Annotated in this window: 56 protein-coding genes and 1 pseudogene (2 of these 57 only partly in view); 34 read left to right on the forward strand and 23 right to left on the reverse strand. The window is 65.0% G+C overall.

Going from position 1 to position 55,891, the window contains the following annotated elements; translation table 11 throughout:
- From HMPREF3014_RS19110 to trpI, 4 genes are all read right to left on the reverse strand, one after another.
- Positions 1-731 carry the 5' end (the start) of a ShlB/FhaC/HecB family hemolysin secretion/activation protein gene (locus HMPREF3014_RS19110; protein ID WP_023086855.1) on the reverse strand. It extends 958 nt beyond the left edge of the window, so 731 of the gene's 1,689 nt are visible here — the first part of the coding sequence; the start codon lies at positions 729-731; the stop codon falls past the left edge of the window.
- 296 nt (positions 732-1,027) lie between these two features.
- Positions 1,028-1,255 carry a DUF1161 domain-containing protein gene (locus HMPREF3014_RS19115; protein ID WP_003097347.1) on the reverse strand — a complete coding sequence of 76 codons (228 nt, stop codon included), beginning with the start codon at positions 1,253-1,255 and terminating at the stop codon, positions 1,028-1,030.
- A 183-nt stretch (positions 1,256-1,438) separates the two neighbouring features.
- Complete coding sequence (locus HMPREF3014_RS19120) at positions 1,439-1,654, reverse strand: dodecin (RefSeq protein WP_003097345.1); 216 nt, start codon at positions 1,652-1,654, stop codon at positions 1,439-1,441.
- Positions 1,655-1,754: 100 nt separating this feature from the next.
- A complete protein-coding gene (gene trpI, locus HMPREF3014_RS19125) occupies positions 1,755-2,642 on the reverse strand; it encodes a trpBA operon transcriptional activator TrpI (RefSeq protein ID WP_003122282.1) in 888 nt (295 codons plus the stop codon).
- Positions 2,643-2,745: 103 nt separating this feature from the next.
- Between trpI and trpB the strand changes: the two genes are divergently transcribed.
- The 4 genes from trpB (at position 2,746) to HMPREF3014_RS19145 (ending at position 5,939) form a co-directional block, all read left to right on the forward strand.
- On the forward strand, positions 2,746-3,954 hold the full coding sequence (gene trpB / locus HMPREF3014_RS19130) for a tryptophan synthase subunit beta (protein WP_003097340.1): 1,209 nt from the start codon (positions 2,746-2,748) through the stop codon (positions 3,952-3,954).
- On the forward strand, positions 3,951-4,757 hold the full coding sequence (gene trpA, locus HMPREF3014_RS19135; protein WP_003097337.1) for a tryptophan synthase subunit alpha: 807 nt from the start codon (positions 3,951-3,953) through the stop codon (positions 4,755-4,757). The genes trpB and trpA overlap by 4 nt, the downstream gene beginning before the upstream one ends.
- A gap of 185 nt (positions 4,758-4,942) precedes the next feature.
- Positions 4,943-5,566 carry a response regulator transcription factor gene (locus tag HMPREF3014_RS19140; RefSeq protein ID WP_003111192.1) on the forward strand — a complete coding sequence of 208 codons (624 nt, stop codon included), beginning with the start codon at positions 4,943-4,945 and terminating at the stop codon, positions 5,564-5,566.
- A 7-nt stretch (positions 5,567-5,573) separates the two neighbouring features.
- Positions 5,574-5,939, forward strand: a complete 366-nt coding sequence (locus HMPREF3014_RS19145; protein WP_003097330.1) for an Hpt domain-containing protein — start codon at positions 5,574-5,576, stop codon at positions 5,937-5,939.
- Here HMPREF3014_RS19145 and HMPREF3014_RS19150 read toward each other — a convergent pair.
- On the reverse strand, positions 5,918-6,295 hold the full coding sequence (locus HMPREF3014_RS19150) for a DOPA 4,5-dioxygenase family protein (protein WP_003114635.1): 378 nt from the start codon (positions 6,293-6,295) through the stop codon (positions 5,918-5,920). The two genes, HMPREF3014_RS19145 and HMPREF3014_RS19150, sit on opposite strands and share 22 nt — an antisense overlap.
- A 10-nt stretch (positions 6,296-6,305) precedes the next feature.
- Entirely contained in the window at positions 6,306-7,220 is a 915-nt protein-coding gene (locus tag HMPREF3014_RS19155) for a choline sulfate utilization transcriptional regulator (protein ID WP_003122286.1), read from the reverse strand.
- Positions 7,221-7,332: 112 nt separating this feature from the next.
- Here HMPREF3014_RS19155 and betC point away from each other — a divergent pair, with 112 nt between their 5' ends.
- The 3 genes from betC to HMPREF3014_RS19170 are packed head-to-tail and all read left to right on the forward strand — an operon-like array spanning position 7,333 to position 11,342.
- The gene (gene betC, locus HMPREF3014_RS19160; protein WP_003120673.1) at positions 7,333-8,844 is read left to right on the forward strand and encodes a choline-sulfatase; all 1,512 of its coding nucleotides are present in this window, start codon (positions 7,333-7,335) and stop codon (positions 8,842-8,844) included.
- A 16-nt stretch (positions 8,845-8,860) separates the two neighbouring features.
- The gene (locus HMPREF3014_RS19165; RefSeq protein ID WP_003118485.1) at positions 8,861-9,784 is read left to right on the forward strand and encodes a choline ABC transporter substrate-binding protein; all 924 of its coding nucleotides are present in this window, start codon (positions 8,861-8,863) and stop codon (positions 9,782-9,784) included.
- A gap of 4 nt (positions 9,785-9,788) precedes the next feature.
- Positions 9,789-11,342 carry a SulP family inorganic anion transporter gene (locus HMPREF3014_RS19170; RefSeq protein ID WP_003118484.1) on the forward strand — a complete coding sequence of 518 codons (1,554 nt, stop codon included), beginning with the start codon at positions 9,789-9,791 and terminating at the stop codon, positions 11,340-11,342.
- A gap of 3 nt (positions 11,343-11,345) precedes the next feature.
- Here HMPREF3014_RS19170 and HMPREF3014_RS19175 read toward each other — a convergent pair whose 3' ends face one another.
- The 5 genes from HMPREF3014_RS19175 to hemF all read right to left on the reverse strand — a co-directional run bounded on the left by HMPREF3014_RS19175 (position 11,346) and on the right by hemF (position 16,108).
- Positions 11,346-11,948, reverse strand: coding sequence for a hypothetical protein (locus tag HMPREF3014_RS19175; RefSeq protein ID WP_023086854.1), 603 nt, complete (start codon positions 11,946-11,948; stop codon positions 11,346-11,348).
- Positions 11,945-13,231 carry a peptidylprolyl isomerase gene (locus tag HMPREF3014_RS19180; RefSeq protein ID WP_023086758.1) on the reverse strand — a complete coding sequence of 429 codons (1,287 nt, stop codon included), beginning with the start codon at positions 13,229-13,231 and terminating at the stop codon, positions 11,945-11,947. Before HMPREF3014_RS19180 ends, HMPREF3014_RS19175 begins: the two co-directional genes overlap by 4 nt.
- A complete protein-coding gene (locus tag HMPREF3014_RS19185; RefSeq protein WP_003111200.1) occupies positions 13,212-14,198 on the reverse strand; it encodes a phospholipase C in 987 nt (328 codons plus the stop codon). Before HMPREF3014_RS19185 ends, HMPREF3014_RS19180 begins: the two co-directional genes overlap by 20 nt.
- A 110-nt stretch (positions 14,199-14,308) precedes the next feature.
- The gene (gene aroE, locus HMPREF3014_RS19190; protein WP_003111201.1) at positions 14,309-15,133 is read right to left on the reverse strand and encodes a shikimate dehydrogenase; all 825 of its coding nucleotides are present in this window, start codon (positions 15,131-15,133) and stop codon (positions 14,309-14,311) included.
- Between the two features lie 57 nt (positions 15,134-15,190).
- Complete coding sequence (gene hemF / locus HMPREF3014_RS19195; RefSeq protein ID WP_003097311.1) at positions 15,191-16,108, reverse strand: oxygen-dependent coproporphyrinogen oxidase; 918 nt, start codon at positions 16,106-16,108, stop codon at positions 15,191-15,193.
- 190 nt (positions 16,109-16,298) lie between these two features.
- Between hemF and HMPREF3014_RS19200 the strand changes: the two genes are divergently transcribed.
- The gene (locus tag HMPREF3014_RS19200; RefSeq protein WP_003111202.1) at positions 16,299-17,276 is read left to right on the forward strand and encodes an NADPH:quinone reductase; all 978 of its coding nucleotides are present in this window, start codon (positions 16,299-16,301) and stop codon (positions 17,274-17,276) included.
- A gap of 9 nt (positions 17,277-17,285) precedes the next feature.
- Here the strand turns inward: HMPREF3014_RS19200 and HMPREF3014_RS19205 are convergent, their stop codons facing one another.
- From HMPREF3014_RS19205 to HMPREF3014_RS19215, 3 genes are all read right to left on the reverse strand, one after another.
- Positions 17,286-17,843: an L-threonylcarbamoyladenylate synthase type 1 TsaC gene (locus HMPREF3014_RS19205; RefSeq protein ID WP_003097300.1), complete on the reverse strand. Its 558-nt coding sequence runs from the start codon at positions 17,841-17,843 to the stop codon at positions 17,286-17,288.
- A gap of 40 nt (positions 17,844-17,883) precedes the next feature.
- Positions 17,884-18,972, reverse strand: coding sequence for a DNA-processing protein DprA (gene dprA, locus HMPREF3014_RS19210; protein WP_003123764.1), 1,089 nt, complete (start codon positions 18,970-18,972; stop codon positions 17,884-17,886).
- Between the two features lie 134 nt (positions 18,973-19,106).
- Positions 19,107-20,132, reverse strand: coding sequence for a LysM peptidoglycan-binding domain-containing protein (locus HMPREF3014_RS19215; protein WP_003097294.1), 1,026 nt, complete (start codon positions 20,130-20,132; stop codon positions 19,107-19,109).
- A 138-nt stretch (positions 20,133-20,270) separates the two neighbouring features.
- Here HMPREF3014_RS19215 and def point away from each other — a divergent pair, with 138 nt between their 5' ends.
- From def to HMPREF3014_RS19245, 6 genes are all read left to right on the forward strand, one after another.
- Positions 20,271-20,777 (forward strand): peptide deformylase, encoded by a 507-nt coding sequence (def, locus tag HMPREF3014_RS19220; protein ID WP_003107059.1) that lies wholly within the window; start codon positions 20,271-20,273, stop codon positions 20,775-20,777.
- A 54-nt stretch (positions 20,778-20,831) separates the two neighbouring features.
- Positions 20,832-21,776 (forward strand): methionyl-tRNA formyltransferase, encoded by a 945-nt coding sequence (gene fmt / locus HMPREF3014_RS19225; protein ID WP_017001989.1) that lies wholly within the window; start codon positions 20,832-20,834, stop codon positions 21,774-21,776.
- Positions 21,773-23,077, forward strand: a complete 1,305-nt coding sequence (gene rsmB / locus HMPREF3014_RS19230) for a 16S rRNA (cytosine(967)-C(5))-methyltransferase RsmB (protein WP_003122291.1) — start codon at positions 21,773-21,775, stop codon at positions 23,075-23,077. The genes fmt and rsmB overlap by 4 nt, the downstream gene beginning before the upstream one ends.
- 27 nt (positions 23,078-23,104) lie before the next feature.
- Positions 23,105-24,478, forward strand: a complete 1,374-nt coding sequence (trkA, locus tag HMPREF3014_RS19235) for a Trk system potassium transporter TrkA (RefSeq protein WP_003107053.1) — start codon at positions 23,105-23,107, stop codon at positions 24,476-24,478.
- A 148-nt stretch (positions 24,479-24,626) separates the two neighbouring features.
- Positions 24,627-24,944 (forward strand): tetratricopeptide repeat protein, encoded by a 318-nt coding sequence (locus HMPREF3014_RS19240; protein WP_003120685.1) that lies wholly within the window; start codon positions 24,627-24,629, stop codon positions 24,942-24,944.
- Between the two features lie 292 nt (positions 24,945-25,236).
- Complete coding sequence (locus HMPREF3014_RS19245; protein ID WP_003107049.1) at positions 25,237-25,509, forward strand: hypothetical protein; 273 nt, start codon at positions 25,237-25,239, stop codon at positions 25,507-25,509.
- 61 nt (positions 25,510-25,570) lie between these two features.
- Here the strand turns inward: HMPREF3014_RS19245 and HMPREF3014_RS19250 are convergent, their stop codons facing one another.
- The 4 genes from HMPREF3014_RS19250 to HMPREF3014_RS19265 form a co-directional block, all read right to left on the reverse strand.
- Positions 25,571-26,224 (reverse strand): 7-cyano-7-deazaguanine/7-aminomethyl-7-deazaguanine transporter, encoded by a 654-nt coding sequence (locus tag HMPREF3014_RS19250; RefSeq protein ID WP_003097286.1) that lies wholly within the window; start codon positions 26,222-26,224, stop codon positions 25,571-25,573.
- 146 nt (positions 26,225-26,370) lie between these two features.
- On the reverse strand, positions 26,371-26,637 hold the full coding sequence (locus HMPREF3014_RS19255) for a PilZ domain-containing protein (RefSeq protein ID WP_003114645.1): 267 nt from the start codon (positions 26,635-26,637) through the stop codon (positions 26,371-26,373).
- Positions 26,638-26,721: 84 nt separating this feature from the next.
- Positions 26,722-27,609 carry a lysophospholipid acyltransferase gene (locus HMPREF3014_RS19260; protein ID WP_003097282.1) on the reverse strand — a complete coding sequence of 296 codons (888 nt, stop codon included), beginning with the start codon at positions 27,607-27,609 and terminating at the stop codon, positions 26,722-26,724.
- A gap of 143 nt (positions 27,610-27,752) precedes the next feature.
- The gene (locus tag HMPREF3014_RS19265; RefSeq protein ID WP_003097280.1) at positions 27,753-28,304 is read right to left on the reverse strand and encodes a DNA-3-methyladenine glycosylase I; all 552 of its coding nucleotides are present in this window, start codon (positions 28,302-28,304) and stop codon (positions 27,753-27,755) included.
- Positions 28,305-28,408: 104 nt separating this feature from the next.
- Between HMPREF3014_RS19265 and glyQ the strand changes: the two genes are divergently transcribed.
- Together glyQ and glyS are read left to right on the forward strand one after the other, a co-directional pair.
- Complete coding sequence (glyQ, locus tag HMPREF3014_RS19270; protein WP_003097276.1) at positions 28,409-29,356, forward strand: glycine--tRNA ligase subunit alpha; 948 nt, start codon at positions 28,409-28,411, stop codon at positions 29,354-29,356.
- Positions 29,356-31,410 carry a glycine--tRNA ligase subunit beta gene (glyS, locus tag HMPREF3014_RS19275; protein WP_003100271.1) on the forward strand — a complete coding sequence of 685 codons (2,055 nt, stop codon included), beginning with the start codon at positions 29,356-29,358 and terminating at the stop codon, positions 31,408-31,410. The genes glyQ and glyS overlap by 1 nt, the downstream gene beginning before the upstream one ends.
- Before the next feature lie 56 nt (positions 31,411-31,466).
- Here the strand turns inward: glyS and HMPREF3014_RS19280 are convergent, their stop codons facing one another.
- On the reverse strand, positions 31,467-33,173 hold the full coding sequence (locus tag HMPREF3014_RS19280) for a di-heme-cytochrome C peroxidase (RefSeq protein WP_003111371.1): 1,707 nt from the start codon (positions 33,171-33,173) through the stop codon (positions 31,467-31,469).
- 331 nt (positions 33,174-33,504) lie between these two features.
- Between HMPREF3014_RS19280 and gmhB the strand changes: the two genes are divergently transcribed.
- Together gmhB and HMPREF3014_RS19290 are read left to right on the forward strand one after the other, a co-directional pair.
- Positions 33,505-34,041, forward strand: a complete 537-nt coding sequence (gmhB, locus tag HMPREF3014_RS19285; protein ID WP_023086853.1) for a D-glycero-beta-D-manno-heptose 1,7-bisphosphate 7-phosphatase — start codon at positions 33,505-33,507, stop codon at positions 34,039-34,041.
- An 11-nt stretch (positions 34,042-34,052) separates the two neighbouring features.
- Positions 34,053-34,826: a lysophospholipid acyltransferase family protein gene (locus tag HMPREF3014_RS19290; RefSeq protein ID WP_003100265.1), complete on the forward strand. Its 774-nt coding sequence runs from the start codon at positions 34,053-34,055 to the stop codon at positions 34,824-34,826.
- 311 nt (positions 34,827-35,137) lie between these two features.
- Here the strand turns inward: HMPREF3014_RS19290 and gyrB are convergent, their stop codons facing one another.
- From gyrB to dnaA, 4 genes and pseudogenes are all read right to left on the reverse strand, one after another.
- The gene (gene gyrB / locus HMPREF3014_RS19295) at positions 35,138-37,558 is read right to left on the reverse strand and encodes a DNA topoisomerase (ATP-hydrolyzing) subunit B (RefSeq protein ID WP_003097268.1); all 2,421 of its coding nucleotides are present in this window, start codon (positions 37,556-37,558) and stop codon (positions 35,138-35,140) included.
- A 3-nt stretch (positions 37,559-37,561) separates the two neighbouring features.
- Positions 37,562-38,664, reverse strand: a pseudogene (recF, locus tag HMPREF3014_RS19300) (DNA replication/repair protein RecF).
- A gap of 9 nt (positions 38,665-38,673) precedes the next feature.
- Positions 38,674-39,777, reverse strand: coding sequence for a DNA polymerase III subunit beta (dnaN, locus tag HMPREF3014_RS19305; RefSeq protein WP_003097262.1), 1,104 nt, complete (start codon positions 39,775-39,777; stop codon positions 38,674-38,676).
- A 28-nt stretch (positions 39,778-39,805) separates the two neighbouring features.
- Positions 39,806-41,350, reverse strand: a complete 1,545-nt coding sequence (gene dnaA, locus HMPREF3014_RS19310) for a chromosomal replication initiator protein DnaA (protein WP_003109151.1) — start codon at positions 41,348-41,350, stop codon at positions 39,806-39,808.
- A 525-nt stretch (positions 41,351-41,875) separates the two neighbouring features.
- On the opposite strand from dnaA, the gene rpmH reads away from it, so the two are divergent.
- The 16 genes from rpmH to atpG all read left to right on the forward strand — a co-directional run.
- Positions 41,876-42,010 (forward strand): 50S ribosomal protein L34, encoded by a 135-nt coding sequence (rpmH, locus tag HMPREF3014_RS19315; protein WP_003100258.1) that lies wholly within the window; start codon positions 41,876-41,878, stop codon positions 42,008-42,010.
- Between the two features lie 14 nt (positions 42,011-42,024).
- Entirely contained in the window at positions 42,025-42,432 is a 408-nt protein-coding gene (gene rnpA / locus HMPREF3014_RS19320) for a ribonuclease P protein component (RefSeq protein WP_003100251.1), read from the forward strand.
- Positions 42,433-42,672: 240 nt separating this feature from the next.
- Positions 42,673-44,409, forward strand: coding sequence for a membrane protein insertase YidC (yidC, locus tag HMPREF3014_RS19325; protein ID WP_003100249.1), 1,737 nt, complete (start codon positions 42,673-42,675; stop codon positions 44,407-44,409).
- Between the two features lie 70 nt (positions 44,410-44,479).
- On the forward strand, positions 44,480-45,847 hold the full coding sequence (gene mnmE / locus HMPREF3014_RS19330) for a tRNA uridine-5-carboxymethylaminomethyl(34) synthesis GTPase MnmE (protein WP_003100248.1): 1,368 nt from the start codon (positions 44,480-44,482) through the stop codon (positions 45,845-45,847).
- Between the two features lie 490 nt (positions 45,848-46,337).
- Positions 46,338-46,562, forward strand: a complete 225-nt coding sequence (locus HMPREF3014_RS34825) for a hypothetical protein (RefSeq protein ID WP_003100246.1) — start codon at positions 46,338-46,340, stop codon at positions 46,560-46,562.
- 472 nt (positions 46,563-47,034) lie between these two features.
- Complete coding sequence (gene mnmG / locus HMPREF3014_RS19340; protein WP_023087943.1) at positions 47,035-48,927, forward strand: tRNA uridine-5-carboxymethylaminomethyl(34) synthesis enzyme MnmG; 1,893 nt, start codon at positions 47,035-47,037, stop codon at positions 48,925-48,927.
- On the forward strand, positions 48,927-49,571 hold the full coding sequence (gene rsmG / locus HMPREF3014_RS19345; protein WP_003100242.1) for a 16S rRNA (guanine(527)-N(7))-methyltransferase RsmG: 645 nt from the start codon (positions 48,927-48,929) through the stop codon (positions 49,569-49,571). Before mnmG ends, rsmG begins: the two co-directional genes overlap by 1 nt.
- Before the next feature lie 18 nt (positions 49,572-49,589).
- A complete protein-coding gene (gene soj, locus HMPREF3014_RS19350) occupies positions 49,590-50,378 on the forward strand; it encodes a chromosome partitioning protein Soj (RefSeq protein ID WP_003097243.1) in 789 nt (262 codons plus the stop codon).
- Positions 50,379-50,387: 9 nt separating this feature from the next.
- Positions 50,388-51,260, forward strand: a complete 873-nt coding sequence (locus HMPREF3014_RS19355; RefSeq protein WP_003100240.1) for a ParB/RepB/Spo0J family partition protein — start codon at positions 50,388-50,390, stop codon at positions 51,258-51,260.
- 163 nt (positions 51,261-51,423) lie between these two features.
- Positions 51,424-51,804: a F0F1 ATP synthase subunit I gene (locus HMPREF3014_RS19360; RefSeq protein ID WP_003118473.1), complete on the forward strand. Its 381-nt coding sequence runs from the start codon at positions 51,424-51,426 to the stop codon at positions 51,802-51,804.
- Between the two features lie 16 nt (positions 51,805-51,820).
- Entirely contained in the window at positions 51,821-52,690 is an 870-nt protein-coding gene (gene atpB / locus HMPREF3014_RS19365; RefSeq protein ID WP_003100237.1) for a F0F1 ATP synthase subunit A, read from the forward strand.
- 49 nt (positions 52,691-52,739) lie between these two features.
- A complete protein-coding gene (gene atpE / locus HMPREF3014_RS19370) occupies positions 52,740-52,997 on the forward strand; it encodes a F0F1 ATP synthase subunit C (protein ID WP_003097235.1) in 258 nt (85 codons plus the stop codon).
- Between the two features lie 57 nt (positions 52,998-53,054).
- Positions 53,055-53,525: a F0F1 ATP synthase subunit B gene (locus HMPREF3014_RS19375; RefSeq protein WP_003100235.1), complete on the forward strand. Its 471-nt coding sequence runs from the start codon at positions 53,055-53,057 to the stop codon at positions 53,523-53,525.
- Positions 53,526-53,536: 11 nt separating this feature from the next.
- Complete coding sequence (locus tag HMPREF3014_RS19380; protein WP_003097135.1) at positions 53,537-54,073, forward strand: F0F1 ATP synthase subunit delta; 537 nt, start codon at positions 53,537-53,539, stop codon at positions 54,071-54,073.
- Positions 54,074-54,091: 18 nt separating this feature from the next.
- A complete protein-coding gene (atpA, locus tag HMPREF3014_RS19385) occupies positions 54,092-55,636 on the forward strand; it encodes a F0F1 ATP synthase subunit alpha (RefSeq protein WP_003097134.1) in 1,545 nt (514 codons plus the stop codon).
- A 50-nt stretch (positions 55,637-55,686) separates the two neighbouring features.
- Positions 55,687-55,891: the 5' end (the start) of a F0F1 ATP synthase subunit gamma gene (atpG, locus tag HMPREF3014_RS19390; protein ID WP_003097132.1), read on the forward strand. The gene runs 656 nt beyond the window's last position; the window shows 205 of its 861 coding nt (coding positions 1-205); the start codon lies at positions 55,687-55,689; its stop codon lies beyond the right edge, outside the window.

The raw sequence follows: 55,891 nt of genomic DNA on the forward strand, positions 1-55,891 counted from the left end.
CAGTCCAGGCCCAGGCCCATCTGCTGCTCGCCGGTGCTGACGTCGCCGTCGTTGTTGCGCGTGGCGGAGACCCGCCAGGGCTTGTCGCGCTCGCCCTTGAGACGCACCCGGCTGCCGCCGACCTCGCTGCCGGGCACCAGCTCCAGTTGCACCTGGCGCGACGGCAGGCGGCTCAACTGGTCGACCAGTTGCTCCAGCTCGCGCAGGTCGAGCAGCTCGCCGGTCCTGCCCGGAAAGCTCATCGCCAGTTCGCGCGGGCTGGCCAGCGCGGAGCTGTCCAGGCCCTCCAGGCGGCCTTCGACGACGATGATGCGCAGGGTCCCGGAGGCCAGGTCCTGCTGTGGCAGGTAGGCACGGGTGGTGACGTAGCCGCGATCCAGGTAATGGTCGGTGACAGCCTTGAGCAGCGCATTGAGCTGGCCGACGCCCAGGCAGCGCCCCTGGTAGGGCGCCAGCAGTTGGCGACGCGCGCTTTCGTCGAGGTGCCCGGCGCCTTCCAGCTCGATGCGGCGGATCTCGAAGCAGCGCTCGTCGTCGCCGGAGGCATCCGCAGCGGCGGGCGCTCCCTTGCCGGGCAGTTGCTGGAGTTCCTCCAGGCGCTTGCGCTGTTCGTCCAGCAGGCGCTGCTGGCGGTCGCGGATCAGGTCGCGGTCACCGGGGGAGGTGAAGGGGGCGGCGCTGGCCATGAGCGGCAGGCACAGGAAGATAAAGGCCAGGCGATGGAGAGCCACGATTTCATTCCTTGAAATACAGAAAGGCGCGATGTTGGCCCAGCGGCTACAGCGGGTAAGCAGGAATATTCCGAAATCCGTCTTCCATGAGTCGGACAATCCGGAATTAAGGCACAAGGCCATCTGGGCGTGCCGAAAAACCTAACACAGACTTTTGGATTAATCCGTTAGATGGCACGCTTTCTCGACGAACTGCAACAAGACCCATCGTTGGCAGGGTACTCATCGCGGCAAAAAGAAAGGGCCGGCTCCCATGGGAAAGCCGGCCCCGGATACTGCTCGTCGCAGGCGCTGCATCAGCCGCGCTGGTAGACGATTTCCTTGGTGCCGCCGTCGCAGGTGCCGACTACCTTCTTGTCGGTGACGCTGCCCTTGTCGACGATTTCCAGGGTGTAGGCAGGAACGCCGTTGGCCTTGATCTTCGCATCGATCTCGGCTTTCAGTTCCTCACAGGGCTTGGCGGCGAATGCGCTGCCCGCCACGGCAAACAGGCCGACTGCCAACATCAACTTCTTCATGAACACATTCCCTCGTTGCATGGATGAAGACCCGAACGGGTCAGGCTTGCCAAATGCGGCAAGGTTGAGACGAGCGCGCCGCCCATGGAGGCACGCCGCCCTCATAGCCTGTGCATGATCCGGCGAAGCGGAAAGACGCGGCGGCCTTCCCAGGGCGCTGGCGATCGTGGACAGGTTTCCAGGGTGCCATCAGCTATTGGCGATACGGAACCCTACTTTCAGGGTCACCTGGTAATGGCCGACGGCGCCGTTCTCGATGTGCCCGCGGGTATCCACCACCTCGAACCATTCCAGATGCTGGATGCTCTTCGCCGCTTCGGCGAGGGCGTTGTTGATGGCGTCCTCGATGCTGGTCTTGGACGAGCCGACCAGTTCGATCTTCTTGTAGGTGTGGTGATTGGACATGAACTCTCTCCCCGGACGATGCCTGGTTCTTCGCGCCCGACGGGCGCCTCTGTTCAATGGACACTAGCCGAGCCGGAAAAGTGCAGCAAATCGCCAGCGCTCAGCCTGCCAACTGCTCCCGCAACCATTGCGCCAGGCGCCCGGCACGCGGATCGTGCAGGCGCGCCGGTACCCACAGGGCCAGGCGCGCATCGGTCTCGATGAAGCCCCAGGGCGCCGCCAGGCGGCCTGCGGCGAGATCGTCGCGGACCAGCGCCTCCGGGGCGATGGCCACGCCGAGGCCCGCCACCGCCGCTTCCAGCAGGTAGTAGAGATGCTCGAACCCCTGGCCATAGCGCAGCGCCTCCGCCGCCAGCCCCTGGCTCGCGGCCCAGGCCGGCCAGGCCTGGGGTCGCGAGGCGGTATGCAGCAGCGGCTCCTGCAACAGCCGCGCGGCGGGCGCCTGGGCCAGGCCGGTTTCCTGCGCCAGGCGCGGGCTGACCACCGGACCCATGCGCTCGGGCGCCAGTTCGAAGACCTGCATGTCCGCCGGCCAGGGCGGCTCGGCGAACCAGAGCATGGCGTCCAGGCCGGGACGACGCGGATCGAACTCGCCCTCGCTGGTGGACAGTTGCAGGCGCAGGTCGGGGAGGGCACGGTTGAGCTGGTCCAGCCGCGGGATGAACCAGCGCGCCAGCAGGCTGCCGGGTACGCCGAGGACGAACGGGGCCTCGGCGGTCTGCCGGCGCAGCTCGGCACAGACGCCACGCAGTCGCTCGAACGCATCGCCGCAGGCGTCACGCAGGCGAACGCCGGAATCGGTGAGTTTTACGCCGCGTCCATCCTTGCCGAACAGGGCCACCCCGAGATCGTCCTCGAGCAACCGCACCTGCCGGCTCACGGCGCCATGGGTAACGTGCAGTTCCTCGGCCGCCAGGCTGATGCTGTGCAACCGGGCAGCGGCTTCGAAAGCGCGCAGGGCATTCAGGGAAGGGAGGTCGCGGCTCATGGCTATTCGTGAGTTTTCCTGACAGGTTTGAGCAATCTTATCGGTTTCTTTTACCCGGCGGGGGGATTAGATTCTGCCCATACGTCATTTCCTGGAGCCCTCCATGACTTCCTATCGCAACGGCCCCGACGCCAAGGGCCTGTTCGGCCGCTTCGGCGGCCAGTACGTCGCCGAGACCCTGATGCCGCTGATCCTCGACCTCGCCCGCGAGTACGAGAAGGCCAAGGACGACCCGGCGTTCCAGGAGGAACTGGCCTACTTCCAGCGCGACTACGTCGGTCGGCCGAGCCCGCTGTACTTCGCCGAGCGCCTGACCGAGCACTGCGGCGGGGCGAAGATCTACCTCAAGCGCGAGGAGCTGAACCATACCGGCGCGCACAAGATCAACAACTGCATCGGCCAGATCCTCCTGGCCCGGCGTATGGGCAAGAAACGCATCATCGCCGAGACCGGCGCCGGCATGCACGGCGTGGCCACCGCCACTGTCGCCGCGCGTTTCGGCCTGCAGTGCGTGATCTACATGGGCACCACCGACATCGACCGGCAGCAGGCCAACGTCTTCCGCATGAAGCTGCTGGGCGCCGAGGTGATCCCGGTGACCGCCGGCACCGGTACCCTGAAGGACGCCATGAACGAGGCGCTGCGCGATTGGGTGACCAACGTCGATAGCACCTTCTACCTGATCGGCACGGTCGCCGGCCCGCATCCGTACCCGGCGATGGTCCGCGACTTCCAGGCGGTGATCGGCAAGGAAACCCGCGAGCAACTGGCCGAGAAGGAAGGGCGCCTGCCCGATTCGCTGGTCGCCTGCATCGGCGGCGGCTCCAACGCCATGGGCCTGTTCCACCCGTTCCTCGACGACGCCGGGGTGCAGATCGTCGGCGTGGAAGCCGCCGGCCACGGCATCGACACCGGCAAGCACGCGGCCAGCCTGAACGGCGGGGTTCCCGGCGTGCTGCACGGCAACCGCACCTTCCTGCTGCAGGACGCGGATGGCCAGATCATCGACGCACACTCCATCTCCGCCGGCCTCGACTATCCCGGCATCGGCCCGGAACACGCCTGGCTGCACGACACCGGCCGCGTCGAGTACACCTCGATCACCGACGACGAAGCCCTGGAGGCCTTCCACACCTGCTGCCGCCTCGAAGGCATCATCCCGGCACTGGAAAGCTCCCATGCCCTGGCCGAGGTCTTCAAGCGTGCGCCCAGCCTGCCCAAGGAGCACATCATGGTGGTGAACCTGTCCGGTCGCGGCGACAAGGACATGCAGACCGTCATGCACCACATGCAACAGGAGTCGAAAGCATGAGCCGCCTGCAGACCCGCTTCGCCCAGCTCAAGCAGGAAAACCGCGCCGCCCTGGTGACCTTCGTCACCGCCGGCGACCCGGACTACGCGTCTTCCCTGGAAATCCTCAAAGGCCTGCCGGCGGCCGGAGCCGACGTGATCGAACTGGGCATGCCGTTCACCGATCCGATGGCGGACGGCCCGGCCATCCAGTTGGCCAACATCCGCGCCCTGGACGGCGGCCAGACCCTGGCCAGGACGTTGCAGATGGTCCGCGAATTCCGCAGCGGCGACAGCGAGACGCCCCTGGTGCTGATGGGCTACTTCAACCCGATCCACCACTACGGCGTCGAACGCTTCATCGCCGAGGCGAAGGAGGTGGGAGTGGACGGCCTGATCGTGGTCGACCTGCCGCCGGAGCACAACGAAGACCTCTGCCACCCGGCCCAGGCCGCCGGCCTCGACTTCATCCGCCTGACCACCCCGACCACCGGCGACCAGCGCCTGCCGACGGTGCTAGAAGGCAGTTCCGGGTTCGTCTACTACGTGTCGGTGGCCGGCGTCACCGGCGCCAACGCGGCGACCCTGGAACACGTCGAGGAAGCGGTGGCGCGCCTGCGCCGGCATACCGACCTGCCGATCGGTATCGGCTTCGGCATCCGCAGCGCCGAACACGCCGCCGCGGTCGCGCGGTTGGCCGACGGCGTGGTGGTCGGCTCGGCGCTGATCGACCGGATCGCCAAGGCCCGCGACAATGCCCAGGCGGTCAAGGATGTCCTCGCCCTGTGCGGCGAGCTGGCCGAAGGCGTGCGCAACGCACGCTGACAGACCCTGACAGCGGCATTCGCCAGGCGCAGGCAACCCGCTGCGCCTGGCCTTGCGTTGCACGCTGCCAGAACCGTGAGGAAAAATTCACGGTCACTTTCAGAAACGTCTTATTGTCCGCCGACTCTGCCGAAGCCTTGAATAGCGCCTCACCCAAATAGCCAACGCATTCAAAGAAGGTTCGCATGAGTAAGGTGCTGATCGTCGATGATCATCCCGCTATCCGCCTGGCCGTGCGCTTGCTGTTCGAGCGCGACGGTTTCACCATCGTCGGCGAGGCCGACAACGGTGCCGAAGCCCTGCAGGTAGCCCGCAAGAAGTCTCCCGACCTGGCCATCCTGGACATCGGCATCCCCAAGATCGACGGTCTCGAAGTGATAGCCCGCCTGAAGTCCCTGAAGCTGGACACCAAGGTCCTGGTCCTGACCCGGCAGAATCCGGCGCAGTTCGCCCCGCGCTGCCTGCAGGCCGGCGCCATGGGCTTCGTCAGCAAAAGGGAAAACCTCTCCGAGCTGCTGCTCGCCGCCAAGGCCGTGCTGGCCGGCTACATCCACTTCCCCACCGGGGCGTTGCGCAGCATCAACCAGCAGAGCCGCGACAACGAGGCCCGCATGCTGGAAAGCCTTTCCGACCGCGAGATGACCGTGCTGCAGTACCTGGCCAACGGCAATACCAACAAGGCCATCGCCCAGCAGCTGTTCCTCAGCGAGAAAACCGTGAGCACCTACAAGTCACGCATCATGCTGAAACTCAACGCCCATTCCCTGGCCGGCCTGATCGATTTCGCCCGCCGCCACGAGCTGATCTGAGGATCCCATGCGAACGTTCGACCTGACCGCCGCCCTGGGCGACCGCGCCAACCAACCGGAGATCAGCCGCCTGCTCGTCGCGCAGCTGATGACCAGCAACAACGAAGACACCCGCAAGCTGCGGCGCGCCCAGGAGCGCGAGCAGACCCAGGAACTCAACGAGCTGGCGCACCGCCTGGCGGGCATGGCCTCGCTGATCCACGCCCACGCCGTGGAACGCGCCTGCCACCAACTGGAGATCGCCTGCGGCGAAAGCTCCGTGCGCAAGCTCGCCGATGCCGTCGACGACCTGGTGACGGCACTGGGCGAGCTGCAATGCGAACTGCACGACTGGATGACGATGACCGCGCCTCAAGGCACGGCGAAGTCATAGCGTTGCGGGCCTTCGTCCAGGATCGACAGGTCCAGCGGGCGAATGGCTCCCATCCAGATGGCTCGGTCGCGATGGTCGAGCAGATCGTTGCCGGTAACCGGGTGGATGAACACCACCAGGTCCTGCCGATGGATGGCCAGCCAGGGCACCAGCTCGCCGAACACCTCGGGAGCGAACGCCAGCTGGCAGCTCCAGTCCGGATGCGGCCCTACCGGCCGCTCATGGACCCGCCCCATCTTCAGCGGAAAGCGCCGCGCCGCCTCTTCGCAAAGGGCGCGGGCTCGCTCGATGCTCTGCGCATCGAAATAGACGTGAGCATGGAAGCCCTGGATGCGGGGGGTGGAATACTCGTTCATCGTCACCTCTTCAAGCGCCGCCGGCCTGCAACTCGGCCTGCAGCCAGTCGACGAAACCGTCGACCAGCCGCTGGCGCCGCTTGCGCTCCGGCAATACCGCATAGTACCCGTATCGCGACAGGCAGCTCTCGCCAATGGGCCGGCAAAGCAGCCCCTGTTCGAGCAGGCCGTCGACCAGGTGGCGCCAGCCGATAGCCACGCCCTGGCCGGCGATGGCCGCCTGGATCAGCAAGGTGTAGTTGTCGAAGCTGAGCACCGCCGGAATCGGCTGCCGATCGATGGCCAACGCTTCGAACAACGCCGGCCAGTCGAACCAGCGGGCGTGCTGCGCCGGCTTCAGATGCAGCATCGGCAGGCGCGCCAGGTGCGCCTTGGCCAGCGGCAACTGCAATCCCTCGACCAGGCGCGGGCTACAGACCGGGAACACCTCCTCGCGAAACAGCCGGTGCGCTTCGCCGTGCTTGGAACGACCGTCGCCGAACAGGATCGCCACGTCGATATCGCCGCGCTGGCCGGCCAGGCCGCGCTCGCTGGTCACCAGGCTCACGTCCAGATGCGGATGGGCCTGGTGGAAGCGCGGAAGGCGCGGCATCAGCCAGTAGGCAGCGAAGGCGTAGTCGGTGGCCACCTGGAGCACCTCGTGGCGCTGGCGCGCGCCCAGCGCGGCGATGCCGGCATCGATCGTCTCGAGGCCGGCGGCCACGTGGCGGAGCAGAAGCTGGCCGGCGTCGGTGAGCACGATGCCTCGATGAACGCGCTGGAACAGAGGGGTCGCCAGCTCTTTCTCCAGGCGTTTGATCTGCTGGCTGACCGCAGGCTGGGTGGTCCCCAGCTCCTCGGCGGCAGCGGTGAAGCTGAGCTGGCGGGCGGCGGACTCGAATACCCGGAGCAGGTCGAGGGACAGCGGCATGAGGCGTTCTCCCATAAGCCAGGCTTATCCAACGCATCCAGCCCCATGCGGTTTACCAGGGATTTCGATGCACTGATGATCGACGCAGCACTATCGCATAACCCAATCGCATGGGATAAGCCGCCCGATGAAGACCTCGCCGAACATCCTGTTCATCATGGCCGACCAGATGGCCGCGCCGCTGCTGCCGCTTCACGATCCGCGCTCGGCGCTGCGCATGCCTCACCTCTCGCGCCTCGCCGAACGGGCCGTGGTGTTCGACTCGGCATACTGCAACAGCCCGCTCTGCGCGCCGTCGCGCTTCACCCTGGTCAGCGGTCGCTTACCTACCCGCATCGGCGCCTGGGACAACGCCGCCGACTTCGCCGCCGATACCCCCACCTACGCCCACTACCTGCGCAACCTCGGCTATCGCACGGCGCTGTCGGGCAAGATGCACTTCTGCGGTCCCGACCAGTTGCACGGCTACGAGGAACGCCTGACCAGCGACATCTATCCGGCGGACTATGGCTGGGCGGTGAACTGGGACGAGCCGGAGGTGCGCCCGAGCTGGTACCACAACATGTCCTCGGTTTTGCAGGCCGGTCCCTGCGTGCGCACCAACCAGCTGGACTTCGACGAGGAGGTGGTGTTCAAGGCCCGCCAGTACCTCTACGACCATGTTCGCCAGCACGCCGGCCAGCCATTCTGCCTGACCGTGTCGATGACCCATCCGCACGACCCCTACAGCATCCCGGCGAGCTACTGGAATCTCTACCGCGACGAGGACATCCCGCTGCCGCGCCAGCGCTTCGCCCAGGAGGAGCAGGACCCTCATTCGCAACGCCTGCTGAAGGTCATCGACCTGTGGGACAAGCCGTTGCCCGAGGAGCGCATCCGCGCCGCCCGGCGTGCCTACTTCGGCGCCTGCAGCTACGTCGACGCGCAGATCGGTGCGCTGCTGGCGACCCTGGAGGAATGCGGGCTGGCCGACGACACCATCGTGGTGTTCTCCGGCGACCATGGCGACATGCTCGGCGAGCGCGGCCTCTGGTACAAGATGCACTGGTTCGAGATGGCCGCGCGCGTGCCGCTGCTGGTCCATGCGCCGGCGCGCTTCGCGCCGCGCCGCATCGGCGCTTCGGTATCCACCGTGGACCTGCTGCCGACCCTGGTGGAGCTGGCCGGCGGCCAGGTCGATCCACGCCTGCCGCTGGAAGGCCGCTCGCTGCTGCCGCACCTGCGCGACGGCAGCGGGCATGACGAGGTGATCGGCGAATACACCGCCGAGGGCACCCTCAGCCCGCTGATGATGATCCGCCGCGGCGACTACAAGTTCATCTACTCCGAGCAGGACCCCTGCCTGCTCTACGACCTGCGCAACGACCCGCAGGAGCGCGAGAACCTCGCCGCCAGTCCGGCCCATCGCGGAACGTTCGAGGCGTTCCTCGACGAGGCCCGGCGACGCTGGGACATCCCCGCGATCACCCGCGCCGTACTCGACAGCCAGCGCCGCCGACGCCTGGTGGCCGCCGCGCTGGCGCGAGGACGGCTGGCCAGCTGGGACCACCAGCCGTGGGTCGATGCCAGCCAGCAGTACATGCGCAACCATATCGACCTGGACGATCTCGAGCGCCGCGCGCGCTTCCCGCAACCCTGAGCACGAGGGCACCTCCATGAACCGGCTTCCCACCTGCCTGCTGGCCGCCACCCTGTTCCTGGGCAGCGCCTCGCTATACGCCGAAGACCCCGCCTGTGCCCGCGTCAGGCTGGCCGATCCAGGCTGGAGCGATATCGCGGTGACCAACGCCACCGCCGCGTTTCTCCTGGAAAGCCTCGGCTACCAGGTGAAGATCGATACCCTGTCGGTGCCGATCATCTATGGCGGCCTGCGCGACGGCCAGGTGGACGCCTTCCTCGGCGGCTGGATGCCCGCGCACCAGGACTATCACGACAAGTTCGTCGCCAGCGGCCAGGTCGAACGCCTCGGTCGCAACCTCGACGGCACCCGCTTCACCCTGGCGGTGCCGCGCTACGTCTGGGACGCCGGCGTACACCGCTTCGAGGACCTCGCCGCGCAAGGGCAACGCTTCAACCGCAAGCTGTACGGGATCGGCTCCGGCGCGCCGGCCAATCAGTCGATCCAGAAGATGATCGACGCCAACCAGTTCGGCCTCGGCGACTGGAAGCTGGTGGAGTCCAGCGAGCAGGCGATGCTCGCCGAACTCGGCCGGGCCGAGAAGCGCCAGCGCTGGCTGGTGTTCCTCGGCTGGACGCCGCACCCGATGAACATCCGCCATGACCTGCGCTACCTGGAAGGCGGCGAGCAGTACTTCGGCGACCGCGGCCAGGTCTACACCCTGGCACGCAAGGGCTACGCCGCGCAGTGCCCGAACCCGGCGCGGCTGCTGGCCAACCTGCGCTTCGACCTGGACATGGAGAACCGCCTGATGAGCGACGCGCTGGAAGGCACGGCGACTCCGGCCTCGGCGACCCGCGCCTGGCTCAAGGCCAACCCGCAGGTGCTCGAGGCCTGGCTGCAAGGGGTGACCAGCCGCGACGGCGGCGACGCCCTGGCCGCGGTTCGCGGCCAGCCATAGCGCCATGTGGACGCGCCTGCTGCCGTTCCTCGCCTGGCTACCGGGGCTGCACCGGGGCATGCTCGGGCGCGAGGCCTGGGTCGGCCTGAATGGCGCAATCCTGGCACTGCCGCAATCGATGGCCTATGCGCTGATCGCCGGCCTGCCAGCGGAGTACGGCCTGTACGCGGCGATGCTGCCAGTGGCGATCGCCTGCCTGTGGGGCTCGTCGCGCTACCTGGTGAGCGGTCCCACCGCGGCGATCTCGGTGCTGCTGTTCAGTTCGGTGGCCCCGCTGGCGCCGCTGGGCAGCCCGCAATACGTCCAGGCCGTGCTGCTGCTGACCTTTCTCGCCGGCGCCTTCCAGTGGCTGCTCGGCGTCCTGCGCGTCGGGTCGCTGGTCAATTTCGTCTCGCATTCGGTGATGCTCGGCTTCACCCTTGGCGCGGCGCTGCTGATCGTCCTCGGCCAACTGCCCTATCTTCTCGGCCTGGCCGCGAGCGGGGAGGGCGCAGCGCCGGGAAACGGCTGGCGGCTGCTGGCGCGGTTCGCCGAGTTCGATGGCCCATCGCTGCTGGTGGGCGGCTTCAGCTTCGCGCTCAGCCTGCTGGTCAGGCGCCTGCGACCGCGCTGGCCGGCCCTGCTGCTTGGCTTGCTGGGCGGTGCCACGCTGGTCTGGGCGCTACCCGGGACCTTCGCCTCGGTAGCCCATGTGCAGGCCTTATCGAGCGCACTGCCGGGCTGGAATCCGCTGGTCTTCGATTCCCGATCGATCCTCGACCTGCTACCTGCGGCGGTGGCCTGCGGCATGCTCGGGCTGGTCACCAGCCTATCGATCGCCCGCGCCCTGGCCGCGCGCCAGGGAGACGCGTTCGATGCCAACCAGGAGGTCCGCGCCCAGGGCCTGTCGAACCTGCTCGGGCCTTGGCTGTCGGCGAGCCTGTCGGCGGGCTCCTTCACCCGCTCCGGGCTGAATCTGGAAGCCGGTGCGCGCTCCCCGCTGGCGGGTGCGTTTTCGGCGCTCTGGGTGGCACTGCTGGCCGTGCTCGGTGCGCGCCTGATCGAGCATGTGCCGTTGCCGGCGATGGCCGCAGGCATCCTGCTGATCGCCTGGGGCCTGATCGACCGCCCAGCGCTCCGCGCGCTCTACCGCAGCGGCCGCGCCGAATGCCTGGTGGCCGGCCTAACCGCCCTGGCCACGCTGCTGTTGCCGCTGCAGAACGCCATCTACGCGGGAGTGCTGGCGTCGCTGGTCTTCTACCTGCGGCGCACCTCGACACCACGCGTACTGCGCCAGCACAACGACGAGGAAGAAGTGCTGCGCATCGAAGGCTCGATCTTCTTCGGCGCCTGCGACTACCTGCAACGCCTCATGCGCCAATGCGACAGGCCACGGCTGGTGCTGGACGCCCGCCAGGTGAACTTCATCGACTTCGCCGGCGCAGTGCTGTTGCAGCAGGAAGCCCGCCGCCTGCACGCCGAGGGCCGCCGCCTGGTATTGCGCCACGCCCGCCCGCAGGTCCGCGAAGCGCTGGGCCGGCAGGCCGACGAAGGCTGCCGCCTGCACTACGAAGGCTGACGCTCAGGGCGCCGCCGGCGATGTCGGTGCGCTGTCGCCGGGCAGCAGTTGCGGCGATTCCCGCTGCAGCTTGTCGCGCATCATCTCCAACTGTCCAAGGGCGGCGCGAGCCTCGTCGATTTCCTCGGCGCTGCGCTCGCCACCCTGTTCGGCCGCCTCGATCCGCGCGCGGATTTCCGGTATCTGCTGTACGCCGCTGGTGTAGGCCTGTACCAGTTCGCGGGTCTGTCGTTCCTCGAAGGCCTGGTACTGCTTCGGATCGGCCAGCTCCTGCGCCGTCGCGCCCTGGCGTGGTTGCAGGCCGCCGAGCGGCGGGCTGCGCGGGTCGCCCTCGTCGCGCAGCATCTGCATGAACTGGATCGCCTGCTCGCGATCCAGTTCCGCCGCCGGCGGCTCCGCCTCGTACGCCGGTGCTGCCGCTTGCGATCGCACCGGCGCCGGCGGCGGCGGACGGTCGTCGACCGCGGGCAGTGCCGCAACCGTCCTGGCTGGCGGCGGAGAAGACGAGGAAGCGGCCATATCGGCGGGCGCCAGCAACACGCCGGCGCAGGCCAGGGCGATCGCCAGCCCGCTGCAGCCGAGGGCAACGCCGAGCCAGCGCTTCACAGGCCTTCCACCCTGGCGCCGGCCAGCAGGTTGCGCAGGCGCGTCTCGAACTGTGCTGCCAGTTGCTCGCGCGCCACCGCCTGGTTCACCTCGAAGCGCACGCTGCGGTCGTCGAGGGGCAACTGGCGATCCTCGCGGCTACGCACCCGGACGATCTCGAACGCGCCGTCGATGCGCATCGGCTGGGAAACCGTATCGGCCTTCTGGATCAGCGCAGTCTTGCGCAGCAGGTCGAGCCGGCCGTCCTGGGGCCGTATCAGGCCTAGGTCGCCGGGCGGGTCGCGGTCCCTGTCGTCGGCCAGGGAATAGCGGCGTACCGCCTCGTCGAAGGCCAGGCCGTTGCGCAACTCGGCGTAGACCTTGTCCGCGCTCGCCTGGTCGGCCAGGCGGATATGCGCCGCCTGCACCTGCGCGACGTTGCGGTAACGCTCCAGGTTGCGCCGATAGTAGGCCTCGGCGTCCTTGTCGCTGACCTTGCCGGCGAGTTCCCGCAGCGCATCGGACTCATGGTGGAAATCACTGTAGAGGCCGATCTGGTGCAGATAGCGATGGCGCACCAGCTTGTCCCGCACCAGGGTCCTCACGCCCTGCCGCTCTGCCGGGCCGAAGCCGTCCCGGGCCAGGCGGTACCAGAGGTAGTCGCGGCGGATGCGGGTCTGGACCTGGCGCGCCAGGTAAGCGAGGTTGCCCTGTTGCAATTCCACCTGGCCCTGGACGTTGTCGCCTTCGTACAGCGATAGCAGGTCGAGGACCTGTGCCGGCTGGCCGGGAAACTGCCAGCCGATCAGCTCGACCCCGGCCGCCTCGCGGCGCTGCGTCTCGTCCAGCAGCAGGCTGTTTTCCACCAGGCCGCGGCTCCTCGGCGCCAGCACCTCGCGCAAACGCTCCGCGCTCAGGGCCCGGGGCTGGCGCAGGTATGGCCCGAGGTCCTCGCGGTAGCGTCGGCCATATACCTGTTCGAGCAGGTTACCGGCCTCGATCTCCACGCTGGCGTCGAGATCGGCGCGGCTCTGCGCGGTGAGCTGGTCTTCCACCGCGCGCGCCAGCAGGCGGTTTTCCACCAGGCCACGGCGCAACTGCTGCGGGTCGGTGTTGAACTTGACCCGCGACAGGGCCTGCTCGAGCAAGTCGATGCTTCTCCCCGGCAGCACCTCGCCGTCGATCCGCAGATCCTGCGGCGCCTTGGCGGGGACGCCATGGGCGCTCCACGCCAGCAGCCCGAGGACGATCCCGCACAGTGCGCGACGCCAGCCCCGGGCGCGATCAGAGAGCAGTCGGTGCATCGAAGCTGTTGGCGCCCTTGGTCAGTACGGTGACGGTCAGGGCGATGGACTCGGGAATCAGCTCCTTCGCCACCCGCAGGCGCGTCTCGTAGCTGGTGTCGTAGAGCGGCTCGGGGCGCGCGTAGGCGACCTGGCCGGTCTGGGTGAGCAGGTCGCGGATGCTCTTGCTCGGGTCGTAGCGCCCCACCAGGTTGGCCACCGCCGCCGGGTCGTTGAGCTTCTCGCTGGCGTAGTGGTCGTCGACCCAGCCTTCCCAGCTGGAATGGCCGTTGGCCGAGGTGATCCACACATGGTGCGGCTGGGCCACGTCGCCGGTGGCATGCAGGGCATAGCCGATGGTCTGCAGCGAAGGCGCGGCGCGGAACTGCTCGAACCAGTAGGTGGCGAGGTTATCGATCGGCTGGAAGGCGGCGGTCTGGAAGTCGCCGTAGTGCTCCTGCCAGTCCGAGCGGGTGCCCTGGCGGTAGTGCGCCTCGGTGGTGTCGAAGTCCTCGCGCTTCAGCTCGCGGTTGTAGAGGTAGACCATGGCGTACCAGTCGACGTCGGCGATGCCGCCGTCGACCTTGTGGTAGCGGTAGTCGTAGCCGCCGTGGGGGTTGCCATGGGAGTCGCCGTCCCGGGCCAGGTTGAGGAAGTGCCAGTACGAGGTGTAGTTGACGATGCCCGAAGCCGCGCCCCACAGCGGCGCGTGTTCGTAGCCGACCCACCAGCCACCGAGACGGGTGTCCTTGAAGTCGTCCACGTCGAAGGCCGCCTGGCCGAGGATCTCCCCGGCCTGCGCCTCGCTGCCGGCGGCGCTCACGTAGAACCGGTAGGCCTGGCGCATCTCCTCGGTGGCGTAGGAGGAGTTCATGAAGGCCAGGGCATCCTTGACGATGTTCTTGTGGGTCGGTTGCGACCAGGCGTTGGCCTGGCTGGCGATGGCGCAGATGCAGAGACCGGCGGCCAGGCGGGCGAAGGTTTTCATCGGCAGCGCTCGAGAGTGAGTGAAGCCTGAAGTCTTAACCCGGTTTTGTGATTCCTACATGTCAGATGGAAGCCAATTTGAGACGTACGTCTCAAATGCCGCCTGACAACTCAGACAGTTGCCAACTGTCGGCGCAGCGTCTCCAACACTGGCGCCGAGGCAGGACGCACGCCGCGCCAGAGGAAGAATGCCTCGGCGGCCTGCTCCACCAGCATGCCCAGGCCATCCAGGGTACGCGCCGCACCGCGTTCGGCGGCCCAGCGGTTGAAGGCAGTCGGTTCCTTGGCATACATCATGTCGTAGCAGACGGTACGGCCGGGCTCGATCACGCTCTGCGCCAGCGGCGGCACGTCGCCGGCAAGACTGGCCGAGGTGCCGTTGACGATCAGGTCGAAAGGCCCTTCGACCTCGGCGAAACCGCAGCCGTGCACCGCGCCGAGGTCGGCGAACCGCTCGGCCAGGTCCACGGCCTTCCGCGCCGTGCGGTTGGCGATCAGCAACTCCGCCGGGCACTCGCCGAGGAAGGGTTCGAGCACCCCACGCACCGCACCGCCGGCGCCGAGCAGGAGAACCCGCTTGCCGCGCAGCTCGACCCCGGCGTTCGCCGTCAGGTCCCGCAGCAGGCCGGCGCCGTCGGTGTTGTCGCCGCGCAGGCGACCGTCGGCGAGGCGGATCAGGGTGTTCACCGCCCCGGCCCGGGTGGCCCGCTCGCTCAACTCGTCCACCAGACGATAGGCCTCTTCCTTGAACGGCACGGTGACATTGGCGCCCTTGCCCTGCTCGAAGAAGCGCCGGGCGAACCCGGGGAAGTCGTCCAGCGGCGCCAGTTGCGCGTCATAGACCAGCGCCTCGCCGGTCTGCTCGGCGAACAGGCGGTGGATCAGCGGCGACTTGCTGTGGCCGATGGGGTTGCCGAATACGCAATAGCGGTCCATGGGTCGTTCCTTTGCCGGAGTGGGACGGGACGAGCGGACTCGTCCCCTGCGGGCGGGTCAGGGCTGGCCGGCGAGCCAATCGCGGTCGGCGAGGAAATACTCGGTCAGGCGCGCTTCCTCGCTGCCCGGCTCGGGTTTCCAGTCATAGCCCCAGCGCACCTGCGGCGGCAACGACATCAGGATCGATTCGGTACGGCCGCCGGACTGCAGGCCGAACAGGGTGCCACGATCGAAGACCAGGTTGAACTCCACATAGCGACCGCGACGATAGGCCTGGAACTCTCGCTGCCGTTCATCGAACGGCGTGTGCTTGCGGCGCTGGACGATCGGCAGGTAGGCGTCGATATAGGCATCGCCGATGGCGCGGATGAAGGCGAAGCAGGTGTCGAAGTCCCACTGGTTGAGGTCGTCGAAGAACAGGCCGCCGATGCCGCGCGGCTCGTTGCGGTGCTTGAGGTGGAAGTAGCGGTCGCACCATTCCTTGTAGCGCGGGTAGACGTCCGCGCCGAACGGCGCGCAGGCGTCGCGAGCGACCCGGTGCCAATGCACGCAGTCTTCCTCGTGGGCGTAGTAGGGGGTCAGATCGAAGCCGCCGCCGAACCACCAGACCGGCTCCTCGCCTTCCTTCTCGGCGCAGAAGAAACGCACGTTGGCATGGGACGTCGGCACGTGGGGGTTTTCCGGATGGATCACCAGCGACACGCCGAGCGCCTGGAAACCGCGCCCGGCCAGTTCCGGCCGATGGGCGCTGGCCGAGGGCGGCAGGCTATCGCCGAAGACGTGGGAAAAATTCACCCCGCCCTTCTCGATCAATGCGCCGTCGCCGATTACCCGCGTCCGTCCGCCGCCACCGGCCGGACGCTCCCAGGCGTCCTCGGCGAAGCGGGCCTTGCCGTCCTCCGCCTCGAGGGCGGCGCAGATGCGGTCTTGCAGGTCGAGCAGGTAGGTTTTGACAGCGGCGATACGGTCGGTCACGGAGTTCACCTTGGAGCGGGGAGGCCACGCGGGGCGCGGGCTGGCGACGAAACGAGGGCGCAAGCATACCACCCTGGATGGGTAGCCGGCGCTTGACGGCCGTCAAGGGGAAGGCTTGGATGAAGGCCTTTACCCAGGGTCGCCCACCCGGCGCGACCGTCCGAAACCCTGACGAAGCAGGAGTTCCAGCATGGCCAAGCGCATCCAGTTCGCTGCCTACGGCGGCCCCGAAGTCCTCGAATACCGCGACTACCAACCCGCCGAGCCGGGCCCCCGGGAAGTCCGCGTGCGCAATCGCGCCATTGGCCTGAACTTCATCGACACCTACTACCGCAGCGGCCTCTATCCGGCCCCCGGCTTACCCTCGGGACTGGGTAGCGAAGGTGCCGGCGAGGTCGAGGCGGTGGGCAGCGAAGTGACCCGTTTCAAGGTCGGCGACCGCGTCGCCTACGCCACCGGCCCGCTGGGCGCCTACAGCGAACTGCATGTGCTGGCGGAGGAGAAGCTGGTCCACCTGCCCGACGGCATCGACTTCGAACAGGCCGCCGCGGTGATGCTCAAGGGGCTCACCACCCAATACCTGCTGCGCCAGACCTACGAACTGCGGGGCGGCGAAACCATTCTCTTCCATGCCGCCGCGGGCGGCGTGGGCCTGTTCGCCTGCCAATGGGCCAAGGCCCTTGGAGTGCAGCTGATCGGCACCGTCAGCTCGCCGGAAAAGGCGCGCCTGGCCAGGCAGCACGGTGCCTGGGAGACCATCGACTATAGCCATGAGAACGTGGCGCGGCGGGTGCTCGAACTGACCGACGGGAAGAAGTGCCCGGTGGTCTACGACTCGGTGGGCAAGGATACCTGGGAAACCTCGCTGGACTGCGTGGCGCCGCGCGGCTTGCTGGTCAGCTTCGGCAACGCCTCGGGGCCGGTGACCGGGGTCAACCTGGGCATCCTCTCGCAGAAGGGTTCGCTGTACGTGACCCGGCCGACCCTGGGCAGCTACGCCGATACCCCGGAAAAACTCCAGGCGATGGCCGACGAGCTGTTCGGCCTGATCGAGCGCGGCGACATCCGCATCGAGATCAACCAGCGCTTCGCCCTGGCCGAAGCAGCCAGGGCGCATACCGAACTGGCCGCACGGCGAACCACCGGCTCGACCGTACTGTTGCCCTGAAGCGCGTACTCAGGCCGGGCGGATGACCTGTCCGGTCACCAGGTCGCGGATCAGGCTGGGGTTGCGGCGCCCGCCAAGGGCGCCGCCGAGGATAGCGTCCAGCTCGTCGTGGAAGTATTGCTCCACCCGCAGCCGCGTGCGCGCCGCCGGGCGCCCGGCCGGATTGGCCGAGGTGGAGATCAGCGGACCGGTGAGATGGCACAGTTCCTGTACCAGGGGATGGTCGGTGACCCGCACGGCGACGCTGTCGTGGACGCCGGTGACCCACTCCGGCAGGCGCTCCTGGTGCGGCACCAGCCAGGTGTTCGGCCCCGGCCAGGTACCGGCCAGGCGGTCCAGCCAGACGTCCGGCAGGTCTTCGAGAAGGAAGTCGAGCTGGTGGATGTTCGCCGCCACCACGATCAGGCCCTTTTCCACCGGCCGCGCCTTCAGCGCCAGCAGGCGATACACCGCATCCTCGTTCCACGGGTCGCAGCCGAGCCCCCATACCGCCTCGGTGGGATAGGCGATCACGCCGCCCTCGCGGACGACCCGGGCGGCGCATTGCGCACGAAAGCTGCTGATCATCGACTCACTCCAGCGGACAGGGTGCGCGAAGTGTACGGTTTCAGCCGGAGCGATGCACCCAGGTGCCGGCCTCGCAGGCGACCCGGCCGTCGAGTTCCAGTTCGCTGAGCGTCGCCAGCACATCGGGCAGCGTCATGCCGCTGGCGGCGGCCAGGCCTTCGCTGGTGTAGGGCGCGGCGCGCAGCAGCGCCAGCAAAGGGTGGGGCAGGGGCTGCGCCGGCGCTTCCGCTGGCTCCGCCTGCGCCCAGCCGCGCAGTGCTTCGAGCACGTGCCCGACGCTTTCCACCAGCAGCGCGCCATCGCGAATCAGTTGGTGGCAGCCACGTGCGCCGGGATGGTGGATGGAACCCGGAATGGCGTACACCTCGCGCCCCTGTTCCGCCGCCAGCCGCGCGGTGATCAGCGAGCCGCTGGCGGGACTTGCCTCGACCACCAGCACACCCAGCGAGAGTCCGCTGATGATGCGGTTGCGCCGGGGAAAGTTTGCCGGCAGCGGCGGGCTGTCCAGCGGCAGCTCCGAAACCAGCGCGCCGCCACCCTCGACGATGCGCCGCGCCAGCGCTTCGTGGCGCCGCGGATAGAGCCTGCGCAGGCCGGTGCCGAGGACTGCCACGGTCGCGCCGCCAGCCTCCAGCGCGCCCTCGTGGGCGGCGCCATCGATGCCCAGGGCCAGCCCGCTGGTGATGGCGAAGCCGCCCTGCGCCAGGCTGCGCGCAAAGCTCCGGGCGGTGCCCAGCCCGGCGGGGCTGGCGCGGCGGCTGCCGACCATCGCCAGTTGCGGCCGTTCCAGAGTCTCCGGAGCGCCTTCGACGTACAGCAGCGGCGGGGCATCGGCGACTTCGGCGAGCAGTGCCGGGTATCCCGGGTCGTCCCACATCAGCAGGTGCCTGCGCGGACCTTCCAGCCAGCGCAGGGCTTCACCCGCCGCTTCCCGCACCGCCGGGCTGCGCCGCGCGGCGGCGGCCTCGGCAGGCACTCCCAGGGTGCGCCAGGCGCCGGCTGGCGCGGCAAGCGCGGAAGAGGCCGAACCGAAGGCCTCGATCAAGCGCAGGAAGCGCATGGGTCCCAGTTCGGGCAGGCCATGCAGGCGCAGCCGTGCTTCCAGTTCGGCTGGAGAATGGTTCTTCATCGCGACTCATCCATAGCAGGCAGGTCCATCGCTGACAGGAAGAGGGGAAGGGTCCGGCTTCCATCCTGGAAACCGTCGTATGAAATTTCCTTCCCCCAGAAACGCGAAACCCCCGCCGAGGCGGGGGTTTCGAGTCAGGGATTCTGCACCCTGTCGGTTACCGAGAGCGGCCTGCTGGCCATCAGAACCAGGGCGTAGCTCAGCTTCTTGTAGGTACGGAACACCATCAGCAGGCCGGCGCGTTCGTCGGGAATCTTCACCGACTCACCGGTAACGCGGTCGCGCACCGTCTCGCCGACCTTGTAGATCGCCAGCACGTTGCCCTCGGCCAGCCCGTCGCGCTGGCCACGGTTCAGGGTGACCACGTCGAACTGGCCGATCTGGGTCACGCCGCGCGGTACGTCGATGATTTCGCCCTTCACCTCGCGGCTCGGCTCGCCGGGCATGAAGGTGGAATTCACCGCACGCTCCTCGGTGGGGAACAGGCGGTCGCCCAGGCGCACTTCCTGGGTGGTGCGGGTCAGCGCCAGGGTCGCGACGTCGCCTTCGGTGGCCACCACCTCGCCGCCGCCGATGTCGTCGGCGTTGATGCCGAGGACTTCCTTGGTCTTCGGATCGATGTAGACCTTGCCCTGGCGGAAGATGCCATAGGCCGGCTGGCCGTCGGCGAACTTGCCGCGGGCATAGATGCGGTCGCCGGTGCCGCTGACGATCCGCTCGGCGTTGCCGGCGACGATGTACGGCGCACTGGTGAAGGTCTTCTCGTCATCGACGATGCGGTTGGCCAGCAGGAAGCTGTTGATCTTGTCCAGCGGGATGGTCGGGATGGCCTCGGCGATCGGCGTGCTGCGGATCTTCGGCGACAGCTTGATGGTCCCGCGCGATTCGCCACGGTTCAGCACCAGGCGCGGCTGGCCATCGACGTAGACCAGGCTGAGTGTGTCGCCGGGGTAGATCAGGTGGGGATTCTGGATCTGCGGGTTGGCGTGCCAGAGTTCCGGCCACTTCCATGGCTGGCGGAGGAATTTCCCCGAGATGTCCCACAGGGTATCGCCCCTGACCACCGTGTAGCGGTCCGGATGCCCTTCCCTGAGGTCGACCTGGGCCTGCGCCAGACCGCTCGCGGCAAGGAGCAGAAGGGCGACTAGTGATTTCCTCATGCAGTGAATCCCTTTATCATGTCGACATACGCGAAACGCCCGAAGCCCGCGAGAATCGCGGTCTGAAGCCGTTTTCAAGCTGCGCGCCATCTTAGCAGCGGATTTTCAATCGATTCCACAAGTGCATCACAAACGCATATGGCCATCCTGAACATTCTCGAATTCCCCGATCCGCGCCTGCGGACCATCGCCAAACCGGTGGAGGTGGTCGACGACGCGGTGCGCCAGCTGATCGACGACATGTTCGAAACCATGTACGAAGCCCCGGGCATCGGCCTCGCCGCGACCCAGGTGAACGTGCACAAGCGCATCGTGGTCATGGACCTCAGCGAAGACAAGTCCGAGCCTAGGGTATTCATCAACCCCGAGTTCGAACCGCTGACCGAGGATATGGACCAGTACCAGGAAGGCTGCCTGTCGGTACCCGGCTTCTACGAGAACGTGGACCGACCGCAGAAGGTCCGGATCAAGGCCCTCGACCGCGATGGCAACCCCTTCGAGGAAGTCGCCGAAGGCCTGCTGGCGGTATGCATCCAGCACGAATGCGACCACCTCAACGGCAAGCTGTTCGTCGACTACCTGTCCACCCTCAAGCGCGACCGCATCCGCAAGAAGCTGGAAAAGCAGCATCGACAGCAGGCGTGACCCCATCCCCCAAAGGCTTGCCCCGGCAAGCCTTTTTCTTTTAGCGAGCCCCGCATGAGCCAAGCATTGCGCATCGTCTTCGCCGGAACCCCGGAATTCGCCGCCGAGCATCTCAAGGCCCTGCTCGACACCCCACATCGGATCGTCGCCGTCTACACCCAGCCTGACCGGCCGGCCGGCCGCGGGCAGAAACTGATGCCCAGCGCGGTGAAGAACCTGGCCCTGGAGCATGGCCTGCCGGTCATGCAGCCGCAGAGCCTGCGTAATGCCGAGGCCCAGGCGGAGCTGGCGGCCCTGCGCGCGGACCTGATGGTGGTGGTCGCCTATGGCCTGATCCTGCCCCAGGCGGTACTCGATATCCCGCGCCTGGGCTGCATCAACAGCCACGCCTCGCTGCTGCCGCGCTGGCGCGGCGCCGCGCCGATCCAGCGCGCGGTGGAAGCCGGCGACGCGGAGAGCGGCGTCACCGTGATGCAGATGGAAGCAGGGCTCGACACCGGCCCGATGCTGCTCAAGGTGAGCACGCCGATTTCCGCCGCGGACACCGGCGGCAGCCTGCACGACCGGCTCGCCGCGCTCGGCCCGAAAGCGGTGGTCGAAGCCATCGCCGGCCTGGCCGCCGGCACCCTGCATGGCGAGATCCAGGACGACGCCCTGGCCACCTACGCGCACAAGCTGAACAAGGACGAGGCACGCCTCGACTGGAGCCGTCCGGCCGTCGAACTGGAGCGCCAGGTCCGCGCCTTCACCCCCTGGCCGGTCTGCCACACCAGCCTCGCCGATGCTCCGCTGAAAGTCCTCGGCGCCAGCCTGGGGCAGGGCAGCGGGGCGCCCGGAACCATCCTCGAGGCCAGTCGCGACGGCCTGCTGGTCGCCTGCGGCGAAGGCGCCCTGCGCCTGACCCGCCTGCAAGTGCCGGGCGGCAAGCCACTGGCCTTCGCCGACCTCTACAACAGCCGCCGCGAGCAATTCGCCGCCGGCCAGGTGCTCGGCCAATGAACCCGCGTCTCGCCGCCTGCCAGGCGCTGGCCGCGGTGCTCGCCGGACGCGCCTCGCTGTCTGGCGCGTTGCCGCCGCAACTGGACAAGGTCGCCCCGCGCGATCGCGGCCTGACCCAGGAGCTGGCCTTCGGCGCGGCGCGCTGGCAACCGCGCCTGCAGGCCCTGGCCGCGCGCCTGTTGCAGAAGCCGTTCAAGGCCGCCGACACCGATATCCACGCCCTGCTGCTGATCGGCCTCTACCAGTTGCTCTACACGCGGATTCCGCCGCACGCCGCGATCGGCGAGACCGTCGGCTGCGCCGACAAGCTGAAGAAGGGCTGGGCCAAGGGCGTGCTCAACGCCGTGCTGCGCCGCGCGCAGCGCGAAGGCGAGACGCTGCTGGCCGAGGTCGACCGCGATCCCTCAGCGCGCCTGGGACATCCGCGCTGGCTGCTGAAAGCGCTCAAGCAGGCCTGGCCGGAGCAGCTCGACGCGCTCTGCGCAGCGAACAACGCACACCCGCCGATGACCTTGCGGGTCAATCGGCGCCACGGCGAGCGCGATGCCTACCTGGCCGAACTCGCCGAAGCCGGAATCGAGGCCCGCGCCTGCGACTACAGCCGCGACGGCATCCAGCTCGCCGCGCCGCGCGACGTGCGCGAACTACCGGGCTTCGCGGAGGGCCGCGTCAGCGTCCAGGACGAAGCCGCGCAACTGGCCGCCGAGCTGCTCGAAAGCGCGCCCGGCCAGCGTGTCCTCGACGCCTGCTGTGCGCCTGGCGGCAAGACCTGCCACCTGCTGGAAACCCAGCCGGAACTGGCCGAAGTGGTCGCCGTCGACCTCGAGGAGAGCCGCCTGGTAAGGGTCCGGGAAAACCTCCAGCGGCTCGGCCTGCAAGCCAGCCTGGTCGCCGCCGACGCCAGGGCCACCGGGGAGTGGTGGGACGGCAAGCCGTTCCAGCGCATCCTCCTCGACGCGCCGTGCTCGGCCACCGGGGTGATCCGCCGCCACCCGGACATCAAGCTGGCGCGCAAGCCGGAAGACATCGCCGCCCTGGCGCACCTGCAGGGTGAATTGCTCGACGCGCTGTGGCCTACCCTGGAAGTCGGTGGCGTACTGCTCTACGCCACCTGTTCGGTGATGCCGGCGGAAAACAGCGACAGCATCGCCGCCTTCCTCGCCCGCACGCCCGGCGCCCGCGAACTGGACCTTCCCGGCCCCTGGGGCATGAAACAGCCCCACGGCCGCCAGTTGCTGCCGCAGGTGGAGGGCCACGATGGCTTCTACTATGCCAAGCTGATCAAGATATCCGCCCGTTGATCGAAACCTGACGAGCCGTTTCCTGCCATGAAAATCATCATCCTCGGTGCCGGCCAGGTCGGCGGCACACTGGCCGAGCACCTGGCCAGCGAAGCCAACGACATCACCGTGGTCGACACCGACGGCGACCGCCTGCGCGACCTCGGCGACCGCCTCGACATCCGCACCGTGCAAGGCAAGGCCTCGTTCCCCACGGTGCTGCGCCAGGCCGGCGCCGACGACGCCGACATGCTGGTGGCGGTGACCAATAGCGACGAGACCAACATGGTCGCCTGCCAGGTCGCCTACACCCTGTTCAACACCCCGACCAAGATCGCCCGCGTCCGCGAGCCGGCCTACCTGACCCGTACCGGGCTGTTCGACAACGAGGCGATCCCGGTGGACGTGCTGATCAGCCCGGAGCAGGTGGTCACCAACTACATCAAGCGCCTGATCGAACACCCCGGCGCGCTGCAAGTCATCGACTTCGCCGAGGGCAAGGCGCAGTTGGTCGGGATCAAGGCCTACTACGGCGGCCCTCTGGTAGGGCAGGAGCTGCGCCAGCTGCGCGAGCACATGCCGAACGTGGATACCCGCGTCGCCGCGATCTACCGCCGCAACCGGCCGATCATTCCCCAGGGCGACACGGTGATCGAGGCCGACGACGAAGTCTTCTTCATCGCCGCCAAGGCCCATATCCGCGCGGTAATGGGCGAGATGCGCAGGCTCGACGACAGCTACAAGCGGATCATCATCGCCGGCGGCGGCAATGTCGGCGAGCGCCTGGCCGAGGCCATCGAGAGCCGCTACCAGGTAAAGATCATCGAGCGCAGCCCGCTGCGCTGCCGGCACCTCTCGGATACCCTGGACAGCACCATCGTGCTCAACGGCAGCGCTTCCGACCGCGACCTGCTGCTGGAGGAAAACATCGGCGAGACCGACGTGTTCCTCGCCCTGACCAACGACGACGAGGCCAACATCATGTCCTCGCTGCTGGCCAAGCGGCTCGGCGCGAGCAAGGTGATGACCCTGATCAACAACCCGGCCTATGTCGACCTGGTGCAAGGCGGCGAGATCGACATCGCCATCAGCCCGCAACTGGCGACCATCGGCACCCTGCTGGCCCACGTTCGCCGCGGCGACATCGAGAGCGTACACTCGCTGCGCCGCGGCGCAGCCGAAGCGATCGAAGTGGTAGCCCATGGCGACGCCAAGTCGAGCAAGGTGATCGGTCGCTCGATCAACGAGATCAAGCTGCCGCCGGGCACCACTATCGGCGCGCTGGTGCGCGACGAGGAAGTGCTGATCGCCCATGGCGACACCCGCATCGAGAGCGGCGACCACGTGCTGCTGTTTCTGGTCGACAAGAAATACATCCGCGACGTCGAGCGACTGTTCCAGGCCGGCCTGACGTTCTTCTGAGGCACGCCCTATCGCGAACGGCGATAGGGCTTCGGCCTACGAACACCAAGGGGCCGCGTGCCTCCTTCGCAACGGCCGAATCCCTCTGTTCCGTGCAAAGCCTGGCCGGAGCCGGGCACAATGGCCGACATCGTTGGAAGAGGGCAGGATGATGATCGAAGGTCTGGAAAAGATGCTGGCCAAAGGCGTGGACAATGCGCTGCTGCGCTTCGGCCTGGGCAAGGGCTACCTGGACGCGGGCGACGCCGAACGCGCGGCGGAACACCTCCAGCGCTGCGTAGAGCAGGACCCGAAGTATTCCGCCGGCTGGAAGCTGCTGGGCAAGGCGCGCCAGGCTGCCGGCGATCTCGCGGGCGCCCGGCAGGCCTGGGAGCAGGGCCTGGCAACTGCCGCGACGCATGGCGACAAGCAGGCCGAAAAGGAAATGACGGTGTTCCTGCGCAAGCTCGACAGGGCGAGAACCTGAGCGTCCGGCCAAGGCTTGCGCAGCGCGTTCTCGCCACCCGCCGGCCGGAGTTCCGGCAGACGGGTCGGGCGTGCTCATCGAGCGCTGGCAGAACGGTTCGAGCACGCCCCGACGACACTTTTACAAAGACCTGTTCCACACATTCGTAGGCAACTTCTGTCAACGATGTAGCCTGCATCCCGAACGCCCAACACCCCATTGAGCGACCACTGCCGGCCCTCTAGCTTCGACTCATCGCTTCGGTCAAAGCCCGAACGCGACACCTGACTTCAACTACTTTTCCGGAGCCAACATGTCGAAGCAAGAGCGTTCAGTCCCGTCCTATGTCGAATACCCATACGAGCAAGCGATTCTCTACGTTCACCGGAACGCCTCCGCCAATGAGATGCTCGAATCCGTACAGGAGCGCCTCAGGGCTCTCCTCGGCCTCCTCCATGCCTTGGAAAGGATCGAAGTGCGGACAGGGCAGGGCGTTCCCATTCAGCGCGTGGCGCACATCCTGGTCACGCTCGGCGGCGATGCCCTGACGCTGCTCACGGCCGCGCACCGGGCTACCACCTCCTGAATGAAGAAGGGCGCAACGGTCACGGCCGTTGCGCCCTTCCTCCAGATTGCCTCGATAAGCCTCAAGCGTTGCTCTGCGGCCGCCCCGGCAGCATCTTCAGGATGCCGTTGAGTAGCATGCCGTAGAGCGGCACGAACAGCAGAAGGCTGATACTCAGCTTCACTCCGTAGTCCACCGTGGCGATTTCCACCCAGTGCTGCGCCATGAACGGATTGTCGCTACGCCAGAACGCCACGAAGAAGAAGGTGAAGGTGTCCAGCAGGTTGCCGAGGATGGTCGAGGCGACTGGCGCGGTCCACCAGTGCCGGGAACGACGGAGGCGGTCGAATACCTGGATGTCGAGGATCTGCCCGAGCACATAGGCGAGGAAGCTTGCCAGGGATATCCGTGCGACGAAGGTGTTGAACTCCAGCAGCGCGGAGAAACCACGGAACGCCGCTTCCTGGAACAACACCGAGACCACGTAGGAGGCGATCAACGCCGGGATCATGACCCGGGCGATGACCAGCCGGGCAGGGCCCTTGCCCAGCAAGCGCACGGTGAGGTCGGTAGCCAGGAAGATGAACGGAAAGCTGAAGGCGCCCCAGGTGGTGTGCCAGCCAAATAGGGTGATCGGCAACTGCACCAGATAGTTGCTGGCGATGATGATGAAGATGTGGAAGGCGATCAGGCCGGCCAGGGTGCCGCGCCAGGCCGCCGGAGAAGAGGCTGACATGTGCTGTCCTTTTTGCGCGATGGGGTGAGGGAACCCATGCCCGGCACCATGCCGAGCGGCGCGCATTCTAGCCGATAACCGGCAGCGGTTTCGCCCACTCTGTGATCAGTGGCTCATGCCTGGGGTTCCACGTGGAACATCACCGTTCAGGCTTCGCTGAGAAAGCGCAGGCCGACGCCTTCCGCATCGACTCGCACGACTTCCATCTGCAGGATCGGCGCGTCGATCGGCAGATCCTGTACCTGGCCAGTAACGACACTGCCTGTTGGGAGCTGGGTCAGATCCGGGTGTTTGACATAGACCCCGGTGTCGGAGAGGTCGCGTGTCTGCGCCATCAGCTCGCCAAATAACGGGTGACTGATACGGATTCGGCACTTGAGCGGGGTTCGTGGGTATTGTCGTTGATTATCCATCGAGTCCCTCGGGACCTGCGGAGGAGGCGGCAGAGCTGAGCATAGTACCCGGATATGAAAAAGGCGTCTTCCGACGCCCTTTCCTCAATACCATTTTTTCTCGCCATCCGGGCGGTTCTTGAAGCGCTTCATGCTCCACATGTACTGGCTGGGATAGGCTCGTACATACTTCGCCAACTCGCGGCTCATGGCTGCTACAGACACTTCCAGGTCCTTGTCGTACATGTCCGCCGGAGCCGCTTCGAGGATCACCTTGTAACCGCTACCATCGGGCAGGCGCACCGCATGGAAGAACACTCCACGCGCCTTGCCGCGTGAAAGCAACTGCGGGACGAACTTGCTGATCAATGCAGTGGTGCCCAGGTAGGGCACGAAGAGCCCAGCGGTACGCGCGGGCTCGGGGTCGGCGGGAATCCCTACGCAACCGCCTTTCTTCACTTCCTTGATGACACTGAGGATACCCTCCGGAGTGGAAGGTGCGACGCGATTGCCCAATTGCACGCGTTGCTTCTTCAGCAACTCGTCCACTGCCTTCAGCTTGGGCGGACGGTAGAAGATGATCGGCTTGGCGTAGGAGCAATAGAAGTGGTTGAGTACTTCCCAGTTTCCCAGGTGACTGGTAATGCCGACCAGGCCATCGCCGGAAGCCAGCGCTTCCTCCAGCACCTCCATGCCTTCGACCTCGCGGATGTATCTCAGCGACTTTTCAGGCGGCCAGATCCAGGCGCAGGCACTTTCGGTGAGGGTCCGGCCAATATCCATCAGGCTTTGTCCGACCAGCTTTTCCAGTTCGGTTTCAGACAACTCGGGGAAGCACTTGGACAGGTTGATCCGCACTACCTCGCGGGATCGATTCGGCAATTTCCACATCAGCCAGCCTATGCCGGCCCCGACGCCTTGCACGGCACGCCAGGGCAATAACGCGAACAGGCGTAGGGCCCCCACCACCAGGGCACCTTTGAATTTCTCCACGAAACACTCCTCGCTCGACTCGAACGCGCATTGTACGCCAGGAAGAAGGCGAGGGCGGCAGCCAAGGAAGCGGGGCGACCAGCTATGCTGCGCGCCGATGTTCCACGTGGAACATCCGAACGCATCCGTCAGGGAGCGCCCGGCTAGCCGACGAGTTGGGCGTAACGGTCGCAGTCCTGGGTATGGTCCATGACCATGCCGCTGGCCTGCATGAAGGCGTAGCAGATGGTCGGCCCGACGAAGTTGAAGCCGGCCTTGCGCAGCGCCTTGCTCATGGCCTCGGCTTCCGGGGTAATCGCCGGCACCTCGGCGCGACCGGCGAAATGGTTGATCTTCGGCTGGCCGCCGACGAAGGACCAGAGGAACCCAGCCGGGTCGTCCAGCTCCAGCCAGGCCTGGGCGTTCTGCCGCGCAGCGTTGAGCTTGGCCCGATTGCGAATGATGCCGGGGTCGAGCATCAGTTCGTCGATCTCCGCGTCGCTCATCTGTGCCACCCGCTGCACGTCGAAGCCGAACAGCACCTCGCGGTAGCGCTCGCGCTTCTTCAGCACGGTGATCCAGGACAATCCGGCCTGGAAGCCCTCCAGCAGCAGAAGTTCGAACAGCGCGTCGGGATCGCGCTGCGGCACACCCCACTCCTCATCGTGGTAGGCCATGTAGAGGGGATCGTCGTTGCACCAGAAGCAGCGTGGCATAAGGCTTTCCGTGGTTTTCCAGGGATCGGGGGGGCGGGCGAGGCGGCGCGGGAATCGGGTATACTTCCGCGTTTTGTATCGAAGCCTCAGCACAGGTGAATTTCGTGAGCCAGACTACGCCCGCCGTGCGCACCTTCCAAGACCTGATTCTCGCCCTGCAGAACTACTGGGCCGAGCAGGGCTGCGTGGTGCTGCAGCCCTACGACATGGAAGTGGGCGCCGGCACCTTCCACACCGCCACCTTCCTCCGCGCCATCGGCCCGGAGACCTGGAACGCCGCCTACGTCCAGCCGAGCCGCCGCCCCACCGACGGCCGCTACGGCGAGAACCCCAACCGCCTGCAGCACTACTACCAGTTTCAGGTGGTCCTGAAGCCGAACCCGGAGAACTTCCAGGAGCTGTACCTCGGCTCGCTGAAAGCCATCGGCATCGACCCGCTGGTCCACGACATCCGCTTCGTCGAGGACAACTGGGAGTCGCCGACCCTCGGCGCCTGGGGCCTGGGTTGGGAAATCTGGCTGAACGGCATGGAAGTCACCCAGTTCACCTACTTCCAGCAGGTCGGCGGCATCGAGTGCTATCCGGTCACCGGCGAGATCACCTACGGCCTGGAGCGCCTGGCCATGTACCTGCAGGGCGTGGACTCGGTCTACGACCTGGTCTGGACCGACGGCCCGTTCGGCAAGGTCACCTATGGCGACGTGTTCCACCAGAACGAGGTGGAGCAATCCACTTTCAACTTCGAGCACGCCAACGTGCCGAAGCTGTTCGAACTGTTCGACTTCTACGAAAGCGAAGCCAACCGCCTGATCGCGCTGGAGCTGCCGTTGCCGACCTACGAGATGGTCCTCAAGGCTTCGCATACCTTCAACCTGCTGGATGCGCGGCGCGCCATCTCGGTCACCGAGCGCCAGCGCTACATCCTTCGCGTGCGTACCCTGGCCCGCGCCGTGGCGCAGAGCTACCTGCAGGCCCGCGCGCGCCTCGGCTTCCCCATGGCCACCCCCGAATTGCGTGACGAAGTACTGGCCAAGCTGAAGGAGGCCGAATGATGAGCGCCAAGGATTTCCTGGTCGAACTGGGCACCGAAGAGCTGCCGCCAAAAGCCCTCAACAGCCTCGGCGAAGCCTTCCTCAGCGGTATCGAGAAGGGCCTCAAGGCTGCCGGTCTGAGCTATGCCGCTGCGCGTTTCTATGCGGCGCCGCGCCGTCTCGCCGTGCTGGTCGAGCAACTCGCCGTGCAGCAGCCCGACCGTACCGTCAACCTAGACGGTCCGCCGCTACAGGCCGCCTTCGACGCCAGCGGTAACCCGACCCAGGCCGCCCTGGGCTTCGCCAAGAAGTGCGGCGTGGATCTGCAGCAGATCGACAAGAGCGGTCCGAAGCTGCGCTTCAGCCAGACCATCGCCGGCCAACCGGCCGCCGGCCTGCTGCCGGGCATCGTCGAGGCCTCGTTGAACGAACTGCCGATTCCCAAGCGGATGCGCTGGGCAGCTCGCCGCGAGGAGTTCGTGCGTCCGACCCAATGGCTGGTGATGCTGTTCGGCGACGACGTGGTCGAGTGCGAGATCCTCGCCCAGAAAGCCGGGCGCGAATCCCGTGGCCACCGCTTCCACAATCCGGACAATGTGCGTATTTCCAGCCCGGCAGCGTATCTGGAAGACCTGCGCGGCGCTCATGTGCTGGCCGATTTCGCCGAGCGCCGCGAGCTGATCGCCAAGCGCGTGGCCGAACTGGCCGCCGAGCAACAGGGCAGCGCCATCGTGCCGCCGAGCCTGCTCGACGAAGTGACTGCACTGGTCGAGTGGCCGGTGCCGCTGGTCTGCTCCTTCGAGGAGCGCTTCCTCGAGGTCCCGCAGGAAGCCCTGATCACCACCATGCAGGACAACCAGAAATACTTCTGCCTGCTGGACGCCAACGGCAAGCTGCTGCCGCGCTTCATCACCGTCGCCAACGTCGAGAGCAAGGCGCCGGAGAACATCGTCAGCGGTAACGAGAAGGTGGTTCGCCCGCGCCTCACCGACGCCGAGTTCTTCTTCAAGCAGGACAAGAAGCAGCCGCTCGAAAGCTTCAATGAGCGCCTGCGCAACGTAGTGTTCCAGGCCCAGCTCGGCACCGTGTTCGAGAAGGCCCAGCGCGTCTCCGGCCTGGCCGCCTACATCGCCGAACGTATAGGCGGCAATGCGCAGAACGCCGCGCGCGCCGGCATCCTGTCCAAGTGTGACCTGGCGACCGAGATGGTCGGCGAGTTCCCCGAAATGCAGGGCATCGCCGGCTACTACTACGCCACCCACGGCGGCGAAGCGGAAGACGTCGCCCTGGCCCTCAACGAGCAGTACATGCCGCGCGGCGCCGGCGCCGAGCTACCCTCGACCCTGACCGGCGCCGCCGTGGCGGTGGCCGACAAGCTCGATACCCTGGTCGGTATCTTCGGCATCGGCATGCTTCCCACCGGCAGCAAGGACCCCTACGCACTGCGCCGCGCTGCGCTGGGCGTGCTGCGCATCCTCATCGAGAAGCAGCTCGACCTGGACCTGGTAGCCGCGGTCAACGCCGCCGTCGAGCAATACGGCGACAAGGTCAAGGCCGCCGGCCTGGCCGAGCAGGTGCTGGACTTCGTGTTCGACCGCCTGCGCGCGCGCTACGAGGACGAAGGCGTGGACGTGGCCGTGTACCAGTCGGTGCGCGCACTCAAGCCAAGCTCGCCGCTGGACTTCGACCAGCGCGTACAGGCCGTCCAGGCCTTCCGCCAGTTGCCTGAAGCCGAGGCCCTGGCCGCGGCGAACAAACGGGTGTCGAATATTCTCGCCAAGTCCGAGGACGAGGTTCCGCCTAACGTGGATGCCAGCCTGCTGGTGGAAGCCGCCGAGAAGGCCCTGGGCAGCGCCGTGGCGAACGCCGAAAGCGAAGTCGCGCCGCTGGCAGCGGCACGCGACTATCGCGCCGCGCTGGCCCGCCTGGCGGCCTTGCGCGAGCCGGTGGATACGTTCTTCGCCGATGTGATGGTCAATGTCGACGACGCGGCGGTGCGCGCCAACCGCTATGCGCTGCTGGCCAAGCTGCGCGGGTCGTTCCTCGGGGTGGCGGACATCTCGCTGCTCGGCTGAGCCAGTCCCGCCTCGAAGAAAAGGCCCGGCGTCCTCGCGACACCGGGCCTTTTTCACTACAGGACCTTCAGATACTCCAGCAGCGCGCGCTTCTCCTCGGCCGACAGGCTGGTGCCGTACTCATGGCCGCAGCGGCTGTTGCCGGAATCACGCTGCTCGCAGCCGGTGGTCTTCAGCACATAGCTGCCGAATTGGGTCTGCTGGGCGGCGAGGCCGACCTTGTCCACGTCGTAGGCCGAGCCCACCGGGAAGGATTCCACCCGCTCCGCGGCCGGCTTCAGCAACTCTTCCAGGGTCGGCACCGAGCCGTTGTGCAGGTACGGCGCCGCTGCCCAGATCCCCTGCAGGACCCGCGACTCGTAGGGGTAGGGGTCGGCCTGGGTACGCACCGGCTTCTGGAAGGCGGTCAGCAGTTGCCGGGTTTCGTCGGTCATCACGCTTTCCGGCTTGACCGCCGCCGCCTTGGCATCGTGCTTCTCACCGAGGATCGGCACGAAGTGCTGCAGGATCGAACCGGCCACCGCTACGGCGAGTACATCGAAGGCTCCGTCGGTCGCCTTCAGCGGCTGGCCGAACGGCATCCGCGCGCCCTCCATCACGCCGGTCTGCACCTGGCCATCGAGGATGGCGTGCTGGCGGCTGTCGCTGCCGACGTCCCTCAGCGGAGTGTCCCAAAGCACCAGGTCCTTGATCCGGATGCCGTGGCACTCCACGCAGCCACCTTCGTCGGTCTTGCGAGCGAAGATCAGCGCGCCTTTCCTGGCCAGGTGCTTGTCCACCGCCCAGGGCCACTTCGGCGGGCCGATCTTCTTGATCAGGTCTTCCAGCTTGCCCAGACCGTGGAAGTTGGCCGAGTTGATCTTCAGGTAGTCCATGCCCAGCAGGTGGAACTTGCTCTTCTGCGGGTGGAAGGTGGCGAACACCCCGTAGACCTCGCCGACATTGCGCGCCAGGCCGAGCAGGTCGTTGCCGTTGGCGGCGAAGCCGGGCCACTGGGTCTTGTTCTGCCGCGCCGCGTTCCACAGGAACGGATAGCGCACCGGCGCATCCGCCGCCTTGATGTTGTCGGGAATCAAGTAGGGCGGCGCGGTGCCGATATCCAGCCCGGTAAGGCGGTTGAAGATCATCGATACCGCGTCCAGCCGCGCCGGTCCCCAGGTGTCCTTGGGCAGCGCGCGCTCGATCAGCGTGTGATAGGGCTCGTACCATTCCTTCACCGCCGCGAGCAGAGCGTCGCGCGCACCGGGAGGCGGATTGGCCCCGAGGATCTGCTTGGCGAAGGCGTCGAAGGCGGCGTCATCGCTGGTCAGCGGTCCCACGGCCCGATCGAGGTCGGCGAGGAATGCCTGGAAGTCGACGATCGCCGGACCGCCGTCGATCCGATAGGCAGTGCCCTTCACCTCGATCTGCCGGGTATGGCAGGCCGAACAGGTCATGCCGACCATCTGCCGGGCGCCCGTGCCGGCTACGGTGAAGCCCACCGGCAGGCCTTCCGCGGGCGCCTTGGGGTTGGGCAAATAGCCGTAGCGGGCCAGGCTGTCGGCGAGGAAAGGCGTTCCATCCGGCTGTCGCAACGCCTTGAGCCAGGGCAGGGGCATCACCTGCGAGCCCTGGTCGCGGCTGTAGAAGTCCTGGCGGTGGCTTTCGGTCCATTCCTTGCCCTGGTCGAGCATGACCGGAGCGGCCGCCAGGGCGGCGGAAGAAAGAGCCAGGGAAGCGAGGGACAAGCTTGAAAGGTGCAGTGTCTTTTTCAGGCGTTTCACGGTTACCGTCCTTGGGAACGGGCAGACGCCCCGGAACTCCCCGTCGTCATGCCCGCTCCACCTGTGGTGGAAACACGGCCGGTCGGCCGTGCTGGCATGCGATAGGCGCTTACTGCGTTACTCCGGTGATCCACCCGCCAAGGGGTTCGCACGTACTCCGAGACACCCACTGCTGCGTGCCAAATGACTCCCTGGCCTGGGATTGCCATTCCATTGCCATTATTGAATCTAGTACAGATTGTCCAGCGTAGGGGGCTCGTCGATCCATCCGCGATGCTCCGGCTGGCTGAGGTAGAATCGATCCTTTCCGTTCATGGCCAACTGCGCATCGATGTCCCGTTCCCTGCTGATTCTCGACCGCGATGGAGTCATCAACCTCGACTCCGACGATTACATCAAGACCCTCGACGAGTGGATCCCCATCCCCAGCTCGATCGAGGCCATCGCCCGCCTGAGCAAGGCCGGCTGGACCGTCGCGGTGGCTACCAACCAGTCCGGCATCGCCCGTGGCTATTACGACCTGGCGGTGCTCGAGGCCATGCATGCGCGCTTGCGCGAACTGGTCGCGGAGCAGGGCGGCGAGGTCGGCCTCATCGTCTATTGTCCGCATGGACCGGACGACGGCTGCGAATGCCGCAAGCCGAAGCCGGGTATGCTGCGGCAGATCGGCGAGTACTACGGGGTCGATCTGTCGGGTATCTGGTTCGTCGGCGACAGCATCGGTGACCTGGAGGCGGCGCGGGCCGTCGATTGTCAGCCGGTGTTGGTAAAGACCGGAAAAGGTGTACGTACGCTGGGCAAGCCCTTGCCAGAGGGCACCCTGATATTCGACGATCTGGCGGCAGTCGCCAGCGCATTACTTCAGTAAGGTCAGAATACATGTCGACAGTGCAGGCCATCAGAACCGTCCTCTTTTACCTGCTGCTGTCCGCCAGCGCGTTCGTCTGGGGCACCCTCAGCTTCTTCATCGCGCCGATCCTGCCGTTCCGCGCCCGCTACCGCTTCGTGGTACAGAACTGGTGCCGCTTCGCGATCTGGCTGACCCGCGTGGTCGCCGGCATCCGCTACGAGGTGCGCGGACTGGAGAACATCCCGGAAAAGCCCTGCGTGATCCTCTCCAAGCACCAGAGCACCTGGGAAACCTTCTTCCTCTCCGGCTTCTTCGAGCCACTCAGCCAGGTACTAAAGCGCGAGCTGCTCTACGTGCCGTTCTTCGGCTGGGCCCTGGCCCTGCTCAAGCCCATCGCCATCGACCGCAGCCAGCCGAAGCTGGCCCTCAAGCAACTGGCCAAGCAGGGCGACGAGTGCCTGAAGAAAGGCGCCTGGGTGCTGATCTTCCCGGAAGGCACGCGTATTCCGGTGGGGCAGATGGGCAAGTTCTCCCGCGGCGGCACCGCCCTGGCGGTCAACGCCGGGCTACCGGTACTGCCGATCGCCCACAACGCCGGGCAGTATTGGCCCAAGGCCGGCTGGGCCAAGTACCCGGGCACCATCCAGGTGGTGATCGGCCCGGCGATGCACGCCGAAGGCGAAGGCCCGCGCGCCATCGCCGAGCTAAACCAGCGCGCCGAAGCCTGGGTCAGCGAGACCATGGCCGAGATCAGCCCCATCCAGCAGCGGGTCAGCCATCCGGAGCCGTCGGTGGTCTCGTGAAGGGCCGCAAAGCCCCCTGCAAGGCGCACTGTGCGCCGATTCGATAAAAGAAGCCCCGCCATAGCGGGGCTTCTTGTTTTCACGCGAGGCGCAAAGCAAGGCCGGCTGGAAACGATCGACCGAACCGACCGGCGACCGCTGCCCACAGAAGCGGTGCCACGCCGCCAGGAGGCCTGGGTCCAGGGTGCCAATGCTGGCGAGCAACCGGGGCTCGGCCACACCTTGGCACGGCACATATCCAGGCTACCTGGCGCAAAAAGAAAACCCCGGCGCCAGGCCGGGGTTTCCATGAGGGTCGGTCTGCCGACCCGTCACACGTCCAGGTTCGATACCGCCAGCGCGTTGCTTTCGATGAAGTCGCGGCGCGGCTCCACGGCATCGCCCATCAGGGTGTTGAAGATCTGGTCGGCGGCGATGGCGTCCTCGATGGTCACCTTGAGCATGCGCCGGACGTTCGGATCCATGGTGGTTTCCCACAGCTGCTCAGGGTTCATCTCGCCCAGCCCCTTGTATCGCTGGATGCTGTGGCGCTTGGTACCTTCGGCCATCAGCCAGTCCAGGCCGTCCTTGAAGGCGCTGATCGGGCGCTTGCGCTCACCCTTCTGCACGTAGGCGCCGTCTTCCAGCAGGCTGTTCAGCTGGTCGCCGAGCAGCGACACCGAGCGGTAGTCATTGCTGGCGAAGAAGTCACGGTTGAAGGTGACGTAGCTGGACAGGCCGTGGGCCACCAGTTCCACCTCGGGCAGCCACAGGTGGCGCTCGCGGTCTTCGCGCAGGCTGGCCTTGTAGGTCAGGCCGGACTTCTCGGCGGCGGTCAGGCGCGCCTGGAACTTCTCCAACCAGCCCTGCATGGCCGACTCGTTAGCCAGGTCGTCCACCGACACGGTAGGCAGGTAGATGAAGTGCTCGGTCAGCTCCTGGGGGTACAGGCGCGACAGGCGCTTGAGGGTGGCGATCACCCCGCGATACTCGTTGACCAGTTTCTCCAGCGCTGCTCCGGACAGGCCCGGAGCGTGCTCGTTGACGTGCAGGCTGGCGTCTTCCAGGGCCGACTGGGTCATGTACTCTTCCATGGCCTGGTCGTCCTTGATGTACTGCTCCTGCTTGCCGCGCTTGACCTTGTACAACGGGGGCTGGGCGATGTAGATGTAGCCACGCTCGATCAGCTCGGGCATCTGGCGGAAGAAGAAGGTCAACAGCAGGGTGCGGATGTGCGAACCGTCGACGTCAGCATCGGTCATGATGATGATGTTGTGGTAGCGCAGCTTGTCGATGTTGTATTCCTCGCGGCCGATGCCACAGCCCAGGGCGGTGATCAGCGTACCGACCTCCTGGGAGGAGAGCATCTTGTCGAAGCGTGCCTTCTCGACGTTGAGGATCTTGCCCTTGAGCGGCAGGATCGCCTGGGTCCGGCGATTGCGGCCCTGCTTGGCGGAACCGCCCGCGGAGTCACCCTCCACGATGTACAGTTCGGAGAGCGCCGGGTCCTTTTCCTGGCAATCGGCCAGTTTGCCGGGCAGGCCGGCGATGTCCAGCGCGCCCTTGCGGCGGGTCATCTCGCGCGCCTTGCGCGCGGCCTCGCGGGCACGGGCGGCGTCGATCATCTTGCCGACCACGGCCTTGGCTTCGTTGGGATTCTCCAGCAGGAAGTCGGCGAAGTACTTGCCCATCTCCTGTTCCACCGCAGTCTTCACCTCGGAGGAGACCAGCTTGTCCTTGGTCTGCGAGCTGAACTTCGGGTCCGGTACCTTCACCGAGATGATCGCGGTGAGGCCTTCGCGGGCATCGTCGCCGGTGGTGGCGATCTTGAATTTCTTCGCCAGGCCTTCGGCCTCGATGTAGTTGTTCAGGTTACGCGTCAGCGCCGAACGGAAACCGGCCAGGTGGGTGCCGCCATCACGCTGCGGGATGTTGTTGGTGAAGCAGAGCAGGTTCTCGTTGAAGCTGTCGTTCCACTGCAAGGCGACTTCCACACCCACGCCGTCCTCTTCACGCTGGACGTTGAAGTGGAATACCTCGTTCACCGCGGTCTTGTTGGTGTTCAGGTACTCGACGAAGGCCTTCAGACCGCCTTCGTACTTGAACAGCTCCTCCTTGCCGGTACGCTCGTCGCGCAGCAGGATGCCGACGCCGGAGTTGAGGAAGGACAGCTCGCGGATGCGCTTGGCCAGGATGTCCCAACTGAAGTGGATGTTGCTGAAGGTCTCCGGGGACGGCTTGAAGTGAACTTCGGTGCCGGAGCCATCGGTCTCGCCCACTTCGCGCAGTGGGAACTGCGGAACGCCGTGGTGGTAGACCTGTTCCCAGACCTTGTTGTGGCGACGGATGGTCAGGCGCAGTTCATGGGACAGCGCGTTCACCACCGAGACGCCCACACCGTGCAAGCCGCCGGACACCTTGTAGGTGTTGTCGTCGAACTTGCCGCCGGCGTGGAGGACGGTCATGATCACTTCCGCCGCAGAAACCCCTTCTTCCTTGTGGATATCCACCGGAATACCGCGTCCATTGTCGCGGACAGTGATCGACTCATCCGTATGGATGGTGATGCTGATTTCGCTGCAGTAACCGGCCAGCGCTTCGTCGATGGAGTTATCCACCACCTCGAACACCATGTGGTGCAGACCGGTGCCATCGTCGGTGTCGCCGATGTACATGCCGGGGCGCTTGCGTACGGCATCCAGCCCCTTCAGCACCTTGATGCTGGAAGAGTCGTACGTGTTGTTCTCGCTCATGCTTCACTCCCGATGGTCGTGGTCTGAGAGACTTTTCCATGTTCCACGTGGAACATGGATACCGGCGTATCCGTGCGCCAGCCGTCTTTCAATAGTTGCGGGTCCACGCAGGTGATGAATACCTGGCAACCCAAATCTTCAAGCAAGCGGCAAAGAGCCATTCGATGCTGCTCATCCAATTCCGAGGGCAGGTCGTCCACCAGGTAGACGCACTGTCCGCGCTTGGCGCGATTGATCAGATGGCCTTGGGCGATGCGCAGGGCGCATACCACCAGCTTCTGCTGACCGCGCGAGAGAATCTCCGCGGCGTTATGACCTGCCAACCGTATGCGAAGATCCGCACGCTGCGGTCCCGCCTGGGTGTGGCCCATCTGCTGGTCGCGCAACAGGCTGGAAGCCAGAACCTCCAGGAGGTCCCGGTCCTTGTCCCAGCCTCGGTAGTAGCTAAGGGTCAGGTCATCCAGTGAAACCAATTCGGCGAGTGTTTCCTCGAATACCGGTTTCAACGCCTGGATATAGCTTCTGCGGTAGGCATCGATCTCATCGCTGGCCAGGCTCAATTCCCGGTCCCAGGCCGCTTGCGACGCGGGATCCAGTTTACCATGCCGGAGCCAGGAGTTCCGCTGGCGCAGCGCCTTCTGCAGGCGCTGCCAGACGGGCAGAAACCGAGGTTCCACGTGGAACACTCCCCAATCGAGGAACTGTCGGCGGATCTTCGGCGCTCCCTCGAGCAACCGAAAGCTGTCCGGGTTGATCAGTTGCAGTGGAAGTGTTTCCGCTAATTGAGCCGCACTTCGGGCGTTCTGCCCATCGATGCGAATGGTGAACTCGCCCTGGCGTTCACGGGAAATCCCCAGGTTGCTGGCGATGCCGTTGGCCAACATCACCTGGCCGAATACGGTGCAGGCCGCTTCCTCGTACTGGATCACCGGCTGCAAGCGCGCACTGCGGAATGAACGCGCCAGGCCCAGCAGGTGGATGGCTTCGAGCACGCTGGTCTTGCCGCTGCCGTTGTCGCCGTAGAGGATGTTGATGCGGGGGGAGGGGGAGAGGGTCACCGGGTGCAGGTTGCGCACCGCGGTGACCGAAACGCGGGTCAGGGACATTCAGTGTGATTAGAGGCGCATCGGCATGACGACATAGGCAGAATCGTCATTGTCGGCCTCGTGGACCAGGGCGCTGCTGTTGGAATCGGAAAGGATGAAGCGGACCTGCTCGGTACCGATCACACCCAGCACGTCGAGCAGGTAACTGACGTTGAAGCCGATCTCCAGGTTGCCGCCGTTGTACTCGACCTGCACTTCTTCCTCGGCCTCTTCCTGCTCCGGGTTGTTCGCCTGGATTTTCAGCAAACCGTTGGAAAGCTGCAGGCGAATGCCGCGGTACTTCTCGTTGGAGAGGATCGCGGTGCGGCTGAAGGCTTCGCGCAGTTGCTGGCGGTCACCGACCACCAGCTTGTCGCCACCGCGCGGCAGTACGCGTTCGTAGTCCGGGAACTTGCCGTCCACCAGCTTCGAAGTGAAGGTGAATTCGCCAGTGGTGGCACGGATATGGTGCTGGCCCAGGACGATACCGACTTCGCCGTCCTGCTCGGTGAGCAGACGAGCCAGTTCGAGGATGCCTTTGCGCGGCACGATCACCTGGTGGCGGTCCTGCGACGGGATCTGCGCATCCAGCGAGCACATGGCCAGTCGGTGGCCGTCGGTGGCGACGGAGCGCAGGGTGCCGCCGTTCACTTCCAGCAGCATGCCGTTGAGGTAGTAACGCACGTCCTGCTGGGCCATGGCGAAGCTGGTGCGGTCGATCAGGCGACGCAGCTTGCTCTGGGCAATGCTGAAGTTCAGCGAGCCGGGACCTTCCTCTACGGTGGGGAAGTCGTTGGCCGGCAGGGTGGACAGGGTGAAGCGGCTACGCCCGGCCTTCACCAGAAGTTTCTGCTCTTCGACACGGATGTCGATCAGCACGTCGTTCGGCAGGCTCTTGCAGATGTCCATCAGCTTGCGCGCCGGTACGGTGATCTCGCCGGGTTCGGCGGCATCTTCCAGTACCACGCGACCAACCAGCTCGACTTCGAGGTCGGTGCCGGTCAGCGACAGTTGCTGGCCTTCGACCACCAGCAGGACGTTGGAGAGAACCGGCAATGTCTGGCGGCGTTCCACGACGCCGGCGACCAGTTGCAGCGGTTTCAACAGGGCTTCGCGTTGAATGGTGAAATGCATGGTCTAGTCCCTTGCCTCGTGGGCTGCGTCAGGTTGTCAGGGTACGCAGCAGGTTCTTGTAGTCCTCGCGGATATCCGCGTCGGATTCCCTAAGTTGAGCGATCTTACGACAGGCGTGCAACACCGTGGTGTGATCCCGACCGCCGAAGGCCACGCCGATCTCCGGCAGGCTGTGGTTGGTCAGCTCCTTGGAGAGCGCCATGGCCACCTGGCGCGGGCGCGCCACCGAGCGCGAACGCCGCTTGGACAACAGATCGGATATCTTGATCTTGTAGTACTCGGCGACGGTGCGCTGGATGTTGTCGATGCTGACCAGCTTGTCCTGAAGGGCCAACAGGTCCTTCAGCGACTCGCGAATCAGCTCGATGGTGATCGGCCGGCCCATGAAGTGCGAGTGGGCGATCACCCGCTTCAGCGCACCTTCCAGTTCACGCACGTTGGAACGGATGCGCTGGGCGATGAAGAAGGCCGCATCGTGCGGCAGCTCGATCTTCGCCTGCTCGGCCTTCTTCATCAGGATCGCCACCCGGGTTTCCAGTTCCGGCGGCTCGACGGCCACCGTCAGGCCCCAGCCGAAGCGGGATTTCAGCCGCTCTTCCAGGCCTTCGATTTCCTTCGGATAGCGGTCGCTGGTGAGGATCACCTGCTGGCCGCCTTCGAGAAGGGCATTGAAGGTGTGGAAGAACTCCTCCTGGGAGCGCTCCTTACGGGCGAAGAACTGGATGTCGTCGATCAACAGTGCGTCCACCGAGCGGTAGAAGCGCTTGAATTCGTTGATGGCGTTGAGCTGCAAGGCCTTCACCATGTCCGCGACGAAACGTTCCGAATGCAGGTAGACCACCTTGGCGTTCGGGTTCTTCTTCAGCAGGTGGTTGCCCACCGCATGCATCAGGTGGGTCTTGCCCAGACCGACGCCACCGTAGAGGAACAGCGGGTTGTAGCCGTGCTTGAGGTTGTCCGCCACCTGCCAGGCGGCGGCGCGGGCCAACTGGTTGGACTTGCCCTCGACGAAGTTCTCGAAGGTGAAGGTACGGTTGAGATAGCTGGTGTGCTTCAGCGCGCCTTCGACCTGGACGTTGCGCTCGGTGCGTACCGCAGGTGCGGCTCCGGCCGGCATAGCGGCGGCCAGCGGATCGATGCTGGGCTCTTCCGGCTCGTAGGGGTCGCTCGACACGCTGGGAGCCGTCGTCACTGGCGGCAGCTCTTCACGTGGCACCACCACGGGCGCGGCCGATACCGGCTGCACTGGCGCCGGCGGCGGAGCAACCGGAGGCGGGGGAGCCACGTGGGTCTGCGATGGGACGATGGCGGCGCGCGGCGTACGGCTACGCTTGCTGCCTATTAATAAGGAAAGGGCGGGCAACTGACCCTCGCCGCGTTCACCGAGCAGTTCCAGAAGCCGACCGAGGTATTTCTCGTTCACCCAATCGAGGACGAAACGGTTGGGTGCATACACACGCAATTCGTCGCCTTCGGCTTCGACCTGCAAGGGACGGATCCAGGTGTTGAATTGTTGGGACGGCAGCTCATCGCGGAGAAGATCCACGCACTGCTGCCAAAGTTCCACGGACACGGATATCCCCCAAAGATTGGAAAGGCGGCACAACGAAATAAGCGCCTATTGTAGCCGGACGGGCCGGACTTATCCACATGCCGATGCGCTGAGGCCCCAAGCAAATCAAGACCTTAATAAAAGCAGGCAGGCCGACGGACGGTCGTCCTGGACTTTGTGGATAACCCTTGCTTTGAAGGGGGTACATCCCTGCGCACAGCCGTGTGGAAAAAACCGCTGTGGATAACCATCTCGTTCATCCCCAGGCTTCGCTCAGGAAGGAAACAGCCTCGACACCGGTTCTCGACAACCTTTTGCCTGCCGGAGAAACACGCAGTTGCTGGGCTTTGTCGAGTTATGCACAGAAAAGCGCCGTCGCAAGAGTATTAACCGTTTCTATCCTTTAAAAGAAAAATGACTTCCTTGTATCTATCTATTACGTCATCGCTGGTTGGAAATTGACCTGCCCGTTCGATTTCACTAGAATCGCCGGTCTCTTTAAACGGGGTCACTGCGACCTCAAGTCGTCAACCCAGGTACCGAATCATGAAACGTACTTTCCAACCCAGCACCCTCAAGCGCGCTCGCGTCCACGGTTTCCGCGCCCGTATGGCCACCAAGAACGGCCGTCAGGTTCTGTCGCGTCGTCGCGCCAAAGGCCGTAAGCGTCTGACCGTCTGATTTATCCGGTACGGGTGGTGAGTCGGGACTTCGACCGGGACAAGCGTCTACTGACAGCCCGGCAATTCAGCGCAGTCTTCGACTCTCCGACCGGCAAGGTCCCCGGCAAGCACGTCCTGCTGCTGGCGCGCGAGAACGGTCTCGATCACCCCCGCCTGGGCCTGGTGATCGGCAAGAAGAACGTCAAGCTCGCCGTCCAGCGCAATCGCCTCAAACGCCTGATCCGCGAATCGTTCCGCCATAACCAGGAAACCCTGGCTGGCTGGGATATCGTGGTAATCGCGCGCAAAGGCCTGGGCGAACTGGAAAATCCGGAGCTGCACCAGCAGTTCGGCAAGCTCTGGAAACGCCTGTTGCGCAATCGACCTCGCACGGAAAGCCCTGCTGACGCCCCTGGCGTGGCCGACGGTACTCATGCATAGGTCGATGCCCGCGCATCCCGATCCCTGTAGTGTCATCCCCCCTTCGATGACCCGGCACCGTCGTTCCCAGCCAAGTTGTACTTCCCTAGCGTACGAGGCTATCGCGCAGCATGGCCCGCGACGCAATGGTCGCCCGAGTGCGGTTTCCTCCACTCGGCTCCATCACTGGCAATCCCGTAGCCGCGATCTGCTACTGTCAGTTTCCTTCAAGCACCGCCCTTTCTCGATGGCCGAGTAACCATGGACATTCAACGCTCGATTCTCATCGTCGCCCTTGCAGTCGTGTCCTACCTGCTGGTTCTCCAGTGGAACAAGGATTACGGTCAGCCTGAGCTGCCCGCCGCCAGCGCTTCGATGAACACCACGCAAGGCCTGCCGGACACTCCGTCCGCCTCGGGCACCAGCAGTGACGTTCCCACTGCCCAGAGCAGCGCGGCCGGCACCGAAGCCGCCGACAAGCCGGTTGCGGTCAGCGACAAGCTGATCCAGGTGAAGACCGACGTCCTCGACCTGGCCATCGATCCCCGTGGCGGCGATATCGTCCAGCTCGGCCTGTTGCAGTATCCGCGCCGCCTGGACCGTCCGGACGTGCCGTTCCCGCTGTTCGACAACGGTCGCGAACGTACCTACCTGGCGCAGAGCGGCCTCACCGGTGCCGACGGCCCGGACGCCAGCAGCGCCGGCCGCCCGCTGTTCCACAGTGCGCAGAGCAGCTACCAGTTGGCCGACGGCCAGAACGAACTGGTCGTGGACCTGAGCTTCAGCCACGACGGTGTCAACTACATCAAGCGCTTCACCTTCCACCGTGGCCTGAAAGCCGATTGCTCGGACAAGGAAAAGGCCCAGAAGAAGATCGAGTGCATCAATGAAAACGCCTATCAGGTCGGCGTCAGCTACCTGATCGACAACCAGAGCGGCAAGACCTGGAGCGGCAACCTGTTCGCCCAGCTCAAGCGCGACGGCAGCGCCGACCCGTCCTCGACCACCGCCACCGGGGTGTCCACCTACCTCGGCGCCGCGGTCTGGACCCCGGATTCGCCGTACAAGAAGATCTCCACCAAGGACATGGACAAGGAACAGTTCAAGGAGTCCGTGCAGGGTGGCTGGGTCGCCTGGCTGCAACACTACTTCGTGACCGCCTGGGTTCCGACCAAGGGCGAGCAGCACCAGGTCATGACCCGCAAGGACGGCCAGGGCAACTACATCGTCGGTTTCACCGGCCCGACCCTGAGCGTTCCGGCGGGTAGCAAGGTGGAAACCGACCTGACCCTGTATGCCGGCCCGAAACTCCAGAAGCACCTGAAGGAACTCTCCCCGGGCCTCGAACTGACCGTCGACTACGGTTTCCTTTGGTTCATCGCCCAGCCGATCTTCTGGCTGCTGCAACATATCCACAGCCTGATCGGCAACTGGGGCTGGTCGATCATCGCCCTGACCGTCCTGATCAAGCTGGCCTTCTTCCCGTTGTCCGCCGCCAGCTACCGTTCGATGGCGCGCATGCGCGCGGTGTCGCCGAAGATGCAGGCGATCAAGGAACAGCACGGCGACGATCGGCAGAAGATGTCCCAGGCGATGATGGAGCTGTACAAGAAGGAGAAGATCAATCCGCTGGGCGGCTGCCTGCCGATCCTGGTCCAGATGCCGGTCTTCCTCTCCCTCTACTGGGTACTCCTGGAAAGCGTGGAAATGCGCCAGGCGCCGTGGCTCGGCTGGATCACCGACCTGTCGGTGAAGGATCCGTTCTTCATCCTGCCGATCGTCATGGGCGGCACCATGCTGATCCAGCAGATGCTCAACCCGACCCCGCCGGACCCGATGCAGGCCAAGGTGATGAAACTGATGCCGATCATCTTCACCTTCTTCTTCCTCTGGTTCCCAGCCGGTCTGGTGCTGTACTGGGTAGTCAACAACTGCCTGTCGATCGCACAGCAGTGGTACATTACCCGCAAGATCGAGGCAGCCGCGAAGACCGCCTGACGTCTATCGCGAAAACTGTCCACAACAAGACGCCCCCTCGAGGGGCGTCTTGCTATCCGGAGATATCCACATGCAAGCCGCCACCGAAACCATCGTCGCGATCGCTACCGCCCAGGGCCGCGGCGGCGTGGGAATCGTCCGCGTCTCCGGACCTCTCGCCGGACAGATGGCCGTGGCCGTGAGCGGACGCCAGCTGAAAGCCCGGCATGCGCATTACGGACCGTTCCTCGATGCCGGTGGGCAGGTGATCGACGAAGGCCTGTCACTGTATTTCCCCGGCCCGAACTCGTTCACCGGCGAAGACGTACTCGAACTGCAGGGGCACGGCGGCCCCGTGGTACTCGACCTGCTGGTGCAGCGTTGTCTGGAATTGGGCGCCCGCCAGGCGCGACCGGGCGAGTTCAGCGAGCGCGCGTTCCTCAACGACAAGCTCGACCTGGCCCAGGCCGAAGCCATCGCCGATCTGATCGAGGCCAGCTCGGAGCAGGCCGCGCGCAATGCATTGCGTTCCCTGCAGGGCGAATTCTCGCGCCGGGTACATGCATTGACCGAGCAACTGATTTCCCTGCGCATCTATGTCGAAGCCGCCATCGACTTCCCCGAGGAAGAAATCGACTTCCTCGCCGATGGCCATGTACTGGGGCTTCTGGAAAAAGTACGCACAGAATTATCCACAGTGCAGCGCGAAGCTTCCCAAGGCGCCCTGCTGCGCGACGGCATGACCGTGGTCATCGCCGGACGACCGAATGCCGGCAAGTCCAGCCTGCTGAATGCCCTGGCCGGTCGCGAGGCGGCCATCGTCACGGACATAGCCGGCACCACCCGCGATGTACTGCGCGAACATATCCACATCGATGGCATGCCCCTGCATGTGGTGGACACCGCAGGCCTGCGGGATACCGAGGACCATGTGGAAAAGATCGGCGTGGAACGTGCGCTGAAAGCCATCGGCGAAGCCGATCGCGTGCTGCTGGTGGTGGACGCCACCGCCCCGGAAGCAGCGGACCCGTTTTCCCTATGGCCGGAGTTTCTCGACCAGCGACCGGAACCGGGCAAGGTCACCCTGATCCGCAACAAGGCGGATTTGTCCACAGAGTCCATTGGCCTCGAGGAAAGCGCGGACGGCCACGTCACCATCACCCTCTCGGCGCGCACCGGCGCCGGCCTGGAGCTGCTGCGCGAACACCTGAAGGCCTGCATGGGCTTCGAACAGACCGCGGAAAGCGGTTTCAGCGCCCGCCGGCGCCACTTGGAAGCGCTACGCCTGGCAGGGCAGGCGCTGGAGCATGGCCACAGCCAACTTATCCACAATGGCGCCGGCGAACTGCTGGCCGAGGATCTGCGCCAGGCCCAGCAGCACCTGGGCGAAATCACCGGCGCATTCACCCCCGACGACCTGCTGGGTCGCATCTTCTCGAGTTTCTGCATCGGCAAGTAATGGGGCTCGGCCCACGCCGAGTTGTGGATAACCAGGGCAAGGTTCGCTCCGGTTCTGCGTACTTTCCTTTCACTGTGCCCCTTGCCGCCGGCACTCAACCACGCAGGCATGGATTGCCGGCGCGCCGCTTCGTCCCCGAGAAAACCATCTGCGCCGATGTCGGTCTGCATGGGATGGATATCCACCTGGGAGAGGTTTATGCACAGGCACCGCGCTCCGATCCGGCGTCCGCGAAGGCGCTGCGCTGTGGTCAATCTCTGCTCGCCCCTCTCGAACGGCGTATCTATCCCGTTGTCTCGCCTGGCGCTATCGCCACGCGCCGGGACGTTCCGTGCACGCAAGTCAACCCGGTAAGCGGTTTATCCACAAGCCTGGAAGAGATTCTGCGAAAAGAGCTGTTGCAGACCCTGGACTCCGTCGATACCGGCCAGGCGGGGCCCTCGCCTTCGGCTCCCAAGGCGTCCCACGGCGAGCACTCGGACACTACAGCATGGAGATCGTAGCCAACCTGGCGGTGTGGCTCGGCGGCGAATGCCAGGTCGGACAGATGATCGACTGGTTCGGCAGTTACGACCGCACTAGCGGGCTCAGTGCTCGGCTACTGCTGCGCAAACCCGCTAACGAGGGCTCCGAGCGGGATTTCCAGGTCTCCGCCAAGCGCCGCTTCGAGCGCCTGTCGTCATCCATCGATACGCTGGAAAGCGGCAACGACTGAGCCTTTCCCACGCCTTTCCATCTCCTTCTCCTACCTGGCTGCGGTCCTGCCGCGGCCCGGATACGCTCGCCTGAAACCTGTGGAAAACCCCAGGGACAGGAGGGTAGATAAACCCGCCGAAGCTCTGTGCATAACTCCACATGTTGATAACGAGCCATTCCATCCACAGCTAAAAAACGCTTATCAACAGGGCCCAGATAGGGTTTGGGACAGCCTTATCATTCGCTACAGGCTATGTCTTTACTGGGCTCGACGTACTTATCAACAGAAAAGCCGCTGCTAAGCAATAAACACAAGTTCTAAAAAGATATAAACATTCCTTTCCTTTTATTTTTTGTAAGCCCGCCGAGCCGTTTTGCTCCCTCGATCTGGATTGGCTATTTTTTGTCCAGGAGTCTTCATTCAGGTTCGCTAAATCCTTATACTGTCCGGCTTTCCTGAATTCCTGCTTCTGAACAGGCCGAGGTGCGTGGTGGATTTCCCTACCCGTTTTGACGTAATCGTGATCGGCGGTGGCCATGCAGGCACCGAAGCCGCACTCGCGGCTGCGCGCATGGGTGTGAAAACCCTGCTGTTGACCCACAATGTGGAAACCCTGGGGCAGATGAGCTGCAACCCCGCCATCGGCGGCATCGGCAAGAGCCATCTGGTCAAGGAAATCGACGCCCTTGGCGGCGCCATGGCCGAAGCCACCGACAAGGGCGGTATCCAGTTCCGCATCCTTAACAGCCGCAAGGGGCCGGCAGTGCGCGCCACTCGTGCACAAGCCGATCGCGTGCTCTATAAGGCCGCTATCCGTCATACACTGGAAAACCAGCCGAACCTGTGGATATTCCAGCAGGCCTGCGACGACCTGATCGTCGAGCAGGATCAGGTCCGCGGCGTAGTGACCCAGATGGGACTGCGCTTCCATGCCGACAACGTGGTCCTGACTACCGGCACCTTCCTCGGCGGACTTATCCACATCGGCCTGGAGAACTACTCAGGCGGACGCGCCGGCGACCCGCCGTCCATCGCACTGGCGCGTCGTCTGCGTGAATTGCCGCTGCGGGTCGGCCGGCTGAAGACCGGTACGCCGCCGCGGATCGACGGGCGCAGCGTGGACTTCTCGGTGATGACCGAGCAGCCGGGCGACACGCCGATCCCGGTGATGTCCTTCCTCGGTTCGAAGGAACAGCATCCCGAGCAGGTCAGTTGCTGGATCACCCATACCAACGCCCGGACCCACGAGATCATCGCCGCCAACCTCGATCGTTCGCCGATGTATTCCGGTGTGATCGAAGGCATCGGCCCGCGCTACTGCCCTTCGATCGAAGACAAGATCCATCGCTTCGCCGACAAGGAAAGCCACCAGGTCTTCCTCGAGCCGGAAGGCCTGACGACCCACGAGCTGTATCCCAACGGCATTTCCACGTCCCTGCCGTTCGACGTGCAACTGCAGATCGTGCGTTCCATCCGTGGCATGGAAAACGCCCACATCGTGCGGCCGGGCTATGCGATCGAGTACGACTTCTTCGATCCCCGCGATCTCAGGTACAGCCTGGAGACCAAGGTCATCGGCGGCCTGTTCTTCGCCGGCCAGATCAACGGCACCACCGGCTACGAGGAAGCTGGCGCCCAGGGCCTGCTGGCCGGCGCCAATGCTGCGTTGCGTTCGCAAGGCAAGGACAACTGGTGCCCGCGCCGCGACGAGGCCTACATCGGCGTGCTGGTGGACGACCTGATCACGCTCGGCACCCAGGAGCCGTACCGCATGTTCACCTCGCGGGCGGAATACCGCCTGATCCTCCGCGAGGACAACGCCGACCTGCGTCTCACCGAGAAGGGACGCGAGCTGGGCCTTGTCGACGATCGGCGCTGGGCTGCCTTCGAAGCCAAGCGCGAAGGTATCGAACGCGAGGAACAGCGGCTGAAGAGCACCTGGGTGCGGCCGAATACCCCGCAGGGCGACGCCATCGCCGAGCGCTTCGGTACGCCGCTGATCCATGAATACAATCTGCTCAACCTGCTGAGCCGCCCCGAGATCGATTACGCCGGCCTGGTGGAGATCACCGGCAACGCTGTGGATAACCCCCAGGTGGCCGAGCAGGTGGAGATTCGCACCAAGTACGCCGGCTACATCGACCGCCAGCAGGAGGAAATCTCCCGTCTGCGCGCCAGCGAAGATACCCGCCTGCCTGTGGATATCGATTACCTGGGGATTTCCGGCCTGTCGAAGGAAATCCAGAACAAGCTGAACCAGGCCCGTCCGGAAACCCTCGGACAGGCTTCGCGGATCCCCGGCGTCACGCCGGCTGCGATTTCGCTGTTGTTGATCCACCTGAAGAAGCGTGCCTCTGGCCGCCAACTGGAGCAGAGCGCTTGATGTCTGCGGTAACCCAACACCACGCCGACGAACTCGCGCGCGGTGCTGACGAGCTAGGCGTCGCCCTCGACGCCGACAAGCAACGCCAGCTGCTGGCCTACCTGGCCCTGCTGATCAAATGGAACAAGGCCTACAACCTGACCGCCGTACGCGACCCGGACGAGATGGTTTCGCGCCACCTGCTCGACAGCCTGAGCATCGTGCCTTATGCCGAGGCTGGGGATAACTGGCTGGATGTCGGCAGCGGCGGCGGCATGCCCGGCGTGCCGCTGGCCATCCTGTTCCCGGAAAAGCGCCTGACCCTGCTCGACAGCAACGGCAAGAAGACCCGCTTCCTGACCCAGGTGAAGCTCGAGCTGAAGCTGGCCAACCTCGAAGTCGTGCACAGCCGGGTGGAAGCCTTCCGTCCCGAGAGCCCCTTCGATGGCATCGTTTCCCGCGCTTTCAGCAGCCTGGAGGACTTCGCCAACTGGACCCGCCACCTCGGTGGCCAGGAAACCCGCTGGCTGGCGATGAAGGGCGTGCATCCGAACGAAGAGCTGGCGGCACTCCCGGAGGATTTCCGGGTCGAAGCCGAGCACGCGCTGGCGGTACCCGGTTGCCAAGGTCAGCGGCATCTGCTGATACTGCGGCGCACAGCATGAGGGGGAACAGGGATAACCATGGCTAAGGTATTCGCGATCGCCAACCAGAAAGGCGGTGTCGGCAAGACCACGACCTGTATCAACCTCGCGGCCTCCCTCGTGGCGACCAAGCGCCGCGTCCTCCTGCTGGACCTGGATCCCCAGGGCAACGCCACCACCGGCAGCGGCATCGACAAGCACAACCTGGAGCACTCCATCTACGACGTGCTCACCGGCGAGTGCAACCTCGCCGAGGCCATGCAGTTCTCCGAACACGGCGGCTACCAGTTGCTGCCGGCCAACCGCGACCTGACCGCCGCGGAAGTGGTGCTGCTGGAAATGGACATGAAGGAAAATCGCCTGCGCAACGCGCTGGCGCCGATCCGCGAGAACTACGACTACATCCTCATCGACTGCCCGCCGTCGCTGTCGATGCTCACCGTCAACGCGCTGACCGCCGCCGACGGCGTGATCATCCCCATGCAGTGCGAGTACTACGCGCTGGAGGGGCTGACCGACCTGATGAACAGCATCCAGCGCATCGGCCAGTTGCTCAACCCGACGCTGAAGATCGAGGGTCTGTTGCGGACCATGTACGATCCGCGCATCAGCCTGACCAACGATGTCTCCGCGCAGTTGCAGGAGCATTTCGGCGACACCCTCTACAGCACCGTCATCCCGCGTAACGTGCGCCTCGCCGAAGCCCCCAGCTTCGGCATGCCGGCGCTGGTTTACGACAAGCAATCCCGCGGCGCCATCGCCTACCTGGCGCTGGCCGGCGAGCTGGTCCGCCGCCAGCGCGCCAAAGGCCGCGCCGCAACCGCATAAGGAACCCGCATGGCAGCCAAGAAACGTGGACTGGGACGCGGGCTCGATGCCCTGCTGGGCGGCTCGAGTCCCGCCAAACTGCAGGAGGAAGCCGTACAGGCCGACCGCCGCGAGTTGCAGCAGATCCCCCTCGACCTGATGCAGCGCGGCAAGTACCAGCCGCGTCGCGACATGGACCCTCAGGCGCTGGAGGAACTGGCGCAGTCGATCAAGGCCCAGGGCGTGATGCAGCCCATCGTGGTGCGGCCGATCGCCAATGGCCGCTACGAGATCATCGCCGGCGAGCGGCGCTGGCGGGCCAGCCAGCAGGCCGGACTGGAAAAGATCCCGGCGCTGGTGCGCGACGTGCCGGACGAAGCGGCCATCGCCATGGCGCTGATCGAGAACATCCAGCGCGAGGACCTCAACCCGATCGAGGAAGCCGCTGCCCTGCAGCGCTTGCAGCAGGAGTTCCAGCTGACCCAGCAGCAGGTCGCGGAAGCGGTCGGCAAGTCGCGCGCGACCATTACCAACCTGCTGCGCCTGATCGGCCTGCCGGAAGAGATCAAGACCCTGCTTTCCCATGGCGACCTGGAGATGGGCCATGCCCGTGCGCTCCTCGGTCTGCCGGCAGAACGGCAGGTGGAAGGGGCGCGACATGTTGTCGCACATGGGCTGACCGTACGTCAGACCGAAGCCCTGGTTCGGCAGTGGACGCATGCCCCGGGCAAGCCTGCGGGACCGGTCAAGAGCGACCCGGACATCGCCCGCCTGGAACAGCGCCTGGCCGAGCGCCTGGGCGCTTCGGTGCAGATCCGGCATGGTCAGAAGGGCAAGGGACAGTTGGTCATCCGCTACAGCTCCCTGGATGAACTGCAGGGCGTTCTCGCCCACATCCGTTGACACACTTTGGGTTGTAGCGGGTAGTCGGAAATCACTACCAGCCAGTTGAACAGGGGGGACTCCCCCCCTATACTCTGCGCGCTATTTTGTGGGCACTTTTTATGCCAAGTCGTTGATTTGGCAGTGCCGACACCAGAAGACTGAGAGCGCGATGGAGTCCCGCATGCCAAGTCGCCTGCCGGCATTCAGATTGCTGCTCGTCCAACTGGTAGTAGTGCTTGTTGCTGCGATCTCCCTGTGGATTTCTTGGGGACCGGTAGCCGGATATTCCGGACTGCTGGGAGGGATGATCGCCTGGTTGCCGAATTGTTATTTCGCCTACAAGGCGTTCCGTTTCAGCGGAGCGCGGGCTGCCCGGGAAATCGTTCGCTCTTTCTATGCGGGCGAAGCCGGGAAACTGATTCTGACGGCGGTGCTCTTCGCACTGACGTTCGCAGGCGTGAAGCCACTGATGGCGCCGGCTCTGTTCGGTGTCTATCTGCTGACCCTGATGGTCAGCTGGTGCGCACCCCTGCTGATGGGAAAAACATTTACAAGACCTTAGAGCGATTGAGGCAAACATGGCAGCAGAAACCGCTTCGGGTTACATCCAGCACCACTTGCAGAACCTGACCTTCGGGCGTCTGCCTAATGGTGATTGGGGGTTCGCCCACACCGCCGAGCAAGCCAAGGAAATGGGCTTCTGGGCATTCCACGTAGACACCCTGGGCTGGTCGGTACTGCTCGGCGTGGTGTTCCTGTTCATCTTCCGCCTGGCGGCCAAGAAGGCCACCAGCGGCCAGCCGGGTGGACTGCAGAACTTCGTCGAGGTGATGGTCGAGTTCGTCGACACCAGCGTCAAGGACACCTTCCACGGGCGTAACCCGTTGATCGCGCCCCTGGCCCTGACCGTGTTCGTCTGGATCTTCCTGCTCAACCTGATCGACCTGGTACCGGTGGACTACCTGCCGATGCTGGCCGCGAAGATCACCGGCGACGAGCACCTGTTCTTCCGCGCGGTGGCCACCACCGACCCGAACGCCACCCTCGGCCTGTCGATCTCGGTGTTCGCCCTGATCGTCTTTTACAGCATCAAGGTCAAGGGCATCGGCGGCTTCCTCGGTGAACTGACCCTGCACCCCTTCAGCAGCAAGAACATCGTCGTTCAGATCCTGCTGATTCCGGTGAACTTCCTGCTCGAGTTCGTGACCCTGATCGCCAAGCCGGTTTCGCTGGCGCTGCGTCTGTTCGGCAACATGTATGCCGGCGAACTGATCTTCATTCTGATCGCCGTCATGTTCGGTAGCGGAATGTTCCTGCTGAGTGCCCTGGGCGTAGCCCTGAACTGGGCGTGGGCTGTGTTCCACATCCTGATCATCACCCTGCAGGCCTTCATCTTCATGATGCTGACCATCGTCTACCTGTCGATGGCGCACGAAGACAACCATTAATCGATTCGCTTCAACCTTTAACCAACACGACAAAAAGTCGGGAGGAAAAATGGAAACTGTAGTTGGACTGACTGCTATCGCCGTTGCTCTGCTGATTGGCCTGGGTGCCCTGGGTACCGCCATCGGTTTCGGTCTGCTGGGTGGCAAGTTCCTGGAAGGCGCAGCTCGTCAGCCTGAAATGGTTCCGATGCTGCAGGTGAAAATGTTCATCGTCGCCGGCCTGCTGGACGCCGTGACCATGATCGGTGTGGGTATCGCCCTGTTCTTCACCTTCGCGAATCCCTTCGTTGGTCAAATCGCCGGCTAATCACTCGAATCATTCGATTTGAGTGTTTGACGGACAACGAACGAGCGAGGTGTTGGCGTGAACATTAATGCAACCCTGATTGGCCAGTCCGTTGCGTTCTTCATCTTTGTGCTGTTCTGCATGAAGTTCGTGTGGCCTCCGGTCATCGCGGCTCTGCAAGAGCGTCAGAAGAAGATCGCTGACGGCCTGGACGCTGCCAACCGCGCGGCTCGTGATCTGGAGCTGGCTCATGAGAAAGCGGGCCAGCAACTGCGCGAAGCCAAGGCTCAGGCAGCCGAAATCGTCGAACAGGCGAAGAAACGCGCTAACCAGATCGTCGATGAAGCCCGCGACCAGGCCCGTACCGAAGGCGAACGCCTGAAGGCCCAGGCCCAAGCGGAAATCGAACAGGAACTGAACAGCGTCAAGGACGCCCTGCGTGCCCAAGTGGGTGCCCTGGCCGTCACCGGCGCAGAGAAGATCCTGGGTGCTTCGATCGACGCAAACGCGCACGAGCAGCTGGTTTCCAAACTGGCAGCCGAGATCTAAGCGAGGGCGCTATGGCAGAACTGACCACGTTGGCTCGTCCCTACGCAAAGGCGGCTTTCGAGTACGCCCAGGCTCATCAGCAACTGGCCGATTGGTCGGCTGCGCTGGGTGTGCTGGCCGCAGTGTCGCAGGACGACACCGTGCGCCAGCTGCTCAAAGAGCCTCAGCTGACCTCTTCGGCCAAGGCCCAGAGCCTGATCGATGTGTGCGGCGACAAGCTGAATGCACCAGCCCAGAACTTCGTCCGGACTGTGGCTGAGAACAAGCGGCTCGAACTGCTGCCGACCATCGCTGAGATGTACGAGCAGTTGAAGGCCGAGCAGGAAAAGTCGGTCGAGGTAGAAGTCACCAGTGCCTTCACCTTGAGCAAAGAACAGCAGGACAAACTCGCCAAGGCTCTCAGCGCCCGGCTCAGTCGCGAAGTGCGGCTACATGCGTCGGAAGACGCGAGCCTGATCGGCGGCGTGATCATTCGCGCCGGTGACTTGGTAATCGATGGCTCGGTGCGCGGCAAGCTCGCGAAACTGGCCGAAGCGTTGAAATCTTGAGTTTGAAGGGGCAGCGGCATGCAGCAACTCAATCCTTCCGAAATTAGTGAAATCATCAAGGGGCGCATCGAGAAACTCGACGTCGCCTCCCAAGCACGAAACGAAGGCACCATCGTCAGCGTGTCCGACGGTATCGTGCGCATCTACGGTCTGGCCGACGTCATGTACGGCGAGATGATCGAGTTCCCGGGCGGCGTCTACGGTATGGCGCTGAACCTGGAGCAGGATTCCGTGGGTGCCGTGGTCCTGGGTGAATACCAGGGCCTCGCCGAAGGCATGAACGCCAAGTGCACCGGGCGCATCCTGGAGGTTCCGGTCGGTCCGGAACTGCTGGGTCGCGTAGTCGACGCACTGGGCAATCCGATCGACGGCAAGGGTCCGATCGACGCCAAGGCCACCGACGCGGTCGAGAAGGTCGCTCCGGGCGTGATCTGGCGTAAGTCGGTAGACCAGCCGGTACAGACCGGCTACAAGTCGGTCGACGCCATGATCCCGGTAGGCCGTGGCCAGCGCGAGCTGATCATCGGCGACCGCCAGATCGGCAAGACCGCCCTCGCGGTCGACGCCATCATCAACCAGAAAGACAGCGGCATTAAGTGCGTCTACGTGGCCATCGGCCAGAAGCAGTCCACTATCGCCAACGTCGTACGCAAGCTGGAAGAGAACGGTGCCCTGGCCAACACCATCGTGGTCGCCGCCAGCGCTTCAGAGTCCGCCGCCCTGCAATACCTGGCGCCGTACTCCGGTTGCACCATGGGCGAATACTTCCGCGATCGCGGTGAAGACGCCCTGATCGTCTACGACGACCTGTCCAAGCAGGCCGTGGCTTATCGCCAGATCTCCCTGCTGCTGCGCCGTCCGCCGGGCCGCGAAGCCTACCCGGGCGACGTGTTCTATCTCCACAGCCGTCTGCTGGAGCGCGCTTCCCGCGTTTCCGAAGAGTATGTCGAGAAGTTCACCAACGGCGCCGTGACCGGCAAGACCGGCTCGCTGACCGCGCTGCCGATCATCGAGACCCAGGCCGGCGACGTTTCCGCGTTCGTTCCGACCAACGTGATCTCGATCACCGACGGCCAGATCTTCCTGGAATCCGCCATGTTCAACTCGGGTATCCGTCCGGCCGTCAACGCCGGTATCTCGGTATCCCGCGTAGGTGGCGCGGCCCAGACCAAGATCATCAAGAAGCTGTCCGGCGGCATCCGTACCGCTCTGGCCCAGTACCGTGAACTGGCGGCCTTCGCCCAGTTCGCCTCGGACCTGGACGAAGCGACCCGCAAGCAGCTGGAGCATGGTCAGCGCGTTACCGAGCTGATGAAGCAGAAGCAGTACGCGCCGATGTCGATCGCCGAGATGTCGCTGTCCCTGTATGCCGCCGAGCGTGGCTTCCTGCAGGACGTCGAAATCGCCAAGGTCGGTAGCTTCGAGCAGGCGTTGATCTCCTACTTCCAGCGCGAGCATGCCGCTCTGCTGGCGAAGATCAACGAGAAAGGTGACTTCAACGACGAAATCGACGCGGGCATCAAGGCCGGCATCGAGAAGTTCAAGGCCACCCAAACCTGGTAAGCCGCAGCGGGAGCCGCGAGGCTCCCGCCTGCTAACCCGATAGGTGTCAAATGGCAGGCGCAAAAGAGATTCGCAGCAAGATTGCGAGCATCAAAAGCACGCAAAAGATCACCAATGCCATGGAAAAAGTGGCGGTGAGCAAGATGCGCAAGGCACAAATGCGCATGGCGGCCGGCCGTCCCTACGCGGAGCGTATTCGCCAGGTGATCGGCCATCTGGCCAACGCCAACCCGGAATACCGTCACCCGTTCATGG

It is taken from the genome of Pseudomonas sp. HMSC065H01, from assembly GCF_001815235.1.
Lineage (GTDB): Bacteria > Pseudomonadota > Gammaproteobacteria > Pseudomonadales > Pseudomonadaceae > Pseudomonas > Pseudomonas aeruginosa.

Coding starts and splice junctions, on each gene's coding strand:
- betC (WP_003120673.1), top strand. CDS start 7,333: ATGAAGACCTCGCCGAACATCCTGTTCATCATGGCCGACCAGATGGCC.
- rsmG (WP_003100242.1), top strand. CDS start 48,927: ATGTCTGCGGTAACCCAACACCACGCCGACGAACTCGCGCGCGGTGCT.
- HMPREF3014_RS19155 (WP_003122286.1), bottom strand. CDS start 7,220: ATGGGAGAACGCCTCATGCCGCTGTCCCTCGACCTGCTCCGGGTATTC.
- def (WP_003107059.1), top strand. CDS start 20,271: ATGGCCATCCTGAACATTCTCGAATTCCCCGATCCGCGCCTGCGGACC.
- HMPREF3014_RS19250 (WP_003097286.1), bottom strand. CDS start 26,224: ATGTCAGCCTCTTCTCCGGCGGCCTGGCGCGGCACCCTGGCCGGCCTG.
- yidC (WP_003100249.1), top strand. CDS start 42,673: ATGGACATTCAACGCTCGATTCTCATCGTCGCCCTTGCAGTCGTGTCC.
- HMPREF3014_RS19185 (WP_003111200.1), bottom strand. CDS start 14,198: ATGAAAACCTTCGCCCGCCTGGCCGCCGGTCTCTGCATCTGCGCCATC.
- dnaN (WP_003097262.1), bottom strand. CDS start 39,777: ATGCATTTCACCATTCAACGCGAAGCCCTGTTGAAACCGCTGCAACTG.
- gyrB (WP_003097268.1), bottom strand. CDS start 37,558: ATGAGCGAGAACAACACGTACGACTCTTCCAGCATCAAGGTGCTGAAG.
- HMPREF3014_RS19290 (WP_003100265.1), top strand. CDS start 34,053: ATGTCGACAGTGCAGGCCATCAGAACCGTCCTCTTTTACCTGCTGCTG.
- HMPREF3014_RS19255 (WP_003114645.1), bottom strand. CDS start 26,637: ATGGATAATCAACGACAATACCCACGAACCCCGCTCAAGTGCCGAATC.
- HMPREF3014_RS19265 (WP_003097280.1), bottom strand. CDS start 28,304: ATGCCACGCTGCTTCTGGTGCAACGACGATCCCCTCTACATGGCCTAC.
- atpB (WP_003100237.1), top strand. CDS start 51,821: ATGGCAGCAGAAACCGCTTCGGGTTACATCCAGCACCACTTGCAGAAC.
- HMPREF3014_RS19240 (WP_003120685.1), top strand. CDS start 24,627: ATGATGATCGAAGGTCTGGAAAAGATGCTGGCCAAAGGCGTGGACAAT.
- soj (WP_003097243.1), top strand. CDS start 49,590: ATGGCTAAGGTATTCGCGATCGCCAACCAGAAAGGCGGTGTCGGCAAG.
- trpA (WP_003097337.1), top strand. CDS start 3,951: ATGAGCCGCCTGCAGACCCGCTTCGCCCAGCTCAAGCAGGAAAACCGC.
- rsmB (WP_003122291.1), top strand. CDS start 21,773: ATGAACCCGCGTCTCGCCGCCTGCCAGGCGCTGGCCGCGGTGCTCGCC.
- HMPREF3014_RS19205 (WP_003097300.1), bottom strand. CDS start 17,843: ATGATCAGCAGCTTTCGTGCGCAATGCGCCGCCCGGGTCGTCCGCGAG.
- HMPREF3014_RS19180 (WP_023086758.1), bottom strand. CDS start 13,231: ATGCACCGACTGCTCTCTGATCGCGCCCGGGGCTGGCGTCGCGCACTG.
- dprA (WP_003123764.1), bottom strand. CDS start 18,972: ATGAAGAACCATTCTCCAGCCGAACTGGAAGCACGGCTGCGCCTGCAT.
- aroE (WP_003111201.1), bottom strand. CDS start 15,133: ATGGACCGCTATTGCGTATTCGGCAACCCCATCGGCCACAGCAAGTCG.
- gmhB (WP_023086853.1), top strand. CDS start 33,505: ATGTCCCGTTCCCTGCTGATTCTCGACCGCGATGGAGTCATCAACCTC.
- atpA (WP_003097134.1), top strand. CDS start 54,092: ATGCAGCAACTCAATCCTTCCGAAATTAGTGAAATCATCAAGGGGCGC.
- rpmH (WP_003100258.1), top strand. CDS start 41,876: ATGAAACGTACTTTCCAACCCAGCACCCTCAAGCGCGCTCGCGTCCAC.
- HMPREF3014_RS19355 (WP_003100240.1), top strand. CDS start 50,388: ATGGCAGCCAAGAAACGTGGACTGGGACGCGGGCTCGATGCCCTGCTG.
- trkA (WP_003107053.1), top strand. CDS start 23,105: ATGAAAATCATCATCCTCGGTGCCGGCCAGGTCGGCGGCACACTGGCC.
- HMPREF3014_RS19360 (WP_003118473.1), top strand. CDS start 51,424: ATGCCAAGTCGCCTGCCGGCATTCAGATTGCTGCTCGTCCAACTGGTA.
- HMPREF3014_RS34825 (WP_003100246.1), top strand. CDS start 46,338: ATGGAGATCGTAGCCAACCTGGCGGTGTGGCTCGGCGGCGAATGCCAG.
- HMPREF3014_RS19245 (WP_003107049.1), top strand. CDS start 25,237: ATGTCGAAGCAAGAGCGTTCAGTCCCGTCCTATGTCGAATACCCATAC.
- HMPREF3014_RS19380 (WP_003097135.1), top strand. CDS start 53,537: ATGGCAGAACTGACCACGTTGGCTCGTCCCTACGCAAAGGCGGCTTTC.
- HMPREF3014_RS19120 (WP_003097345.1), bottom strand. CDS start 1,654: ATGTCCAATCACCACACCTACAAGAAGATCGAACTGGTCGGCTCGTCC.
- mnmE (WP_003100248.1), top strand. CDS start 44,480: ATGCAAGCCGCCACCGAAACCATCGTCGCGATCGCTACCGCCCAGGGC.
- trpI (WP_003122282.1), bottom strand. CDS start 2,642: ATGAGCCGCGACCTCCCTTCCCTGAATGCCCTGCGCGCTTTCGAAGCC.
- HMPREF3014_RS19140 (WP_003111192.1), top strand. CDS start 4,943: ATGAGTAAGGTGCTGATCGTCGATGATCATCCCGCTATCCGCCTGGCC.
- HMPREF3014_RS19200 (WP_003111202.1), top strand. CDS start 16,299: ATGGCCAAGCGCATCCAGTTCGCTGCCTACGGCGGCCCCGAAGTCCTC.
- HMPREF3014_RS19145 (WP_003097330.1), top strand. CDS start 5,574: ATGCGAACGTTCGACCTGACCGCCGCCCTGGGCGACCGCGCCAACCAA.
- HMPREF3014_RS19165 (WP_003118485.1), top strand. CDS start 8,861: ATGAACCGGCTTCCCACCTGCCTGCTGGCCGCCACCCTGTTCCTGGGC.
- fmt (WP_017001989.1), top strand. CDS start 20,832: ATGAGCCAAGCATTGCGCATCGTCTTCGCCGGAACCCCGGAATTCGCC.
- HMPREF3014_RS19150 (WP_003114635.1), bottom strand. CDS start 6,295: ATGAACGAGTATTCCACCCCCCGCATCCAGGGCTTCCATGCTCACGTC.
- trpB (WP_003097340.1), top strand. CDS start 2,746: ATGACTTCCTATCGCAACGGCCCCGACGCCAAGGGCCTGTTCGGCCGC.
- atpE (WP_003097235.1), top strand. CDS start 52,740: ATGGAAACTGTAGTTGGACTGACTGCTATCGCCGTTGCTCTGCTGATT.
- glyS (WP_003100271.1), top strand. CDS start 29,356: ATGAGCGCCAAGGATTTCCTGGTCGAACTGGGCACCGAAGAGCTGCCG.
- HMPREF3014_RS19170 (WP_003118484.1), top strand. CDS start 9,789: ATGTGGACGCGCCTGCTGCCGTTCCTCGCCTGGCTACCGGGGCTGCAC.
- HMPREF3014_RS19215 (WP_003097294.1), bottom strand. CDS start 20,132: ATGAGGAAATCACTAGTCGCCCTTCTGCTCCTTGCCGCGAGCGGTCTG.